Below are 54675 nucleotides of genomic sequence, written 5' to 3' on the forward strand. Positions count from 1 at the left end.
ATGACGACTGGTCATGGCCCAAGGGAAAGATTGACGACGGCGAGACGGTCCCCGAATGCGCTGTCCGGGAGGTGCGAGAGGAGATTGGCCTCGAGGCGCCGCTGGGAATTCCTTTGCCGCCCATCCACTACCACGTCGCCTCCGGCCTCAAGAGGGTTTACTACTGGGCGGTCAAGGTCAACGGCAACGGCCTTGTTCCGGACGGCAAGGAGGTGGACAGCGTGATGTGGTGCGCCCCCGACAAGGCGGCCCGGCTGCTGTCCAACCCGTCCGACGTCGTCCCTTTGGAGTACCTGCGGGACGCGCATGAGCGCGGCAGCCTGGACACGTGGCCCTTGGTCGTCCTCCGCCATGCCAAGGCCAAACCGCGCTCGTCCTGGAGCAAGGCGGAGGGTGAGCGGCCGCTTGCTGCCACCGGGACCCGGCAGGCGCAGGCAGTGGGCAGGCTGCTGCAGGCCTGGAAGCCGATGCGGGTGGTCACCAGCCCGTGGCTGCGCTGCGTTGCCACCGTTGCCCCGTACGCACGGGCCACCGGGGCGAAGGTGAAGCTCGCCGAGGGACTAACGGAGCACAGGCACCAGCGCAGCCCGCGGAAGACGGCCGCCGTCATCGAATCCCTCTTTGACAAGCAGCGGCCGGTGGTTGCCTGCACCCACCGGCCTGCCCTGCCGACAGTGCTCAAGCAGCTTGCCGGCCACATGCCTTCACACCTGGCGAAATTGCTGCCCGCGGACGAGCCCTTCCTCTCCCCCGGCGAGCTTGTGGTGTGCCATGTAACGCATGGCGGAAAGAAGCGGATTGTGGCTGTGGAACAGTTCAAGCCGTTCGACGACTAGCCGCACACCGGCTTGACCCCGGGCACCTGTCCGTCTTGACTGGGTGGACTACGCACTGTTCTGGGGGGGGGATAACGTGCACGCTGCCACGATCACTGTTGTCGACGACGTTCCACCGCTGGCGCTGCTGTGGCCGTTTCTCCTCGCCGGTGGAGTGTACTGGCTCCTCTCGCGGATACTCCGGGGCGCGAGGGATGGCAGCCCAAGGGCTTCGGCGTCGCGCCCCGCATTCCTGGCGGGGCTGATCGGACGGCTTGCCAGTTCCCTGGTGCCCGCCGCGAACGCAGGAATCATTCCCCAACCCCAATCAGCGGCGGATCCGTGACATCGTTCCCCGCCGCCTTGGGTGGACGTCGTCCTGGCGGAACCGGAAGCTCCAGACCCGCGGTGCAGCCGGACCTGCTGCGGCCATCCGTAGCGTTAGGAGTTGACCGTGGCCCTGGACGCTAAGAACCCGGCCTCGACGATGTGGTTCGCCGCTTCAACCGCGGCGCTGCTCCTCACCGCCCTCTACGGACTAATGCTTTACCCGTCCATGCCGGACCCGGTTCCCGTTCACTGGGACGGGGGCGGCTTTCCGGACCGTTATGCCGCCAAATCTGGTTTGGCCGTGTTCATGCCGGCTGGCCATCCGTGGCTGGCTTGGTTTGGTGGGGCCGGCAATGATTTGGGTGCCCACAGTGTTGTTGGTGTTCGTCAGCATCCTGCTGGTATTCCGCGCCGTGTCCACCGCCACCGCATTTCCCACAGACCAGGCACCGTCTGCAAAGTAGACTTGGGGCGTGAGCATCCCTACGCCTTATGAAGACCTCCTGCGCGATGTCCTGGCCACCGGCACCCATAAATCGGACCGCACAGGCACCGGAACCACCAGCGTTTTCGGCCGCCAGATGCGCTTTGACCTCTCCAAGAGCTTCCCGCTGATCACCACCAAGCGGGTCCACTTCAAGTCCGTGGCGGTGGAACTCCTGTGGTTCCTGCGCGGCGAAACCAACATCAAGTGGATGACGGACCAAGGCGTCACCATCTGGAATGAATGGGCCGACGAAGACGGCGACCTGGGCCCTGTCTACGGCGTGCAATGGCGTTCATGGCCTACCCCGGACGGGGGCCACATCGACCAGATCGCCGAGCTCATCGAGAACCTGAAGTCGAATCCGGACTCCCGCCGGCACATCGTGTCCGCCTGGAACGTCTCCGAGCTCAACGACATGGCGCTGCCGCCCTGCCACGCGTTCTTCCAGTTCTACGTGGCCAACGGCCAGCTCTCCTGCCAGCTCTACCAGCGCTCCGCTGACATGTTCCTGGGCGTTCCCTTCAACATCGCCTCCTACGCGCTGCTCACGTGCATGGTGGCCCAGCAGGTGGGGCTCCAGCCCGGCGAGTTCGTGTGGACCGGCGGGGACGTCCACATCTACGAAAACCACATGGATCAGGTCCTCAAGCAACTGGACCGCGAGCCCTACGAGTATCCACAGCTGAAAATCACCCACAAGCCCGCCTCGATCTTCGACTACACGCTCGAGGACTTCGACGTGGTGGGCTACCAGCACCACCCCACCATCAAGGCACCGATCGCCGTATGAGCACCGAAAACTTCACCGATCCGCAGTCCTTCACGGAGGAGCTGGCCGCCTCGATCACCGGCGTCGGCCTGGTCTGGGCGCAGACCTCCGACGGGGTCATCGGCAAGGACGGGGACATGCCCTGGCACCTGCCGGAGGACCTCAAGCACTTCAACCGGCTCACCACCGGGCACCCGGTCATCATGGGCCGCAAGACCTGGCTGTCCTTCCCGGACAAGTACCGGCCGCTGCCGGGGCGCACGAACATCGTGATCACCCGGCAGAAAAGTTGGGCCGGCACGCCTGAGGCGGAGGGCGCCGTCGTGGTTCCTTCCCTGGATGACGCGCTCCTTGAGTCGCAGTTTGTCGACGGCGGCGAAACAGTCTGGATCCTGGGCGGCGGCGATGTTTTCCGCCAGTCCACCGAGCTCGCCAACGTCGCGGTGGTCACCACCATCGATGTGAAGGCCGACGGCGACACGTTTGCCCCGGAGCTTGGCCCCGGTTGGGAGGCCACCGCCTCCGTCCCGCCGGACGGCTGGTTGACGGCCGCCAACGGCACGCGCTACCGATTCACCAAATGGTCACGGACCGGGGGCTAGGAACATGCTGAAGAAACCGGAAACCCTGTTCGTCCTGGGCTACATGCTGCTGCCCCTCCTGGCGCTGCTGTCCGCGATTGTGGGGCTGACCATGATCCTGGGCGGCAACAAGATCGCCGGGGCCATTGTGCTGGTGGTGGTCACTCAGGTGTTCACCTTCGGGGCGTTCTTCGCGCTGCGTGCCCGGAAGGCAGCGGTGCTGGAGCAGTCAGACCAGGGCTAACGCTTTCGGCTGCGACATGGGGAGGCCACCCCATCGCAAGCGGCTTGGTCCTGGCCTAGGCTGGGGCACGCAGCACTCTGGGGCTGCTGGATCAATATTGGGGGGGATTCCTGGTGGCAGGGACTTTGTGGGGTGCCGACGTAGAACAGCTGCGTACCCTCGCGCAGCAGTTCAGCAAGACGGCCGACCTGCTGCAGCAGCAGTCGACGCAGCTGAGCAGCCAGATCAACAACAATCCGGCCTGGAAGGGCGCGGATGCCCAGCGGTTCCGGTCTGACTGGAACAGCAACCACCGCACGCTCCTGCAGCAAACCGTCTCAAGGCTGCAGCAGGAATCCAAGGTGCTGCTCCAAAATGCCGATGAGCAGGAGCAGGCCAGCAGCAACAACGGCTCGGGCGGCACGGGCGGTCATCTTCCTGGTGGTTCCGCAGGGCCTGACCGGACCGGTTCCCCATCTCCTGCCGATCCCTCGGGGCCTGATTGGCTGGCCAAGGGTTCACCGTTTCGGGACGGCTGGAGCCTGCGGAGCCAGTTCAAAGCCGGTTTTGATCTGCCACGAACCGTCTTTGGGCTGGCAGTACTGGGAAACCAGGGCGCCGAGGTTCTCAGCGACGCCAAAGCGTGGAAGATGCTTTCTGCACAAAGCATCACTTACAACCTCTTGGAATCGGGATCCGACCTCCTGGGCGCGAAGAACCTGTTCAAATATTTCCCTCGGCTCAGCCAATATAGAAGTTTCTTTGAAGAGGCTCCTCTGTTCTTCAAAGGACAAGGCCCGGTGATGGAGGCCTTGGGCAAGGGCGGGCTCGGTCGCGGGGTAGGCTGGCTGGGCGTCGGGCTGAACGGCATGGACACCGCGAAGTACCTGTCGGAAGGCAAGACGGGAGACGCAATTTGGTCCGGAGTGAAAACCGGACTGGGTGTAGCTTGTTTCCTCCCGCCTCCCGCAGGAACTGTGTGTCAGGTAGCAAGCGCAGGCATCGCGATCTACGAAATACCCGCGGTGAAGAACTTCGTGAACGGTGCGGCAAAAGACACGGGTGAAATCATCGCCAAAAAGGCTGTTGAGGGCGCATCGTTTGTGGCCGAAACCGGAAAGAACTTGGCCGACCTGGGCCAGAGTGCAGCTAAATTCCTCGGAATCGGCTAGCGCAAAATCTAAGGAGCTTAAAGGATGACCCCCACGCTGCAAGAGGGAACGGCCGCGGATTCAGCCGTTGGTTTCGGCTTTGCCGAGATCGCCTTCATGCTCAAGATGTTCGGGACGGTGTCGGCCACTAAGTCGGCTGAAGTGCTTCGGCTGGAGGCGGAAGTAGATACTGATCGCTTATGCGTTGCCGGCGCGTCCTCGCTGCTCGGCCGAGGATTTGCCACCATCGGTGCAGACTTGGAACTTGAAGGACCCGCTGTTGCAGTCGCTTATGCGCTGGCAAGTGCGCAACGCTGGACGGAAATCAGCCTCATTACCTCCGAAATCACGGACACTGTGGTCCACGTTGAGTCAGACAAAGTCTCGGTGCTGCTCCAGCCGCGAACCCTCGAATCCTGGTTTGCGTTCGCTCAAGACCCGGCTTTCCCTGGCGCCGAGGCAGAGTTAGCCATTATCAAGGAACACATCAGCAACCATCCTGACGGCACGGCCTTCATTCGCGTGCGAACACTATCCGGCGACGAACATCTGCTCATCAGGCCTGACGCCGACGGCTGGGCCAGCGGCAAAATCCTGGATCCTGCCCAGGACGTTGTTGAGACCACCGGATTGGACGACCGGGGCCTCTTGGGCCGCATCTTGGCAGCCCGAGGTGAAGGCGCATGAGCCACCCGAAAAACCGATCAGAACGCGGCCGTAGAAAAGGTTACTACGCCCGGCAAGTGGAGGCCGAGGCAGCACGCCAAGGCCTCACCGTGGAGGAATACGGGGTCTACAAGGGCGACGCCGGCAGCGCCGTCAAGCCGGTTAATTCGGCTGGCGGGCTGCTCGTCCTGAGCATCCTGATCACACTGATCATGACCGTTGTGGCCGTGCTGCTCGTTAAATTGTTTGTGGAAGGCACGGAGGACCCCAATTGGGGCCAAATTGTGTTCGCCATTGCGTTTGGGCTGTGGATCGTCCCCACGACGTGGGCCTACTACCTCAAGGAACGCAGGGCTGTACGTCTCCGGAAAGCATCAGGCAAGACCCTTCAGCCCCCCACCCGTCGCTCACGCCAAGCGGACTGGTAGCAGGCTGAACTGCACAGCTACTCCCAGGAGGAACTCGGCATAGTCACCGCGAGCTCGCATGCACAGGTGCGGTCCGCCGTCGGCTTCCCCGTGATGGCAGTCGTCTTTGTTGCCGCGGCGGGAGTGGCTGGTTGCCTGTAACAAGTGCCCGGAAGCGATCCCGCGTGACGTAACCGACTGCGCCCTGCCTGACGCGAAGTCTAAACTGGACAAATGACTACAGCAGCTACCCCTTCCGTCGGCCTGGTCGGATGGCGCGGCATGGTCGGCTCCGTCCTCATGCAGCGCATGCAGGATGAGGGCGACTTCGCCAACATCAATCCGGTGTTCTTCTCCACCTCCAACGCCGGAGGTGCGGCGCCTTCCTTCGCTGAGGGCGCCGGCAAGCTTGAGGACGCGTTCGACGTCGACACGCTGGCCAAGCTGCCCATTATTGTCACTGCCCAGGGTGGCGATTACACCAAGCAGGTCCACGGCGAACTGCGCAGCCGCGGCTGGGACGGCCTCTGGATCGACGCCGCCTCCACCCTGCGCATGAGCGATGACTCCATCATCGTCCTGGACCCCATCAACCGTGACGTCATCGACAAGGGCCTGGTCAACGGCACCAGGGACTTCATCGGCGGCAACTGCACCGTGTCCTGCATGCTCATGGGCCTGGGCGGGCTGTTCAAGAACAACCTGGTGGAGTGGGGTACCTCCATGACCTACCAGGCAGCCTCCGGCGGCGGCGCCCGGCACATGCGCGAGCTCCTCAGCCAGTTCGGCACGCTCAACGCCGAGGTCAGCACGGAACTGGACGACCCCGCGTCGGCCATCCTGGACATCGACCGCAAGGTCCTGGCCCACCAGCGCACGGATATCGACGCCACCCAGTTCGGCGTCCCTCTGGCCGGCTCGCTGATCCCTTGGATCGATGCTGACCTGGGCAACGGCCAGTCCAAGGAGGAGTGGAAGGCCGGGGTGGAAACCAACAAGATCCTGGGCACCTCGGCGGAAAACCATGTGATCATGGACGGGCTCTGCGTCCGGATCGGTGCCATGCGTTCGCACTCCCAGGCCCTGACCCTCAAGCTCCGCGAAGACCTGTCCGTCGCCGAGATCGAGAAGCTCCTGGACGAGGACAACCAGTGGGCCAAGGTGGTTCCCAATACCAAGGAAGCCTCCATGGCGGACCTGACCCCCGTCGCCGCTTCGGGCACCTTGGACATCCCGGTGGGCCGCATCCGCAAGATGGAAATGGGTCCGCAGTACATCAGCGCCTTCACCGTGGGCGACCAGCTCCTCTGGGGCGCCGCCGAGCCGCTGCGCCGCATGCTCAACATCGCCACCGGCAACCTGTAGCAGCCGGCCCGGCCGCCGCGCAGGCAGATCATGGCTTTCCTGGCCCTCGCCCTGATCACCGTGGTTGCCATGGCCGGCCCGCTGCTGGCGTTGCCTGCCAAATGGCAGGTGCCAGTGGTGGCCGGGGAGCTGTTCGCCGGCGTCGCCATTGGCCGGAGCGGGCTGAACCTCGTGGACTCCTCCGATCCCACGTTGCGGCTCCTGTCCGACGTCGGCTTTGCGCTGCTGATGTTCGTTGTCGGTACCCATGTGCCCGTACGGGACGCCCGGCTCCGTTCAGCCTTGGGCCACGGTGCGGTGCAGGCCCTGGTGGCAGCGGCCTTGGCTGCCGCCACCGGGGTTGCCGTGGCGGCAGCTTTCGGTACCGGCCATGCCCCGCTTTATGCGGTCCTGCTCGCCTCCTCCTCAGCGGCGATGGTCCTGCCCATTGTTGACTCACTGGGCCTGAGCGGCCCTCCCGTGCTGGCCATGACAGCACAGGTGGCCATCGCGGATGTCGCCTGCATCGTGGCGCTCCCCCTTGCCCTGGATCCCGTGAACGCCGGCCGGGCGGCGGTGGGATCCCTCGCCGTCGCGCTTTGCGCCGTGGTGCTGTTCCTGCTGCTGCGGCGCGCCGAGCAGTCAGGCGCCCGGGCCAGGCTGCACAAATTATCGGAAAACCGGAGGTTCGCCCTGGAGCTCCGCATCCAGCTGGCAATCCTCTTCGCCCTGGCCGGGCTGGCGGTGCTCAACAGTGTGTCCATCATGCTGGCCGGCTTCGCCTTCGGCCTGGTGGTGGCTGCCGTGGGTGAGCCCCGTCGCCTCGCCCACCAGTTGTTCGCGGTCAGCGACGGGTTCCTGGGGCCCGTGTTCTTCGTGTGCCTCGGCGCCTCGCTGAACCTGAGTGAGCTGGCGGCGCACCCGGGCATGATCCTGCTGGGACTGTGCCTCGGTGGCGGATCCCTGCTCATCCATGCGGTCCTCCGCGTGCTCGGCGTGCCGGCCATCCTCGGCGTCCTGTCAGCAGCCCAGCTTGGCATCCCGGTGGCCGCAGCCAGCATCGGAACCCGGACGGGGGTCCTGCTTCCCGGTGAGGGCGCCGCAGTACTCCTCGGAGCCCTGGTCACCATCGCTGCGAGTGCCTTTGCCGGGCAGCGTGCCGCCCGGCGGTGGACGCCACCGGCAGCTGCGAAGCTTCCGACAACCTAGCGGGCCAAGAACGCCAGATACTCCCGCGCGGCCTTCGCAAGCGCTTTTTGGGCTGCCGGGCCAAATGCCGCGGTTGCGTCGAACATTTCAGGAACGACGACGGCGCTCCGGCCCGTGCCCTGGACCATCCAGGTGCCGGCCACCGTTCCGGCGGCCAGCACGGTCTTCTTGAAGATGCCGTTGCCGCCCGGAACGATCAGGTCAAAGTGCTCCGGCGCCAGGACGGGCGTGCGGTCAGTGTAGCCGAGGACGAACTCGTCAAACCCGGGCAGCAGGTGCACGGAGCGGGCGCCCGGCAGGCCGCCATCGAGGAGGGCCGCAGTCTCGGGTGACATCCAGTACGAGGTCCCCTCCCACTCCAGCTCCACCAGTTGTGCGCTGACCTCCTGGAGCGCCGCCCTTACGTCGGTCAGCGGCAGCTGCGTCCACCAGGCGAAGTCCCGCAGGGTGGCGGGCCCGTGGCTGCGGAGGTAGCGCAGCAGGAATTCCGCGACTGCCTCTTCCTGGTCCAGCCGGCGGGACGATGGTATCCACTGGTCGAACGCGGCGATCAGCTGCTGGTTCCCGGCCATAGGACCCAGCACCAGCCAGCCGTGCCGGCAGAGCGAGCCCAGGAGGTGGACGCCCCGCTGCCCTTGGGTCGGTTGGCCGCCGGCGTCGAATTCCCGGAACAATTCGGGGCGGCTGATGGGGCCTTCCGCCAGGATCCGGTCAAGGGCGATGTCCCGTGCCTTCTCAACGTCGGCCCATGCAATGTCCAGCTGGCGGTGCCGGGCAGCGATGCTCCGGGTGAGCCGCTCCGCGGTTAGTTCGAGCATCCAGCGCAGGTCTTCGGGGGCCACCAGGTGCAGCGTTCCGCGCATCGGCCAGGAACGCACCACCGTGCCACTGTTGATGGCGGCCCGCACGTCCGTGATTCCGGCACCCGGTACCCGCACTCCCACCGCCCACAGGGCTGCGGGCAGGTCCTGTGCCTGCATGGCAGTCATCCACCGGACCAGTTCCGGCACTGAGCCGCCTCCGCCCGCAAGCCGTTGCGACGCGAGCCGCAGCCTGCCTATCATCCTGCGGTCGCGCAGGGCACCGTGTGCAGCCATGGCCCCATCCTAGGCCGGGTCACAGCTGGCACGGGGTCACACCCGGACCCCTAGAGTTCCAGTCCGATGAGCAGCGGCTCGGGGTGCAGCAGGATGCCGAAACGGCGCTCGACGCCGGTGCGCACCTCCCGCGCCACCGCCACCATGTCCGCCGCGCTGGCTGAGCCGCGGTTGGTGACGGCGAGCGTGTGCTTGGTGGACAGGGCGGCCCGGCCCGCGGATACGCTTCCCGGTTCCAGTCCGAACCCCTTGCCGAACCCGGCTTGGTCAATCAGCCATGCTGCCGAGAGTTTCACCAGTCCATCCCCTCCTGCCGGGTAGCGGGGAGCCGATTCCGGCAGCGTGTCGGCAACGTCGGCCGGGACGATGGGGTTGGTGAAGAACGAACCGGTGGAATAGGTGTCCCTGTCGGCGGCGTCCCACACCATACCCTTGGACGCGCGCAGCCGCAGCACTTCCCGGCGGACGTCGTTGGCGTAAGCGCGCTTGCCCACCTCGACGCCGAGGGAACGGGCCAGTTCGGCGTACCGGATGGGTGCGCTCATGCGGCCCAGCGGCAGCTGGAATTCGACGGTGAGGACCACGTACCGGGGAGAACCGTCAACGGTGTTCCGCTTCAGGATGGAATCCCGGTAGCCGAATCCCAGTTCGGAATTGGTAAACGTCTGCACGGCGTTCCGTTCCCGGTCCCAGGTGCGGACGGCCGCGATGGTCTGGGACACTTCGGCACCGTACGCTCCCACATTTTGGACGGGCGTGGCACCGGTAGAGCCCGGGATACCGGACAAGGCCTCTATCCCGGACCAGGCATGGCGAACGGCGTGCTCCACCAACCGGTCCCAGTTGTGGCCTGCCTGCACCACGACGGCCACACCGCCGCACGAGTCTTCCGCGTTCACGGTGAAGCCCTCCGAGGCGATCTTGACCACGGTACCGGGGAACCCGTCGTCGGACACCAGGAGGTTGGAGCCGCCGCTGATGAGCAGGAGCTGCTCGCCGGCGGCATCCGCCGACCTGACGGCGTCGATGATCTCCCCCTCTGTCCGGGCCTCGATGAAGGTGCCGGCGGGGCCGCCGACGGCGGACGTGGTCAGCTGGGAAAGCATGGTGGCAGTCACCCGTCAACAATACTAGGGAACGCGCCGGGCACCCCGGCCCTTGGCCACCCTGAGAAAGTAACAGAATCGCTTTTTTGTCGGCCGGCGGCGCAACAGCGGCACCCTCCGCCCCCGGAGACGGCGCAACTCCAGGGACCAGCAGCTCCAGGACAAGTGGTGACACCGCCGACTACTGGACGCCGGAGCGAATGCGGGCAGCCGTCCCGGGCGATGTAATCGCCAAGAAGGCACTGCAGCGACAGAAAGGCAATGCTGCCGCGCTGGGGGAAACGCCCAATAAAGGCAGCGAAACCAAAATCAAGGGATCGGATCCGACGGTCCAGCCGATGGCGAACGCCAGCGAAAACCCCGTCCCGCATATCGGCAAGGCGTTCTTCACCCTGGGCGGGACAGACTATGTGTGCTCGGCCAACTCGGTAGCCTCCACGAACCGGAGCACCGTGTCCACGGCGGGCCACTGCATCAACGAGGGCCCCGACGCCTTCGCAACCCGGTTCACGTTCGTCCCCGCCTACCTCAACGGGGCAGCTCCGTACGGCAAGTGGACGGCCCGGGCCCTCTACGCCCCCACCGAGTGGAGCTCCTCAGGCAACATGCAGTACGACACCGGTTTCGCCGTGATGTCGCCGCTGAACGGGCGCACCCTCGCGGACGTCGTGGGCGCCTCCGGTGTCCGGTTCAATGCCGCCCGCGGCCTCGCCTACAAGGCATTCGGCTACCCGGCCGCACCGCCTTTCAACGGGGAATCCCTCAAGAGCTGCTCGGGCACGGCCACCAACGATCCCTATAACCCGCAGTTCAACACACAAGGCATCCCCTGCAACATGACCGGCGGTTCTTCGGGCGGCCCCTGGTTCATTGGCACCTCCTCGGGCGGTTACCAGAACTCGGTCAACAGTTATGGCTACGGAAGCAACTCCACCACAATGTACGGCCCGTATTGGGGCTCGGTCATCCAGTCGGCCTACAACGCCGCCGCGGCTTCCTGACCCACACGTGCCATAAAAAAGGATTGAGGGAGGATGCCCGCGCGGGCATCCTCCCTCAACCGCGTTAAACTGCCGGGCCGGTGAAAGGATCGGACCGAAGTGACGGCGCGGGGTCAGGCCAGCTTGACCAGTGCCTGCGCCTTCATCAACACTTTTTGCCCGGCGGCCACAACGGTGAGGTCAATCCGCGCGGTGTTGGCCTCGGCATCGAGCTTTCCAATGATGCCGCTGACCTCGACGGTAGCGCCGGGTTCAGTGGTGCCGGTGGTATCGGTGACCAGGACCGGCTTGGTGAAGCGGGTCTGGAAGTCCACCACAGCGGCAGGGTCGCCTGCCCAGTCCGTGACCAGCTGGACGGCAGAGCCCATGGTGAACATGCCATGCGCGATAACGCCGGGCAGTTCCACGCTGGTGGCAAAGGCCTCGTTCCAGTGGATGGGGTTGAAGTCCCCGGAGGCGCCGGCGTATTTGACCAGGTCCGTGCGGGTCACCTCGATGGTGCGGTTGCCGATGTCCTGGCCGGGGCTGAGTTCAGTGAGGCTGGGGCGCATGGTTACTGTCCCTCTCCGCGGACCAGGATGGATGATGTGGTGGTGGTGACCTGCTCGCGGGAATCCCCGTCGCCGAGGGCGAAGATCTCCGAGCGGGTGGTGATCATGGCGCCGCCGCCCATGGCCCGGACGCCGTCAACGTGCAGTTCCGCGACGAGGCGGTCTCCGGCCACGATGGCGCGGTGGTGCGTGAACCGCTGGTCGGCGTGGACCACGCGGGAGAAGTCGATTCCGGCTTCCGGATCCTCGATGAGCTGGGCGTCGGCGCGCTGGGCGATGATGATGGCGAACGTGGGCGGCGCTACGAGATCGCGGTGGCCCAACGCCTTTGCTGCCTCAACGTCGAAGTGTGCAGCGTGCGTGGCCTTCACGGCGCGCGCGAACTCGCGGATTTTCTCCCGGCCAACGTCGTACACCTCTGCGGCAGGGTAGCTTCGGCCCTGCAGGTCCGGATTGATAGTCATGGATTCCAGCCTATCCTCCGCGTGTTGGCGGCAGGAAACGTGCGCCGAAACGCTACCGTCGGAGGTTCTTCCGGATGGACTGGCCGCGGACCACCATGCCGACGACGTGCAACACCAGGCCCAGCCCGATCAGCGGCAGGGAAGCCATGGCCAGGCCCTGGTTGCCGCCGGTGTTGCCGATGAGGTTGAGGATAATGCCGACGGCGATCAGTCCCATCGCGCCGAAGACCAGGACTTTGTAGCGGGTTGGCGCGGTGGCCCAGAATTCGTTCAGCACCGTCCAAGTCTACCGAGCCCGGCGGCGCGGCAAACCCGGCGGGTCAGAACAAGGCCTCCTGCAGCGCCGGCACTGCTGAAGCGTAGTCCCCCAGCACGACGGTCCGGGCGGCCAGTTGGGACAGGTTGACCACGAACCCGGCGTCCGTGCCGTCCAGCCGGGCCAGGGCATTCGCTCCGCTCAGGGACGCAACGTCGAAACCGTGCCGCCCCCGGTCCAAGGCGTACGGGTACGCGTGGCGGGCCTCGGCCCCATGAAGGGCGCCGGCATGCGGCGGCCGGACCCACTGCTCCCCCATCACGTCGAAGCCTTCGACTGCTGTCTGTGCCAACAGCGCCCGCACCCGGCCGGCGGCGCGGGCGTTGACGGCCGTCAACTCCGCGGCGGGCAGCGGGTACAACAATGCCTCGGCCTTGGCCGCGGACCGGACCTGCTGGGTCAGGCCGGCCTGCTCCGTCACCAGGTCCTCGAGGACGCGCACCACCCTTCCGTCCCGAGCCCTGGCTACGTAGCTTGCCGCCGCGGCTCCCTGTTCGGCCAGCCGGTTCCACTTTCGCGGTCCGGAGGCCGTTCCCACCTTCGTGGCGCCGCCTGCGAAGGTGGCCACGTACAGCCAGTGCTCCTGCATCAGGTAGTCCCGCAGGCCCGGCGTCACCCGGCCGCCACGGTGGAAGTCATGCATCATCCGGGACTCGTCCAGCACGAAGCACCGCTCGCACTGTTTTCCTCGGGCCGCGGCCGCCGCGGAGGCACAAGGGATATGGTCCCGCCGCGTTGACGAGTGAACCACCGTATGTCCCAGGCAGGACTTGCCGGTGCGGACGATGTCGAAGCCCAGCCGTGCCCGCGGGCGGAGGCTGAGCTCCCGGAAGTTCCCGTCCGGTGACTGCAGGCGCAATACCGGACTGCCGGCGTCGTGCGCTGCTGTGGCCGCCTGTGCTGCCGGGGAGGCAGGTGCCCCGTCCCAAAAGACCCCGTGGACCAGATATGGGGTATCGGTCAACGGGGTCTCCTGACAGAACATGGCGGCGCTAGAGTGCGGGCTGGACCCCGAAGGCTACGGCGAGCTTCATGATCTTCTCGGCGCGGCCCAGGCGGGGCAGGTCGGAGCCGTCACGGATGACGCGGCCGTTGGCTTCGAAGTCGTTCATGAAGTCGGTGGCCCACGCGACGTCGGACGGGGTAGGGCTGATGACCTCGTTGATCACCGGGGTCTGGTCAATGGCCAGGCACAGCTTGCCGGTCATGCCCATCATCACCGTGATGCCGGTCTGCTCGCGCAGGATGGGGTGGTTGGTGCCCACGGTGGGCCCGTCGATGGGGCCGGGCAGGTTGCCCACGCGGCTGGCGACGACCAGCTTGGCGCGCGGGTAGGCCATTGCCTCCGGGGTGGCGGCCATGCCGGTATCGCGGCGGAAGTCGCCGGAACCGAACGCCAGCCGGAACGCGCCCTGGGCCTTGGCGATGTTGTTGGCCTCCTCGATGCCGACCGCGGATTCCACCAACGGGATCACGGGGGTCTTGCCGTCCATGCGGTGGAAGCTCTCGGTCACCTGGTCGGCCGACTCGGTCTTGGCGAGCATGACCCCGAGCAGGCCCGGGGTGCCTCGCAGGCCCGCGAGGTCATCGGCCCAGAACGGGCTGGTGGCGTCGTTGATCCGGACCCAGGCCTGGCCGCCGGCGGTCAGCCAGTCCACCACGTTGGCCCTGGCCTGGTCCTTCTGCGACGGGTCCACGGCATCTTCAATATCCAGGATGATCGAATCGGCGCGGGACACGGCCGACTGGTCGAAGAGCTCCGGCTTCATGGCATTGACGAGCAGCCACGAACGGGCGATCTCTGCGGGGATATTGCGTTCCGGCCTTACGGTTTCGGCGGCGATGGTAGACGTCATGGTTTCTACAGTATCCGCCCGGCGAGCGGCACGGCGAAGAAAACGGCCGGCTTGTGAGGATCAATACGAACTAAACGCGTTGTGACCGGATATGGATGCGGCGGGTGCCCTGATGACCACGCATCAGGGCACCCGCCGCCACCTGGCGCGGAACGGTCACGGAATGTTGCTGCCGCGTGCCGTCACCCAGAGCCGGTACCAGTCGGTGCGGGTCATGGCAGCGGCTACCCTTTCCGCATCCGCACAGGCAAGGATGCGTTCGGGGTTGGCCGTGCCGATCACCGGGGCGATTCCGGCCGGGTGCTTCATCAGCCAGCCCAGCAGGACCGCCTCGCCGGTGGACCCGTACTCCCCCGCGAGTTCCGCCACAAGTTCTGCGGTGGCGGCCTCTGCAGAGGTGGGGCTTTCCAGCTCCGCTCCGGTGTAGGCGCCGCGGGCGAGGGACCCGTACGCCTGCAGGGTGATGTTGTTGCGGGCGCAGTACTCCAGCGTGCCGTGCGGGAAGCTGTAATCCAGGTGCTCCGGGTGGTTGACCAGGACCTGGCTTTCCAGCCAGGCCCGCTTGAGCAGGCTCATCTCCAGCTGGTTGGCCACCACCGGCGTCTCCAGCCGGTCCTGCAAAGCCCCGATCTGGGCAGCAGACATGTTGGAGACGCCCAGCTGCCGGACCTTTCCCTCGGCCATCAACTGCCCGACGGCGGACGCCACCTCCGCCGGGTCCGCCAACGGATCCGGGCGGTGCAGGAGCAGGATGTCCACGAAGTCCGTCCGAAGCCTTTCGAGGCTGCCGTTGACCCGTTCCAGGATGCCCGCCCGGCTGAGGTCGTAGTAGGTCTGCAGGCCGCGTTCATTCAGCCGGATACCGCACTTGGTCTGCAGCCGGATCCGCTCCCGCAGGCCCGGGGTGGCCGCCAACACCTCGCCGAAGACGGCTTCCGACTTGCCGCTCCGGTATATGTCCGCATGATCGAACAGGGTGATCCCTGCGTCCACCGCCGCCTGGACGGCAGCAGCGGCCTGGTCCACATGCTTGGCTTCATGCGGCTCGTCAGACCAGCTGCCGCCCAGCCCCATGCACCCGTAGATGAGTTCCTGCATCAGGGGCACCCGATTCCACGGCGGCCGTGCATCAGCGCAGCCACGCGGTGGTGTTCGCCGGCAGCTTGCCGTCCTCCAGCGGGGAGCTGCTGACCAGCACCTCCCCGGCGGGAAGGTCGACGGCGGTGTCTCCGAAGTTGGTCACCGACTGCCAGCCGTTGGGGCGCTTGAAGTGCAGCACGTCCGGGGTGCCGGCCTCGATCCACTCCAGCTCTTCACCCGTGAGCAGTTCGCGGCGCAGCTTCAGGGCCGTGCGGTAGAGCTCCAAGGTGGAGCCGTCGGTGCCGTCCTGGGCCTCGACGGCGTAGGTGCTGAACCAGTCCGGCTGCGGCAGGTGGGAGCCGCCGTCGCCAAAGCCGAACGAGGTTCCCTCGACCTTCCACGGCAGCGGCACGCGGCAGCCGTCGCGGCCGATTTCCACGCCCTTGTTGCGGAAATAGGACGGGTCCTGGCGTTCCGATTCGGGGATGTCGGCCACTTCCTGCAGGCCCAGTTCCTCACCCTGATAGAGGTAGGCGGATCCGGGAACGGCGAGCATCAGCAAGGTTGCGGCGCGGGCCCGGCGTTCGCCGAGTTCGACGTCCAACTGGTCCTGTGGTCCCCCGGCAAGCAGCCAGTCCTTGCCGTCCTGGCCCTTGGTACCGGCCTTTTCTTTGGCCACCTGCGGCAGTCCGTAACGGGTGGCGTGCCGGACGACGTCGTGGTTGGAGAACACCCAGGTGGAGGAGGCGCCGGTGGCAGCAGCCTCGGCAAGGTTGCGGGTGATGATCTCCTTGTACTCGGCGGCGTCGAAATCGGCCTGCAGCAGGTCGAAGTTGAACGCCTGGCCCAATCCCTGCGGACTGGCGTAGCGGGCGCGCCGGGTGGCGTGCACCCAGGCTTCGGCCACGGCGGTGCGCGGCGGGTTGTACTCGTTGAACACCTCACGCCATTCGGCGTAGATCTCGTGGACTTCGTCGCGATCCCAGAACGGGTGCGAGCCGTCGTCGAATCCGTCCACGCCGGTGTTGGCAGCGCTCAGTTCCAGCTTGGACAGCAGCGGTTCGGTGAGGTCCTTGGTGAGCGCATGCGCCACGTCCACACGGAAGCCGTCCACGCCACGGTCGGACCAAAAGCGCAGGGTCTTGAGGAAGTCGTCGCGGATCTCGCGGTTGGACCAGTTCAGGTCCGGCTGCTCCTTGGCGAAGATGTGCATGTACCACTGGCCGGGAGTGCCGTCCGGTTCCGTGATCCGCTCCCAGGCGGGTCCGCCGAAGACCGAGTCCCAGTCCGACGGCGGGAACTCACCGTTGGGGCCCTTGCCATCGCGGAAGATGTAGCGGTCGCGGGCCGGGGATCCCTTGGGTGCGGCCAGCGCCTCCTGGAACCACCGGTGCCGGTTGGAGGAGTGGTTGGGGACGATGTCGGCGATCAGCTTGATGCCGGCGTCGTGCAGGGCCTTGGCCATCTCGTCGAAGTCCGCCAGCGTTCCGAGCTTGGGGTCGACGTCACGGTAGTCGTCCACGTCGTAGCCGCCGTCAGCGAGGGCGGAGGGATAGAACGGGCTCAGCCAGACGGCGTCGATTCCCAGCGACTTCAGGTACGGCACCTTGGCGGTGATGCCCTTCAGGTCACCGATGCCGTCGCCGTTGGAGTCCGCGAAGCTGCGGGGGTAGATCTGGTAGACGGAGGCCTGGCGCCACCAGTTGGGATCGGCAAGGCGGTCGGAGTCGGACAGGGTTGCCAGCGTGGCAGTGGTGGACAAGGAAACGGTCCTTTTCGTCGGCTCGGGTATGTTTATATTGGATCTAAATTTACTTCCTCAAGTATTATCTGGTGCATTGTGCAGGAAGGTCAACAGCATGCCTGAACTGGTTCCGGCGACTCCCCAATTGCTGCGGCGGGTCAGCGCCGGCGCGGTCCTTGAGTTCATGCGCTCCGCGGTGGCGGTGACCGTCACGGACGTCATGGCAGCAACGGGCCTGACCCGCGCCACCACCATTGCTGTCTGCGAGGACCTGGTCCGGCGGGGCTGGATCCTGGAGCGGGAGAACCAGCGCGAGTTTGGGGGCTATCAAAAGGGCCGGCCTGCCCGCCGGTTCGAACTCAACGACCGGGCCGGGGTGGTCCTGGGCATGGACATCGGGTACGCCAAGGTCACCGTAGTGGTATCGGATCTGCGGGGCACAACCGTTGGACGCGCCAGCCGACCGTTCCAGGCCGGTGAAGTGGGATCCGGGGAACGCATTGCGTTCATTGACGGCGTGGCCATGGCGGCGCTGCACTCCGCGGAAGCCGCACCTGACCAGGTCCTGGCCGTCTGCGCCGGTGTGGCCGCGCCGGTGGACCGGCACGGAGAGGTGCTGGCAACGCAGGAATTCTGGGGCCTGTTCGATCTGGGACTGCGGCCGGCCTTGAAGGACGCCCGGGGGTGGACCGTGCTGCTCGAGAACGACGCCAACCTGGCCGCCTTGGGCGAGCGGTGGCAGGGTGCGGCCGCCGGGATCGACGACGTCGTGGTGATCCTGGCGAGCGAACGGCTGGGATCCGGCATCGTCGAAGGGGGCCGGCTGGTGCACGGCACCCGCGGCAGCGCCGGGGAGCTTGCCTACCTGGATTTGGTGGACGGGGTGGGCGACACCTACGGGATCGCCCACCTGGCCCGGACCTGGGCCGCGGAAGCGTTGGCCGGGTCCGTCCCCACCGCGCTCCGGGCCTTCCAGCCTGGCCGGGTCGAGGCCGAGCAGGTCTTCTCGGCCGCGAAGGACGGTGACGCCGTGGCCCAGGACATCCTGGACCGGCTGGCGGACAGGATGGCCCGGGTGGTGGGGACCGTGGCCACCTTGCTCAACCCGGAGTTGGTGGTGATCGGCGGCGGCGTGGCAAATTCCGCGGATGTGCTGCTGGGCCCCATCACCGCGCGGCTGGAAAGCTTTACAGCCACCCCCGCGCGGGTGGCCGTCTCCCCGTTGGGAGACTCGATTGTGACGGTGGGTGCCGTGCGCTGCGCGTTGGACTACGTGGAGAAGCATTCGCTCGACCTGGAGTTGGTTCCGCGGGCGCAGGCGTAGCTACTCCGGCATGATCATGGTGCGCAGGTCCAGTTGCCGCAGCACCCGGTCCGCCACCTCCGGGTCCATGTCCGGCTCATTGCGGGCCGCCACCACTTCCTGCCGCGCAGCGTCCAACGCAATCGTTTGGACCGCGACCGCCAGCTCCCGCCCGCGCTGCCGCTTTTCCGCCAGGGGTTCGTCGGGCAGGTTGCCGCCCGCCAGCTCGGCCTGCAGGCGGCGCATCCGTTCCCTGACCAGGGCCACCTTTTCCTGCGGCAGGTCCTTCATCAGGTGGTGCTGCTTCAGGGCCGCGACGGCGGCGGCCTGGGCACGTGCCGCGAGCACCCGGACGGCGTCGCGTTCGGCCGTCCCGTCCTCGGAGGCCTTCAGGACGCGCATCAGCCACGGCAGCGTCAGGCCCGGAAGGACCAGCGTGGCCAGCAGCACCGCACAGGCAATTACCAGCAGGTAGTCCCGGCCGGGGAACGGCGCACCGTCGGCCAGGGTCAAGGGCAGTGCCAGGGCCAGCGCCAGGGTGGCGAGACCGCGCATCCCGCACCACGTCAGGATGAGGACTTCCTGCCACGACGCGGGCTGGAGGACGTTTTTGCGTTTCCGGGCACCCGCGGCCAGGACGGCAAGCCACAGGAACCGGACGGCGAAGACCAGGATGCACACCACGGCCGCCACGCCGATCATGCCGAAAATATCGGCACCCTCGTCGCGGATGACGTGCCGGATCTCCAGCCCCACCAGGCCGAAGGCCAGCCCCGTCACCAACAGCTCCACCACGTCCCAGAAGGCGTTCCTGGTGACGCGCTCGGCTGCGTCCTGCGGGCGGGCGTGACGCTGCATCTCGAGGGCGGTGACCACGACGGCGATGACACCGGACGCGTGCACCTCCTCCGCCAGGATGTAGGCGGCGAACGGCACCACCAGGGTCACCGCGCTCCGGGCAACCATGGACGTCACCAGCCTGGTGACCAAAGCGATCACCCACCCCATGGCGACGCCGACCACCACGGCAAGCGCGGCGCCCACGAGGAATTTCAGGACGACGTCGGACCCCACCTTTGTGCCGCCCACAGCGGCGGCGACGGCCGCCTGGAAAATGACGATGGCGGCGGCGTCATTGAACAGGCCTTCGCTCTGCAGCACGGTAATCAGGCGCCGCGGCATGTGCACACGGCCGGCCACGGACTCCACCGCCACGGGGTCAGGAGGGGCCACCATGGCGCCCAGGGCTATGGCGGCGGGAACTCCAATTCCGGGAATCATCAGCCACGCCGCCCCGGCCACCACAGCGGTACTGATCACCACCAGGGCCACGGCCAGCATGATCAAAGTGCGCCACCGGACCCGGAACACCGCCCACGAGCTGCGCTGGGCGGTGGCGAACAGCAGTGGCGGCAGGAAGATGGGGAGGATCAGCTCGGGTGGAATCTCAAGATCCGGAAATCCCGGAATGAACGTCAACGCCACCGCCAGGAGCAACATCAGGACCGGGTACGGCAGCCGCAGCCGGTCCCCCAACCCCACGGCCACCACCGTGGCAAGCAGCAGGCCAATGATGAGTGCGAGCTGATCCATCCGGCTCGTGCCCGGCGCCTTAGGCCCGCGGTCCCAAGGCGGCCGAGACCGGAAGGGTGCCGTCGCGGAACTCGATGGTCCGGCCGGCGGTCTGCGGCAGGTCCAGCACCGCCGCGGCCACGATGGCCGTGTTGGCCCGCGACGTGTCACGGTCCCCGTCAGGTGACGGGTCGACGTCGATCAGCCCGGTTCCGGGCTTGTCAGTCAGCGCACCCGGGCCCAGGATGGTCCACTCCAGCGCGGTGCCGCGCAGGTACTCGTCCGCGGCGGCCTTAGCCTCCGCATACGCGAAGAAGCTGTTGCTTTCGGGCACACCGTGGTCCTTGCCTGCGCCGAAGTAGGACACCATGACGTACCGGTTGACGCCCGCCTTGGCGGCGGCGTCGATGGAGCGGATGGCAGCGTCCCGGTCCACGGCGTAGGTCCGTTCAGGGTTGCCGCCGCCGGCTCCTGCTGACCAGACCACGGCGTCGTGGCCCTGGACTGCGCCGGCGATGTCCGCCGTGGTGGCATTCTCAACGTCCAGGACCACCGGCGTGGCGCCGGTCTCCGTGACGTCCGCCGCATGGTCGGGATTCCTGATGAACGAGGTGACGCTGTGGCCTTCCCCGGTCAGGAGGGCGGACAGAAGGAGGGCCACTTTCCCGTGGCCGCCAATGATGGCGATGCGTGTCATGACCCCATTCTGCCTGCTAGGTCAGACATCTGTAACGCAGGTACACCGCGCCCTGCTCGAAGCGGCGCTCATCGACGAGCTCCAGCCGGGACTCCAGGCCGTCCGGCAGGAAACGCAGCCCGCCACCCACGGCCACCGGGGTGATGAACAGCCGGCACTCGTCCACGATGCCCGCTTTCAGGGCGTGCGCGGCGAGGGTGGGGCCGCCAATGGTGATGTCCTTCCCGCTGGAGGACTTCAGTTTGCGCACTTCGTCCGGCAGGAACTGGCGTTCCAGCCGGGTCCGGGGTGTGGCGGCGGCGTCAAGCGACGTCGAGTACACCACCTTGTCCGCTCCCTTCCAGATGCGGGCGTAATCCTGGATCACGGCAGGTTCATCCGATGTGTCCCACGTTTCCCAGACCGACATGACCTGGTACATCCTGCGGCCGAAAAGGTACGTGCCCACGTCCCGTTCGAGGTGGTTGATGAAGGCATGGACTTCCTCGTCGGGGGCGGACCAGGCAAAGTTGCCCTCCCGGTCCGCGGTGTAGCCGTCGAGGGACATGATTCCGGAGTAGATCAGCTGCGCCATGGGCCCATTCTGCCCGGGGAATCCCGCGGCCAACAGGTCTGCGTTGAGGTTTGGCGGACGTTGCGGATCACAGCAGGTTTGCCGCCAGGGTCCGGGCGATGAACGTGCCGTAGCGTTCGGCGGACCATTCCCGCTTGATCACCAGGGTCTCGTAGAGTTCGGCGGCCGTTGAGGTGAACATGACGTCGGCAGCCTCGGCCGTCGTGAGGCCGGGGCGGAGGAGCCCCCTGCCCACCAGCTGCCGCGCATTGTGCAGCATCCGGCGGTAACGGGCGTCGTCCACGTCACGCAGCAGTGCCGCCATGGAAGCGTCCCCGCTGGCCGCTGCGTCCCTGATGAGAAGGTAAACCGGGGCGCCGATGGGACTGATCTCCGTGGTGAACCGGCCGAACCGCTCCATCAGGCGTACCGGATCAGTCTCCGTTGCCTGGGCGAGATCGGACCTCTGCTCGGCCGGCGGACCGCCCGCGCCAAGGAGGCTCTCCTCGTAAATGGCGCGGACCAGCCCCGCCTTGCTGCCGAAGTTCTTGTAGACCGATTCGGCGGACACCCCGGCAGCGCGCGCAATCTCCACAATCGTCGTCGCCCCAAATCCCTGTGCAAGGAACAACTCACGGGCGTGCGTCCGGACGCTGTGCAGCGACTCCGCAGCGAGCTGCCGGCGACGCCGTGCATCATAACTTCGCCTGGCGGGGCGTTTACCGGAGGCATTGATTGGGCTCTGCATTCGGTCTTAAACTCCAATCAATACAGTTAACTGTATTGAAATCAATCTAACAGGTCACAGCCTCGCCCGGCGAGGCACCAAGGAGCTTTTCCATGGACACGCCAGACGGCGTGGACCGCCTCCCCGACGGCCCTGTGCGCCGAATGTTTTCCGCAACACAGCGGCACGACCTCGATGCCATGATGGCCGAGTTCGCAGACGACTACGTCAATATCACCCCCAACCACCCGGCCCGCAGCTTCACCGGAAGCGCGCAGGTACGGAAGAACTGGTCCGCACTGTTCGCAGGGATCCCGGACATGACCGTGACCGTGCTGGACTCGGCACCTGGTACCGGCGGCAAGGTATGGGTGGAATGGGGATCGCGCGGCACCCGCCTCGATGGCAGCGCCGTGGAGCAGGCCGGCGTGGCAATTTTCAGCGTCCGCGGCGAGCAGATTGCGACTGTCAGGTTCTACCTGGAGCCTGTCGAAAGGGATACGGCGGATGTGAATGCCGCGGTCCAGGCCGTTACCGGAGCCGGCCCGGAAGGAGCACGGCCATGATTTTACTGGTCGGGGCAACGGGTGACCTCGGCGGCCGGGTGGCCCGGCGGCTGCGTGAATCCGGGCAGGATGTCCGCTGCCTGGTCCGTCCCACCACCGACGATTCCCCACTCCGGGCGATCGGCGCTGAGATTGTCCGCGGCGACCTCACCCAACCTTCCACGCTGCCGGCCGCGTGCAAGGGCATCGAAACGGTGATTGCCACGGCAACGGCGATCACCCGCCGCCTTGCGGGGGCCAGTTCCGCCACCATTCGGGACGTCGACGAAGTGGGCATGGGCCATCTAGTCGATGCCGCCGAGGCTGCAGGCGTGCAGCGCTTTGTCTACCAGTCCTTCCCGATCGGCAGCGCCAGCCTCCGGACCCCGCTGGAACAGGCCAAGCTCGCCATCGAGCGGCGCCTGGCGAACTCCCCCATGCGGGCCGTGGTGGTCCGCTCCGACGGCTTGCAGGAGGTCCAGCTCAGCCGCGCCGCACGGTTCGACCTCGCGGCGGGAAAGGCAGCCGTCATCGGCAAGGGCGACACCCGCCGCCGGCTGGTATCCAGCGGGGATATCGCCGCCCTCCTCGCCGCCGTGGCACTGGAGCCCGATCCGCCGGCACAGATCGACGTGGGCGGACCCGAGCCGCTGACCAGGAAAGAGATCATTGGGCTGGCAGGGGAACTGGCGCACCACCCCCTGAAGGTGCAGCACATGCCTCGCCCCGTGGCGCGGCTGCTCACGCTCATGTTGAAACGCAGAAACGACGCCATGGCTTCAGCGCTGGGCGTCGGGTTGTCTTCGGATATCGAGGAGGCCACCTGGGATGACAAGCCCCTCCGCCAGCGTGGGATCAACCCGAAGTCTGTCACCGAGTTCCTGACGGAGCAGTCGCAGGCGGTGGCCGGCCACTGACCCCTCACTCACGGCCAGCGCGACACCAGGAACTGTTGGCCCAGGGTCCAGAGGTTGGAGACGGTCCAGTAGGCCAGCACGCCGATGGGGAAGAAAATGCCGCCCACGCCGAAAACCAGCGGCAGCACATACAGCAGGATCTTCTGCTGCCGGACCAGCGGACTCGCCGGGTCCTGCGCGCCCATGGTCCGGGCAGCCACGAGCCTCTGGGTCAGGAACTGGCATGCGATCATCAGCAGGATCATGGCGACAGCGAGCACGGCCACGGCGGCGGGGTCGCCCCCGCCGTGAAGCAGGGACGCGGACAGGGGTGCCCCGAAAATGCTGGACGAGTCGAATTGGGCCACCTGCGCCGGGCCCATCGCGCCGATGCCGGTCCCCTGCTGCGAGGCGTTGGAGACCCCCGACAGGACCTGGAACAGGGCCAGGAAGAACGGCGCCTGGATCAGCAGGGGCAGGCACGCGGAAAACGGATTGGTGCCGTGCTTCCGGTACAGGGCCATCTGCTCCTGGGCCAGGGCCTGCCGTGATGCCTGGTCTGTCCTGCCCTTGTACCTGTCCTGCAGTTCCTTCAGGTCCGGCTGCAGGAGTCCCATCCTGCGCTGGGCCCGCACCTGCGCCAGGAACACCGGAATGAGGGCGGCACGGATCACCAGCACCAGGCCCACAATGGCCACGGTCCAGGTCCAGCCGGCTGCCGGAGGCATTCCCGCCGCACTGAGCCCGTCGTGAAAAGCCACCAGGAGGACTGACACCAGCCACCGGAACGGTTCCATGACCGCAGCAACAACATCCACCGAATCCCCCATCCGCCAGTTGCTGCAAAGCTACTGCCGATCCGGGAAACAGGAAAGCCCCCGGAATCTCACGGATTCCAGGGGCTTAGCCTGTAGCGGTGGGGAGGCTCGATCTCCCGACCTCACGATTATGAGTCGTGCGCTCTAACCAACTGAGCTACACCGCCACGAATGAGAAAAACCTGCGTCAAGCCGGTCAAAACCGCCTTGACGCAGGCCCTCATTCAGAGCCCCCCACCGGAATCGATCCGGTGACCTCGTTCTTACCAAGAACGCGCTCTACCACTGAGCTAGGGGGGCAACGAGTAAATACTCTACCGGAAGATTTACGCACCAACAAATCGGCGTCGGGGACGGCCCCGGAACGCTGCGGCACATGTTTTTCCGACCCGCCCACGCCAGGTTTTCCGCGGATTTCCAGGGCTGGAGGGGCCACGGAAAGCAAAGCGGACGACGCCGGGAGGCACCTTTCAAGGGCCCGGAACCGCCGCCCCGGGACACGAATGTGTCCAGGCCCACACCCGTGCGGTTAAACGCCGATGGGCCGGCTCGAAAGCCGGCCCATCGGCGTCGTCAATTCCTCAACGCCAGGGTTTTACCACTTGCCCTTGCGGTTGAAGTCGCGGTGCCCGCCCTCGCTGCCGCTGCGGGGCTTGCGGGAGCCGTCGCCGTGGCCGCCGAAGCGGGAGTCGCCCGACTGGCCGCGGTCGCTGAAAGAACGCTCGCTGTACGAACGCCCACCGCGGTCAGCGGAAGACCGCTCGCCGTCGTTCTTGCGGAATTCCTTCTTGAACCCGCCGTTGCCCTTGAAGTTGCCTCCACGGTCGCCGCCGCGGTTGCCCTGGTAGGCACCACGGTCGCCGGAAGGCTTGCGCCCGTTGTCCAGCTCGAGGTGGATCAGCTCGCCGCCGATCCGGGTGCGGGACAGTGCGCGCAACTGCTCGGCGCTCAGGTCCGCGGGCAGCTCCACCAGGGAGTGGTCCGAGCGGATGTCGATGCCGCCGATCTGCGCGGAGGAGATGCCGCCCTCGTTGGCAATGGCGCCCACGATGGAGCCGGGCATGACGCGCTGGCGGCGTCCCACGGCGATCCGATAGGTGGCATTGCCCTCGGTCAGGGTGCGGGTCGGGCCGCGGGAGCCGAAGCCGTCCTTGGAGCGCTCGCGCTTCTGGAACTCCGGAGCCGCAGGCAGTTCCTTGACCAGGAGCGGCTGGCCGCCCTGTGCCATCACGGCCAGTGCGGCAGCAATTTCTGCTGCCGGGACGTTGTGCTCTTCCTCGTAGGAAGCGATCAGGTCACGGAACGCCGCGACATCCTCGGATTCGAGGGTCTCGGTGATCTTCTCGGCGAACTTGCCCAGACGCAGGGTGTTGACCGTCTCGGCAGTGGGCAGGTGCATCTGCTCCACCGGCTGGCGGGTGGCCTTTTCGATCGAACGCAGCAGGTACTTCTCCCGCGGCGTCATGAACAGGATCGCATCGCCGGAACGGCCGGCACGGCCGGTGCGGCCGATGCGGTGCACGTAGGACTCGGTGTCATGCGGGATGTCGTAGTTGATGACATGGCTGATCCGCTCGACGTCAAGGCCACGGGCGGCGACGTCGGTGGCCACCAGGATGTCGATCCGGCCTTCCTTCAGCGCGTCAACGGTGCGCTCGCGCTGCTGCTGCGGGATGTCGCCATTGATGGCGGCAGCCTGGAATCCGCGCGACTTCAGCTTGTCAGCCAGGTCCTCGGTGGCCATCTTGGTGCGCACGAAGGCGATGACGCCGTCGAACTCTTCGACCTCAAGGATGCGGGTCAGCGCGTCCAGCTTCTGCGGGCCCATGATCTGCAGGTAGCGCTGGCGGGTGTTGGCGCCGGTGGTGGTCTTGGACTTGACCTGGACCTCAGCGGGATTGTTCAGGTACTGCTTGGACATCCGGCGGATCTGGCCCGGCATGGTGGCAGAGAACAGCGCCACCTGGCGGTCCTCAGGGGTCTGCTGGAAGATCTGCTCCACGTCGTCGGCGAAGCCCATGCGCAGCATCTCGTCAGCCTCGTCCAGCACCAGGTACTGGAGTTCGGAAAGGTCCAGGGAACCCTTCGAGATGTGGTCGATCACGCGGCCGGGGGTACCCACAACCACCTGGGCGCCGCGGCGGAGGCCGGCAAGCTGGGGGCCGTAGGCGGAACCACCGTAAACGGGCAGCACGGTGAAGTCATCGATGTGCTTGGCGTAGGAGGTGAACGCCTCGGCAACCTGGAGGGCGAGCTCGCGGGTGGGGGCCAGGACCAGTGCCTGGGTCTTCCGGGAGGGGCCGTTGAGGTCGTGGAGTTCGGCCAGGCGGGACAGTGCCGGTACTGCGAATGCTGCAGTCTTACCGGTACCCGTCTGGGCCAGGCCAACAACGTCGCGGCCTTCGAGCAGCAGCGGGATGGTGGCTGCCTGGATGGGGGACGGCTTTTCGTACCCGACGTCCTGCAGTGCGGCCAAGACACGGCCGTCGATGCCAAGATCGGCGAACTTGACGGTGTTTTCGTCTTCGTCCGCGGCGGGGGCAGCCGTGGCAGGAGCCTCGGCAGCAGGGGCTTCGGCGGCGGGAGCGGTCACGGGAGCCTCGGCGGCGTCCTCGGCAACAGCGGTGGTTTCGTTCTGATTTTCGGGCATAGGGAGATATTCCTCATCCATAGGGGGCCAGGCGGCACAACCCGAGGTGAGCGGAGCCGCAGTACACGTGCCGATGGTGCCGGGCAGACGTTGACCGGCCGGTCACAGAAGTCCGGCGCTTTCGCAATCCCATGGCAGGACTTCGCGCTGCATCTCTTGGCTGCTATCCCAGCAGTCTGTACAGCGTTTTCTTTAGCCGGCTCTCCCTATGAAAATGCCCGCATCGCTTGCGCGGGCCCCAACACTTGCCAGTCCTGCCTCAAAAATTGGGCAGGAATAAGGGATTTCCGGAGTGGGGGATATTTCAAGTGTAAGGGACGGACACCGCCGGCGGGAAATTAAGGGCCCGACGACGGCGGTGAGCTTGCGCACACGGCCCACGGACCGTGTGCCACAGGGCTTGTGGTGGCTACTCCCCCAGCCGCCGCATCAGTACCTCGAACCTGGTGTGGTATTCGTCCTGGAGCCTGATTTCGCCGTCGGCCTCGGCATCACGGAGGGCCTCGACAGCCTCCGCATCGGGCGCACTGAACCATCTGCCGATGGTGACTCCATGGCGCGGTACGAACGTTCGGTGGATGTAATCGCCCGCCTGGATGGTGCCGGTGCGGATGACGCGCAGGTAGGCGCCCACGCGCCCTTCCTCGGTGAAGCGCTTCACCCACTGGGGTTCCTTCATCCGGCGCTGGAAGGTGGCGCAAGGGACGCGTGGGGAAGTGACCTCAAGGACGACGTCGGCCCCCACCTGCCAGCGCTCCCCGATCACCGCGGTGGTTGGTTCGATGCCGGAGACCCGCAGGTTCTCGCCGAAGATCCCCGGCGGCAGCTCGCGTCCGAGCGTCCCGGCCCAGAAATCCGCGTCGGACTGTGAGTAGGCGTAGATGGCCTGGTCCTCGCCGCCGTGGTGGACCCGGTTGGCTTGGATGTCCCCGTGCACGCCCAGCTTGTGCACCTTCACGGGACCGTCGGACGGACGTTTGTCGATCGCCGTGACACCAACGTTTCCCTGGTCTCCCAGGAGCTGGTGGACGCGGCAGACGGCGAGGACAGAAGCTGGTTCCATGGCTTCAGTCTAGGGTTCCTGCCGGTGGTGCCAATCTCGTCAACTCTGCGTTGCAGGGACTACGCTGGGTCGAGACTTGCAGGTGGGGGTGCAGCGCGGCGCCCAAATAGTGTGGACAACCGAGGGGGACGGCCGTGGACTCGAACGAGAAAGACCCGAAAGAGGACCCGGACAAGGCACCTCCGGAGGATAGCGGAACCGCCAAGCCGCCGCCCTGGCAGGTCCCCAAGCCGGAGCTGCGCCCCGACCTCCTGAAGGAGCCGGTCCCCCTGGTGGACCCGTTTGCCCGCGAGCGCGAAAAGCAGCTCAACTCGGCGGCGGCGCGGAAGAAACGCTCCCAGCGCCGCACGGTGGTGGTGGGCCTGGGCGTCACGGCCCTCCTGGCAGGGACCATCACGGCCGTGGTGGCCAGCAACGAGGACGACCCCGAGTACGCGCAGGTCTGCTTCAACGATGACACCGGCGAGCGCGTCGAGGACACCAACTGCGACAGCTCCGCCGGCCGCAGCGGCGGCGTCTACGCCTGGTATTTCTACTCCCGCGGGGCCAGCGTCCCGCCGGTGGGCCAGAACAGGTCCACGGCGCCCGGTTACACGCGGACCATCCCCAGCGGGGCCAAGGCCTCCACCGGGTACAGCAGCAAGGGCGGCACGGTCAGCCGCGGCGGGTTTGGTTCCAGCGCCAAGAGCGGCTCGAGTGGCGGCGGCAAGGTCTCGGGAGGCTGAGCGGTGAAGAGACTGATATCAGAACCCCGGCCTGGCTGGAAGCAGAAGATCGAAGAGCAGGGCCTGGTCTTCTCCACCACCACCATGGATGACGGGCGCCGGATCGAGTACTGGAACGAATCGGCGTACTACGAGTTCACCATGGACGAAGTGGAGGCCCTTGAAGTCGTCGCGGAAGACATGCACCGGATGTGCCTGGAAGCGGCGAAGTTCCTGGCCACCGGGGCCATGGGAAGCATCGGCATCGGCCCGCAGGCACTGGAGCTGGCGGCTGAATCCCTGCAGGCCGCCGACGTGGACGTCTACGGCCGGTTCGACTTCATCTACGACGGCCGGGGCGGCCCGGCGAAGATGCTGGAGTACAACGCCGACACGCCCACCGGACTCATCGAGGCCGCCGTGGCCCAGTGGTTCTGGCTGCAGGACGTGTTTCCGGAGAAGGACCAGTGGAACGGTATCCACGAGGCCCTGATCCGGCAGTGGAAGAAGTTCCAGTACCGCACCGGCATGAGCACCCTCCACGTGGCCCACTCCGAGGTGGAGGAATCCGGCGAGGACTGGATGACGGCCGCGTACATGCGCGACGTCGCCAGCCAGGCGGGGTGGACCACCATCGGGATCAACATGTCGGATATCGGCTGGGACCCCAACTTGAACCGGTTCGTGGACCTGGACAACTTCATGATCAGCACCATCTTCAAGCTGTACCCATGGGAGCTGATGATGAAGGAGGAGTTCGGGCCCCGCCTCCTGGAACGGGCGCACAACCCGCGCTGGGTTGAGCCGGCCTGGAAGATGCTGCTCTCCAACAAGGCCCTGCTTGCCGCGCTGTGGCACCTCTACCCGGACCACCCCAACCTGCTGCCGGCGTACCTCACGGACCCGGGGCCGCTGAAGGAATGGGTGGCCAAGCCCCTGCACGGCCGCGAAGGCGACAACATCCGGATCCACGCGGACGGCGTCAACCTGGAGCAGCCCGGCGGTTACGGCCGCGAGGGCTGGTGCTACCAGCAGTACCACGCCCTTCCCGACTTCGACGGCAACCGTCCCGTGCTGGGCCTTTGGGTGGTGGACGGCGAATCCGTGGGCTGCGGCATCCGGGAATCCGACGGCCCGGTCACGGACTACTTCTGCCGCTTCGTCCCCAACACCATCGACGCACCGGCACCGCTTTCGGCGGTGGCCAACTCCAGCAAGGCAGGTATCGTCCTATGAACCCGGAGACAGCATGAGCACGGATATCACGACGACGGGAGGCCCCGGCGGGGGGCCTGGCGCCCCGGTGCCGGGCAAGGGATTGCGGGCCGGGATCCTGGACCTGGGCGACTCGGTAATGCTGGGGCTGGCCTCCACCGCCCCGGTGTACTCGCTGGCCGCCACCTTGGGCCTGATCGTTGCCGTCAACGGCAACTACACTCCCTTGATCCTGCTGCTGGGATTCGTCCCGGTCCTGTTCATCGCCTACGCCTTCCGCGAGCTCAACAGTGCCATCCCGGACTGCGGCACCACTTTCACCTGGTCCCGCCAGGCTTTCGGCCCGTGGGCGGGCTGGTTGGGCGGCTGGGGAGTGGCACTGGCCGGGATCGTGGTCCTGGCCAACCTCGCCCAGGTGGCCGGCCAGTATGTGTGGCTGCTGGTGGGTGACGGGTCGCTGGCTCAGAACAAGGTGGTGGTCACCGCCACGGGCCTGCTGTTCATCGTCTTGATGACCCTGGTGAACTACCGCGGCATCCGGCTGGGCGAGCACGTCCAGCGGGTACTGACCTATGTCCAGTACATCGCCCTGGGCGTCTTCGCGCTTGCCCTGGTGGTGCGGATCGTGGGCGGCGCCCCGGAGGGCCAGGCCTTCGACATCGAGTGGTTCAACCCGGCGGGAGCCTTTGCCGATCCCGGCGCCGTGGTGCATGGAACCCTCCTTGCCCTGTTCATCTACTGGGGCTGGGACACCTGCCTTGCCGTGAACGAGGAGACCGAGAATCCCGCCAGTACGCCCGGCCGCGGGGCCGTGATCTCGGCTTTCGTCCTGATGGCGATCTATGTGTCGGTGGCACTGCTGGTGATGATGTACGCCACCGTGGGCTCCGAGGGCATCGGCCTGGGCAACGCGGCAAACAAGGACGACGTCTTCCTCGCCATGAAGGACGTCGTCCTGGGACCGTGGGGCTGGCTGATCGTCGTCGCGGTCCTGGCGTCCGTCCTGTCCTCCACCCAGACCACCATCCTGCCCACCGCGCGCGGAACGTTGTCCATGGGCGTCCACGGAGCCCTGCCGGCGAAGTTCGCCGAGGTGCACCCGCGCAACCAGACCCCGGGGTTCTCCACCCAGGTGATGGGCGGCGCGGCAGCTGCCTACTACGTGGCCATGAGCTTCCTGAGCGAGAACCTGCTGGCGGACTCCATCAGCGCCATCAGCCTCTTCATCGCGTTCTACTACGCCCTGACGGGGTACGCCTGTTTCTGGTACTTCCGGACCACCCTGCGGGATTCCGCACGGAACCTCTGGTTCCGCGGCATCCTGCCCCTGCTCGGGGCGCTGCTGCTGACGGCTGCGTTCTTCGTCTCGGCCGTGCAGATGTGGGACCCGGCGTACGGCGATACCCGGATCCTCGGCGTCGGCGGTGCCTTTGTCAGCGGCGTGGTGCTGCTGGTGCTGGGCGTGGTACTGGCAGCCGTGTGCAGGTTCCTGCCTGCCACCCGCGGCTACTTCGAGGTGAAGCGTTGAGCGCCGGCCCGTCCGATGTCCTGGACATCGACTCGCTGCTGTCGGCGGACGAACTGGAGCTCCGCGATCACATCCGGGACTTCACCCGCCAGCGGATCAAGCCGGATATCGCCCGTTGGTACGAGGACGCGGTATTCCCGCTGGAGCTGGCCACCGAACTCGGCGAGCTGGGCGTCCTTGGCATGCATCTGGAAGGCTATGGCTGCCCGGGCCGGACCGCCGTCGAATACGGACTCGCGGCCATGGAACTGGAAGCGGGCGACTCCGGCATCCGCACGTTCGTGTCCGTCCAGGGTTCGCTGGCCATGACCGCCATCCACACCTGGGGCTCGGAGGAGCAGAAGCAGGAGTGGCTGCCGCGGATGGCCGCCGGCGAGGTGATCGGCTGCTTCGCGCTGACCGAACCCACGGCAGGATCAGATCCCGCCGCCATGGCCACCAATGCCCAGCGCGACGGCAGTGGAGACGACGCCGGCTGGGTGCTCAACGGGGCCAAGCGCTGGATCGGCCTGGCCTCGGTGGCCGGCGTGATGGTGGTGTGGGCCATGACGGACGACGGCGTGCACGGATTCCTGGTGCCGGCCGGAACGCCCGGCGTGACGGCAACGCCCATCCGGCAGAAGCTTTCCATGCGCGCGTCCATCCAGTGCGACGTGGTGTTCGACGACGTCCGGCTGGGCCCGGAGGCGCTGTTGCCTGCTGCCCGCGGGCTGCGTGGCCCGTTCACCTGCCTGAACGAGGCCCGGTACGGCATTGCGTGGGGCGCCATGGGCGCGGCCCGTGACTCCTACGAGGCCGCGCTGGCCTATTCGCTGGACCGGCTGCAGTTCGGCAAACCGCTGGCCGGGTACCAGCTCACGCAGGAGAAGCTGGTGAACATGCTGCTGGAGATCCAGAAGGGCACCCTGTTGGCGCTGCACCTGGGCCGGCTGAAGGACGCCGGGACCCTCCGGCCGGAGCAGATCTCGCTGGCCAAGCTGAACAACGTCCGCGAGGCCATCGCCGTGGCGCGCGAAGCCCGGACCATCCTGGGCGGGAACGGCATCACCGGCGACTACTCGCCGCTCCGGCACGCCGCGAACCTCGAGTCGGTCCGCACCTATGAGGGCACCGACGAGGTCCACACCCTGATCCTGGGCAGGCATATCACCGGGTTGGGCGCCTTCCACTGACCCTGTCCCGGGGCCGCAGGAAACCTCAGGCCGAGAACCCGCCGTCGGCCTTGATCAGCTGCCCGGACACCCAGCGGCCGGCCGGGGAGAGCAGGAACGCCACGGTTCCGGCGACGTCGGCAGGGGTGCCGAGGCGGCCGGCGGGCTGCTGGGCGGTGAGCTCTTGCCGCACGTCGGAAGTCATCCAGCCCGTATCCACCGGCCCGGGGTTCAGGACGTTCGCCGAGATGCGCTGTGGACCCAGCTCGCGTGCGGCGGCAATGACGATCCGGTCCAGGGCGCCTTTCGAGGCCCCGTAGGGAAGGTTGAACGCGGTGTGGTCGCTGGTCAGTGCCACGATCGCGCCGCCATCGTCCGTGGCCTGGCGGGCGAACGCGGCGATCAACTGCCAGCTGGCGCGCGTGTTCACGGCGAAGTGCCGGTCAAAGGACTCAACGGTGGTGTCCAGCACCCCCGAATCCACCGATTCGGCGTGGCTGAGGACCAGGCCCCGCAGCGGACCGGCAAGCTCCACGGCCTGGGCCACCAGCCTGTCCGGCACGCCGGGGTCCTGCAGGTCTGCGGGAAGGGCGTGGACGGTGGCGCCGATGGCTTCGAGCTCGGCGGTAAGGCGGAGGACGTCGTCCGGCTCACTCCCCCACGGCATCCGGGCGTCATAGCCGGCCCAATAGGAGAGGACGAGGTCCCAGCCATCGGCAGCCAGCTGCCTGGCGATGCCGGCGCCGAGGTTCCCGGTGCGCCCGGCACCGGTGACCAGGGCAACGGGACGGGCAGCTGCGGGTGCGTCTGATTCCATCCGACCAGCCTAGCGGCGCCTCGTGGGGCGCCGGCTCAGGACGCCGCCGGCTCCGCTTCCCGCGAATTTCGGTCCCGGCGGATGGTGGCGCTGATAACCGCAGCGATGGTGCACATGGCCGCCGCACCCATCCAAGCGTAGGTGTAGTGCCCGGTGGCATCGCGCAGCGCTCCGGCGGCAATGGCGGCCGCGGCGGCGCCGAGCTGGTGGGCCGCGAACACCCAGCCGAAGACCACGCTGCCGTCCGCACCGAACGTCTCGCGGCAGATGGCGGCCGTGGGGGGAACGGTGGCTACCCAGTCCAGGCCGTAGATCACCACGAACACGATCATGCTGGGCTGCACCTCGGCGTTCAGCAGCAGCGGCAGCACCAGCAGGCCGATGCCGCGGAACTGGTAGTAGACGGCCAGCAGGACGCGTGGATTGAACCGGTCGGTCAGCCAGCCGGAGGCGATGGTGCCGATGATGTCGAAGACCCCGACGACGGCAAGCAGTCCCGCGGCCGTGGTTTCGGGCATGCCGTGGTCGTGCGCGGAGGGGATGAAGTGGGTGCCGATCAGCCCGTTGGTGGTGGCTCCGCAGATGGCGAAACCCGCCGCCAGTGCCCAGAACGTCCGGACTTTGATGGCCCGGCGGAGAACCTGGAGGGCGCGGACAGCCGCGTTCGCGCGTGGACCGTCCGCGGCTGCGGGGGGTTTGGCTCCTTCCGGCTCCAGGGCATCAGCGGCCGCCGGGGGCAGGGCACCGTACGGCAGCACCCCGACGTCGGCGGGCGAGTTCTTGAGGAACTTCAGCACCAGCGGGACCACCGCGAGGGCGCCGGCAGCGATCAGCAGGGACGCCTGCCGCCAGCCGGGGTCCTGGGCCAGCAGGGCGATGAACGGCAGGAAGACGAGCTGGCCGGCCGCGCTGCCGGCGGTCAGGATGCCGATGACCAGCCCACGGTTTTTGGTGAACCAGGTGTTGGCGATGGTGGCCGCGAAGACCAAGGCCATGGAACCCGTGCCGAGGCCGATCAGCAGGCCCCAGGTCAGCAGGATCTGCCAGGACTGGTTGACCAGCACCGTCAAGGCGCTGCCGAGGCCGATCAGGACCAGGGCTGTTGCCGTGACGGCCCGGATGCCGAACCGTTCCATCAGCGCCGCGGCGAACGGTGCGGTCAGGCCGAACAGGACAAGATTGATGCTGACCGCTGCTGACAGGACCGTGGTGGACCAGCCGAACTCCTGCTGGAGCGGGACCATGAGGACCCCGGGGGCCGCCCGGAATCCGGCTGCTCCCACCAAAGCGAGGAAAGCTACCGCGGCAACCATCCACGCGGGGTGCAGCCGGGGGCGCTTTACCTGCGGGATGGCCTCCTCCGTGGCTTCGGCCGCTTTCCAGGGCATCGCGTTCATGCGGCCGCTCCGTTCCGGGCCGCGGTGGACAACCGGATGGGCTGCTCGGACCGCGACCGGCTGTGCCAGCTGGTGTTCGCGGCGGTGAGCCGTTCCCCGCACCAGGTGCAGGTGTCAGCCGAGGTGGTGGGTTTCCCGCAGCCCGCGTGGATGACGTACAGGTGGGCCTGGTCCGAGGGTGCGGGAAGGTGCTTCTCCGCCCAGATGGTGACCGCGTTCAGGACCGGGAGCGCGTCTTCCCCCATGGGAGTCAGCACATATTCCTGGCGGGTGCGGCCGCCGTCGTCGTACGCCTTCTTCTCCAGCAGGCCGGACTCAACGAGACCCGCGAGCCGCTTGGTGAGGACCGAGTCGGCTACTTCGAGGCGCGCCTTCATGGGGTCGAAGCGGCCGTTCCCGAAGAAGACCTCGCGCAGGACCAGGACGGACCAGGGGTCGCCCAGGATGTCCAGGCCGCGGGCCATGCTGCAGGTGCGTTGGGACCAGTCGGATCGGAGAGGCATAGGGGAACCCTAGCTGACTTTCTTCAAGAAAGCCAGCGTTCCTCTGCAGCCGCTAGGGTATTGCGGAAAAGGCCTGGTCCAGGTCGGCGATGAGGTCCTCGACGTCCTCGATGCCGCAGGACAGGCGCAGCAGGTTGACCGGAACTGCCAGCTCGGTGCCCTTGACCGAGGCGTGGGTCATCTCGGACGGGTAGTTCATCAGCGATTCGATCCCGCCCAGCGATTCGGCCAGGGTGAACACGGTGGTGGACTCTGCCACCTTGCGGGCAGCGGCTTCACCGCCCTTGAACTGCACGGACACCATGCCGCCGAACTTGCGCATCTGCCGCCTGGCGAGTTCGTGGCCGGGGTGCGACGGCAGGCCCGGGTACAGCACAGCTTCCACCTCGGGTCGCTCCAGGAGCCACTCGGCCACTGCCTGGCCGTTCTCACTGTGCCGGTCCATGCGCACGCCAAGCGTCTTCAGCCCGCGGGTGGTCAGGAAGGCGTCCATCGGGCCGGACACCGCGCCCACCGCGAACTGCACGAACCCGATCTTCTCCGCCAGCTCCGCGTCCTTGACCACCACGGCGCCGCCTACCACATCCGAGTGTCCGCCGATGTACTTGGTGGTGGAGTGGACCACGACGTCGGCACCGAGGGCGAGCGGGTTCTGCAGGTAGGGCGAGGCGAAGGTGTTGTCCACCACCAGCAGGGCGCCGGCGGCGTGGGCGATGTCCGCGAGCGCGGCGATGTCCGTGATCCTCATCAGCGGGTTGGAGGGGGTCTCCACCCACACGAAGCGCGTCTTGTTGGCGGCCACGGCGCTGCGGACCGTGTCCAGGTTGGCCATGTCCACGGGGGTGTTGCCGATCCCCCAGTCGCCCAGCACGCGGCTGATCAGCCGGTAAGTGCCGCCGTAGGCGTCATTGCCGAGCACGATGTGGTCCCCCGGGCGGGTGAGGGCGCGGATGAGGGCGTCTTCCGCGGCCAGGCCGGAGCTGAAGCTGTAGGCGTGCGTGCCCCGCTCCAAGGCGGCGAGCTGTTCCTGCAGCGCGTCCCGGGTGGGGTTGCCGCCGCGGCCGTACTCGTAGCCGCTGCGCAGTCCGCCGATGCCGTCCTGGGCGTAGGTGGAACTGAAGTGCAGCGGCGGCACCACGGCACCGGTACGCGGCTCGAAGGCCTGGCCGGCATGGACGGCGCGGGTGTTGAAACCTTGGTTCTCAGAGGCAGTCATGGGTGCTCCTTTAGTTGCTCAGGTAGGCCAGCAGGTCGTGCCGGGTGAGGATGCCCACGGGCGCGCCCACGAAGGTGACCATCAGGGTATCCGCGTCCGAGAGCAGCTCCCTGGCGGCGGAGATGGTTTCTAGCGATCCGATCACGGGCAGCTTGGGTCCCATGTGCTCGGAGATTTTGTCAGTCAGTTTCGCTTCGCCGCGGAACAGCTTGGCGGTCAGCGTGCGCTCGTCCACGGCGCCCAGGACCTCGCCCATCACCACGGGCGGTTCCTGCGAGAGGACCGGGATGTGGCTGACGCCGAATTCGGTCATGATGTTGATGACGTCGCGCACGGATTCGTTGGGGTGGATGTGCACCAGGTCCGGCAGTTCGCCGTTCTTGGACTTGATGACCTCCCCCACTGACGTTTCCTCGCCGCCGGAGAGGAAGCCGTAGGACCGCATCCACTGGTCGTTGAAGATCTTGGCCAGGTAACCGCGGCCCGAGTCCGGCAGGATGACGACGACGACGGCACTTTCCGGCAGGTCCCGCGCCGCCTTGAGGGCTGCCACGACGGCCATCCCGGAGGAACCGCCCACCAGCAGGCCTTCCTCCCGGGCGAGGCGCCGGGTCATGGCGAAGGAGTCGGCGTCGCTGACGGCGATCACGTCGTCGGGGACGGACTTGTCGTAGTTGCCGGGCCACATGTCCTCGCCCACGCCCTCGACGAAGTAGGGCCGCCCGGTCCCGCCCGAGTAGACCGAGCCCTCGGGGTCGGCGCCGATGATCCGGACCACGCCGCCGTCGGACTCCGGCCGGTCCGCCGAAACTTCCTTCAGGTAGCGGCCGGTGCCGGTAATGGTGCCGCCAGTACCGGCGCCGATGACGCAGTGCGTGACCCTGCCGTCGGTATCGCGCCAAATCTCCGGGCCGGTGGTCTTGTAATGGCTGCCCGGCGCGGCCGGGTTGGAGAACTGGTCCGGCTTGTAGGCACCGGGTGTCTCACGGGTGATCCGGTCCGAGACACCGTAATAGCTTTGCGGGCTGTCCGGCGGCACCGACGTGGGCGTGACCACAACTTCGGCGCCGTAGGCCTGCAGCACGGCACGCTTGTCCTCGCCCACCTTGTCCGGGACCACGAAGATGCATTTGTAGCCCTTTTGCTGCGCCACCAGGGCCAGGCCCACGCCGGTGTTGCCGGACGTCGGCTCCACGATGGTGCCGCCGGGCTTCAGTTTGCCTTCGCGTTCGGCGTCCTCGATCATCTGTGCCGCAATACGGTCCTTGATGGAGCCGCCGGGGTTCAGGTACTCCAGTTTGACCAAAACGGTCGCTTTGATGCCGTCGGTCACGTGGTTGAGTTTGATCAGTGGCGTATTGCCGATGAGGTCCAGGATGGACTGGGCGTACTTCATAGATACAAAGCTACCGCTTCCTGCGCGCCGTTCCCTGCCCGGGATGCGAGGATAGCCCGGTGATGCAGTTCGCATGGCTGAAAGCGGCCCGGAGCTACCTGCTGCCCGGCGCAACCCTGGCGGCAGGCTTGGCCACCCTCGCCGTCGGTGCCCTCCCCGTCCCGGCCTTCGACGAGTTGGCCGGACGTACCATTCCCATCCTGGCTTTCGTACTGGCTATGTCCCTGGTGACGGAACTGGTGGATGAGGCAGGGCTGTTCCGCGTGGTGACGGACCGCTTGGCGGCGATGGGCCGGGGCCGCGTCTTCACCCTGTGGCTGCTGGTGGTGGCCGTCGCCACGGTGGCCACCGTGTTCCTGTCCCTGGACACCACCGCGGTGCTGGTGACACCCGTGGTTGTCCTCCTGGCCGTCCACGCCCGGATCCCTCCGCTGCCGTTCGCGCTGACCAGCATCTGGTTGGCGAACACGGCCTCACTCCTGCTGCCCGTCTCCAACCTGACCAACCTGCTGGCGCAGGACCGGCTTGGCCTGAGCCCATGGCGATTCGCGGGACTAGTGTGGGCGCCCGCCGTCGTGGGACTGCTGGTCCCCCTCATCCTGCTGTGGCTGGCGTTCCGGCGGGACCTGCGCGGAACCTACGGGCCGCAGCCGTCCCATCCCGTCCGCGACCGCACCCTGTTGAAGGCCGCCGCGGTGACGCTGCTGGTCCTGCTCCCGGCCCTGGTGTCAGGTGTCCCGGTCCAGTACCCGGCCCTTGCCGCAGCGGCGGTCCTGCTGGCCGTCTTCCTGCGCCGCAGGCCCTCGGCTTTGCGGTGGTCCATGATCCCTTGGCGGCCGCTGATGCTGACAGTGGGCCTGTTCATGCTCATGGAAACGCTGCACGCACACGGGCTGACCACCCTGCTGGCCGGCATAGCCGGGTCGGGCGACGGCCTGCCGGCGCTCCTGCAGCTGGCCGGGCTGGGCGCGGGCGCGGCCAACGCCGCGAACAACCTTCCCGCCTACCTGGCCCTGGAGCCGGTGGCCGGATCACCGGCCAGGCTGGCCGCCCTGTTGATCGGCGTGAACCTGGGCCCGCTGGTGAGCCCGTGGGCTTCGCTGGCCACGCTGTTGTGGCATGAGCGGCTGCGGGTGCTGAACGTCCCGGTCAGGTGGGGCGGGTTTGCGGTGGCCGGACTGGTGGCCGTCGTGCTGACGGTGCCGCTGGCCGTACTGGCGCTGTGGCTGGTTTCCGGGATGCCCTGACGGCTCGTTTTCCGTGGTGCTCAGGAGCCGTCCGGGGTCCCGGTGGCCTGCGGCGCAAGGTTCTGCCAGAGCCCCATCACGTTGCCCTCGGAATCCTGGAAGTACGCCGTATAGCCCATGCCCGGGATCTCGTTCCTGGGCATGACCACCGCACCGCCCAGCTCCTCCACCGTCTTCAGTGTGGCGTTGATGTCCTGGACGTCCACGGTGATGACGGGGGCGGTGATCCGGCCTTCCCGGGCCATCATTCCGCCGTTGATCGCTCCCGGCGTGGTTGGCTGGCCCGTCGCCGCATCCATGTCCGTGGTGATGACCATGGTGTAGTCCATCCCCGGCACCGGTTCCATCCGCCACCCCAGGGCTTCCTGGTAAAACTTCCTTGCCCGCTCAGGGTCGTCCGCGGGAATCTCGAAATGCACTGCTCCGCCCACCATGGCCTCCTCGTTCTTTGCGGCACGGCTTGTGGACAGTCCGTTGCCCGCGCGCCACCCGCAGTGATCCTAGGTCCCGGCCGCGATGCGGAGAAGGGCCGATGGTCCCGCCGGTGTCGGTGGGCCGTGGGACCATGGAAGACATGACGATCGCAGACGCACCTCCCCGGCTGGCGGCCGCCGCGGACGTGTCCCTGCGCTGGTATCCGGAGGCTCCCTACAGCTTGTCGCGGACCCTTGGCCCGCTGCTGCGCGGCAACAGTGATCCGTCCTTCTGCGTCCAGGGCGATGGCATCTGGAACGCCTTCACGGCCCCCACCGGGCCGGCCACCCTGCGGCTGGCCCCCGCGGGCGGCAAAGCGGGCGGCCCCTGGGTGGACGTCCAGGCGTGGGGCCCGGGTGCAGCAGCCGCGGTCCAGGCGGCCCCCCGGCTGTTGGGGGCCGACGACGACTGGCGGGGTTTCGACGAACCCGCCTTCCATGCCACGCTGCCCCGCATGGTCCGGGAGGCACGCCGGAGCGGCCAGTCCCTGCGCCTGCCCGCGAGCGGCCGCATGGTGGACCAGCTGGTGCCCATCATCCTGGAGCAAAAGGTGACGGTGATTGAGGCCCGGCGCGCCTACCGGTACCTGGTCCACCGGTATGGGACGCCGGCCCCGAGCGCGGGGCCCTCCACTCCGGCAGGACTTATGGTGGCGCCAACGGCGGCACAGTGGCTGCAGGTGCCCAGCTGGGAGTGGCACAAGGCCGGTGTGGGTCCCCAGCGTTCCGCCACCGTCATGCGGGCGCTGCGCTCCGCCGCCGCCCTGGAACGGCTGGCAGCGCTGCCGGCTGCGGAAGCCGCGGAAAGAATGCAGGTGATTCCCGGGATCGGTGTCTGGACCGCCGCCGAGGTGGTGCAGCGCACCCACGGCTGCCCGGACTCCATCGCGGTGGGCGATTACCACCTGGCGGCCTACATCGGGGCCGCGCTCACCGGGCGCAGGACCGACGACGCCGGCATGATCCGGCTGCTGGAACCCTGGCGGGGGCACCGGCAACGGGTGGTGCGGATGATCCAGAGCACCGGTTACCGCAAGCCCACTTTTGGCCCGCGGATGACCATCCAGGACCACCGCCGGCACTGAGGTCCATCACGGCCCGGCCGCAGGTGCTTGATCCGGACCGCGATGGGTACAGCTACGGTGTGGCGTCCGGCCGGGCCGACGGCCGGACCACGATCGAGAGGATCCCCATGAGCTCCAACCCAGGCAACACCCAGGCCGGCGGGGAACCCCTGGACGAGGATCCAACCGGGCAGGACCCCACCGCCGTGGACCCCGGCGAGGACTGGAAGGTGCAACTCCAGCTGGCGATCTTCGACGTCACCAGGAACGCAAAGGGCAGGAACCAGGACGAGATCCGGGACCTGCTCCTGGCCGAGTTCAGCCGCCGGGGCATCGAGTCCCCGCCCGGGACCTGGCTGGACTCGGTGGCTTCGTCGGCGCACTACGGCGAGCCCTACATCGTTGACCTTCCGGCCGCGGTGGCGGCGGACGCCCTGGAGCCCGCCCCCACAGAGGACGTTAGGGAAGGGCTCGCCGCACGGCGTGAGCTCCGGCACGAGAAACTGCCCGACGGAATCCTCCCCGCACCATCCGAGTGGAACATTCCGGCCAACGAGGTCACCGCCGGCAGTACGCCCAAGGCCTCCCTGACCGGAAGGAACGGTGCAGCCGTCCTTGCAGCGGCGGCAGCAGCCGTCGCCGCGGCCGCCCTGGTGGCGGTTGCCGTCCGTAAGCGTACTGGTCGCCGACGGGTGGACGCCTAGAGTCCCAGCCGGGCCACCGCTTCCTCGCGCATCTGGACTTTGCGGATCTTCCCGGAGACCGTCATGGGGAAGCTCTCCCGGACCTCCACGTAGCGGGGAACCTTGTAGTGCGCCAGCCGGCCGCGACAGAACTCAGCCACTGCCGCCGCATCCAGCGGTTCTGCCCCCGGTTTGAGGATGATGCAGGCCATCAGTTCCTCGCCGTATTTGGCATCCGGGACCCCGATGACCTGGACGTCCTGGATGGCGGGATGGGTGTACAGGAACTCCTCGATCTCCCGCGGGTAGATGTTCTCGCCGCCCCGGATCACCATGTCCTTGATCCGGCCTTCCACCACCACGTACCCGTCCGGGTCCATGCGGGCAAGGTCACCGGTGTGCATCCAGCCGTCGGCATCGATCGCCTCCGCTGTCTTGTCCGGCTGGTTCCAATACCCGGACATCACGGCGTAGCCCCGGGTGCAGAGTTCTCCGATCTGCCCGCGTTCAAGGTCTTCACCAGTGGCAGGATCCACGATCTTGCTCTCCAGTTGCGGCATGGTCCGGCCCACCGTCTCCGTACGCTGCCTGAGCGTGTCACCCTTGCGTGTCATGGTGGACACCGGGGACGTTTCGGTCATGCCGTAGCAGATGGCCACATCCACCATGTTCATCTCGGAAATCACCCGGTTCATCACCTCGATGGGGCACAGGGAGCCCGCCATCACCCCGGTCCGGAGGGTCGAAAGGTCATAGGAGCCGAAGTCCGGCAGCGCCAGCTCTGCGATGAACATGGTGGGCACGCCATACAGGGACGTCCCCGCAAAATCCTGCACCGCCTCGAGTGCGGCGGCTGGCGAGAAACCGCGGCCGGGGATGATGGTGGCGGCTCCGTGGCTGAGGGCATTCAGGTTGCCGATCACCATCCCGAAGCAGTGGTAGAACGGCACGGGGATGACCACCCGGTCGTGTTCGGTGTACCCCAGCAACTCGCCGATCGCGTAGCCGTTGTTCAGGATGTTGTGGTGGGTCAGCGTGGCGCCTTTGGGGAACCCCGTGGTGCCGGAGGTGTATTGCAGGTTGATGGGATCGTGCGGGCTGAGCTCGGCCATGCGGGCCTTCAGGGCAGCGTGGCCGACGTCGTCCGCCCGCTTGAGCAGCTCAGCGTAGGTGAGTTCCGCACCACTTTGGGGGACGCCGGACGCCAGCCCGTCCAGGCCGTGGTCCGGCAGGAAGACGAGTTCCTTCAGGTCGGGGCACGCGTCGAGGGCCTTGCGGGCCATGCCGACATAGTCGCTGTTGCTGTCCGACGGCGCCGTGACCAGCATGCGCATGCCGTTTTGCCGGACGACGAATTCGAGTTCGTGGCTGCGGTAGGCGGGGTTGACGTTCACCAGGATCACGCCGGCCTTGGCGGTGGCGTACTGCAGGAGCGTCCACTCGGCGCAGTTGGGGCTCCAGATGCCCACACGCTCCCCCTTGGCGACACCCAGGGCGAGGAGGGCCCTGGCCAGCCGGTCGACGTCGTCGTTCATTTTGGTGTAACTCCAGCGCCGCGCATCGGCGCCGGGCACGGGTGCGGCCTCGATCAGTGCGTCATGGAGCGGAAACTGCGCGGCGACGCGCTCGAAGTTCGCGCCGATGGTTTCGTCCAGGAGCGGGACGTCAGTGTCCCCGGCTGTAAAAGCACGCATGCTGGAACGCTACCAACAGGATCCCGGCAGGAGAAGGAAGGCGGGGCCCGAAGCGGGCGCAACACAGGAGGCGGGCCGGCGGCGCCCGGTATTGTGAAAACCATGAGTGCACCCATTGACCTGACAGCAACGTTCATCCCCAACGACGGCGAGTTCTTCCGCGTCAAACTGGCCCTGGAAATTGCCATCGACGAGGTGGTGAATGAACCGGGCTGCATCCGCTACGAGCTGACCGAAGCTACGGAGGAGCAGCTGGTGCTGACCGAGCAGTGGGCGTCCAAGGAGGACCTGGATAAGCACTCCAAGGGCACCGCGGTGCAGGACCTGAATGAATCGTTGAGCGCGCTGCTGGCCGAACCGGTCAAGGTGGAACGCGTCTAAGGAAGCACTAACGCAAACGGCGGGACCCCTGCACGGGGTCCCGCCGTTTGCTTTAACGAGGTCTAGAAGTCAGGAATCTGGGTGCCGTCCTGCGGACCGGCGGGCTTGCCGGCCGGCGCTGCGGCCTCTTCCCGCTGGCGGGCCACATGGGCGTGGACCTCGTCCATGTCCAGGGCCTTCACCGCGTCCACCACCTGCTCCAGCTGCTGGGCGTTCAGCGCGCCGGGCTGCGAGAACACCAGCACCTTTTCGCGGAAGGCCATCAGTGTGGGGATGGAGGTGATGCCTGCCTCCGCCGCGAGCTGCTGTTCGGCTTCGGTGTCCACCTTGGTGAAGAGGACGTCCGGGTGCTTCTCGGAGACGGTGGCGTACGTGGGCCCGAATTGCTTGCAGGGGCCGCACCATTCTGCCCAGAAATCGACCAGGACAATATCGTTGCCTTCGATCGTGGATGCGAACTGTTCACCTGTGATGTCAAGGGTAGCCATGCGACTACGCTACGCGCCCGGGGCTGTCCATGTCGCGGGTGTTCGCTCCCCGCGTCATCGGGAATACCGGGCGTACGACGACGGAACGACGGTTCAGCGGTAGGCATCCCACAGGTGCGGGGCGGGGGTGCGGCTGCCGGGGAGGGCGCTGGTGGCGCGCCATTCGTGGATCCATTCGGGCAGCACCAGGTCCGCCGGCGGGGCACCGAACTCCGCGAGGATGTCTTCCTGGCTGACCGGCCCTCCTTTGGCGACCAGCCGGGTGGCGATGTAGGCACGGGCGTAAATCTCGCCGTCGGCCACCATGCGCTGTTCGAAGAAGATCGCCTTGGTGTCCAGCCCGATGACGCGGGTCTCGATGGTGTAGTCCTGCCACAGCTGCAGCGATTTGCGGAAGGCGATGGTTTCCGCGGAAACCACCGGGCTCCAGCCACGGCGGCGCATCCGCTTCCAGACGCCGCTGCGCACCATGAGGTCGAACCGGCCAAGGTCCATGAGGGAGAGGTACATGCCGTTGTTGACGTGCATGGCGATGTCGATATCCGTGGGCAGGACCCGAAGCGGCAGGGACGAGGACTCCCACACGGACAGGGGCGCGCGTCGGGCGGAACGGAACAGCAGGAGCAAGGTTCTCAGGAGCAGGTGCATGCCCCAATGCTACCCGCGGGTAACATGCTGGACACCTGCTGTTGCGTGCGGCATCGCCGTAGGATTTCCAGCATGACGCAGCAACGCTACCGGGACCTGGCGGAGTGGCCCCTGATGGCAACGGCGCTGGTGTTCCTGGCAGCCTACGCATGGCAGGTCATCGGCCGGCTTGAGGGCAGCGGCGCGGACTGGCTGGAAATGGTCATGTGGGTGACGTGGTGCGTGTTCGTGCTGGACTATGCGGCGAACCTGTGGCTGGCGGAGAACCGCCGGCAGTGGTTCATCCGCAACCTCCACGAGCTGGTCATCGTGGCGCTGCCCTTCTTCCGGCCCCTGCGCCTGCTGCGGCTGGTGACCCTGTTGTCAGTACTGCACCGGACCGTGGGCGAAACACTGCGCGGGCGGGTGGTGACCTATGTGGCCGGTTCTGCCGCGCTGCTGGTGTTCGTGGGCGCGCTGGCAGTCCTGGACGTGGAACAGTGGGCGCCCGACGCCAAGATCCTCACGTTCGGCGACGCCCTGTGGTGGGCCACGTCCACCATCACCACGGTGGGCTACGGAGACATGTATCCCGTCACGCCCATTGGCCGGCTGGTGGCGACGGCGCTGATGATGAGCGGCATCGCCGTGCTGGGCGTGGTCACCGCGTCCATCGCGTCGTGGCTGGTCCAGCGGGTGGAGGACACAGCGGAATCGGTGGCCGAAGCGGTTGAAGAACCCATGCGCGTGGAAGTGGCGGAACTGGTTGCCGAGATCGCCCTGCTGCGCCGGGAAATCGCGGAACTGCGGGAGCGCCGGGCACTGTAGCGGCAAGTACCGGACGCTCCGGCCCTGAGTAGGGGCGCTCCGGGGGACGAGTACCGGGGCCGAAAACTCGGGTAATTCCTACTGGTGCCCGCGCCGTGGCCGGATTCCTAGACTCGGGATTCCTAGGACCACCACGCACCGGCAGGTGCGCCCGGGTTGCTTCCGGACGTTCCTGCCCCACGCGGAGCTCCGCATTTTCTGGGTATGCGGATGCCTCCATCTTGCGCCGCCCGCGGCTCCGGCACTTGCCGGGGCCCGCGGTGCAATGGCATCGCGATCCGTCCTTCGCCAGGGGCATGCACCGCATGTCCTGGCCGGACCGAACCCAGATGGGCCCACCCATGAACCAGCCTCTCCCCCCTTCCGACGGCACCAGCAGAAGCTTTGTCACCGACGAACCCCGGACGGACCTCACCACCGGACGTCCGGTCATCACCAACAAGTTATGGGCCGGCATGGCCACGGCGGCCGTTGTGGCCGCCATGGGCATCGGCGCGATGGCTGCGCCGCCTGCCTCCCTCAGCGGAGGCACACCTGCGGCGGCAGTCCAGGTGGCCGAGGCCGCTGTGCCGTCGCCGGCTCCCGCCGTTGAAACCGGGACCGCAGCAGACGCCTCCGGGCAAGATGCACCTGTTGCGGCAGCCGCCGCGGCACCGGCGGCCGCTCCAGTCGCGGAGACGGCCCCGGCACCGGCACCCGAGCCGGCACCAGCCCCCGCCCCCGAACCGGCTCCGGCACCCGCTCCCGCTCCCGCTCCCGCAGGTGACACGAACGTCTACACCGTGGTTTCCGGCGACACTGTGGGCGGGATTGCCGCCAGCCACGGCGTGGACATGAACGCCATGCTCGCCGCCAACGGGCTGGGCGCCTACAGCATCATCTACCCGGGGCAGACACTGCTGCTGACCGGCCCCGCCGTGGCGTTGGCCGCCCCGGCTCCGGCTCCAGCCGCCGCGCCCGTCCCGGCAGCAGCCCCGGCCCCCGCCGCGGCTCCTGCACCTGCGCCGGCACCGGCGGCCCCGGCGGCACCCGCCGTCCGCACGATCTACGTGGCAGGGTCAGGCGGCCAGTCAATGGTGGACGCGTGCATCGGCCCCATCCACTTCACCCCAAACGACGGGTACTCGCTGTTCATTACCGAGCACGACTTCTGCGGCGGCTGGGCGCGGTTCTCCGGAATAGGGGTGGGTGAGACCATCAGCATCCCCGGCTACGGCACCTACACCGTGACCGGCCGCGGCACAGTCCCCAACCCCGGAACCACCAATGACGTGATTGCGGTCTTCGGCGGGTTTCCGCGGGCCATCCTGCAGACCTGCATCCCGGGCACCAGCACGATGCTCTTGATCGCACTGAACTGACTGCACGTGAACCACGGCGCTGAACCGGGATTTCAGAAGCTTGTCCGCGGGTCCGAACCTTTACCGGCAGGATCCGCGGACAAGGCCATGACGCTTCGCCCCATGGTGTCGACGACGGTTTGGGACCACTTCCGGGCGTCCTCCGGACCTGCCTTGAGACACGAAAAAGCCTCCGGAACCTGATGGTTCCGGAGGCTTTTCCAAGGGTGGCAGATGAGGGATTCGAACCCCCGTAGGCGTTGCCAGCTGATTTACAGTCAGCCCCCTTTGGCCGCTCGGGTAATCTGCCGAACTTCAAAAGAAGTACCCGCCGATGCAGTGTTCGGAGCGTCCGTTTCCGGTCCGTTCCGCTTCCAGTAACCGCGGGCAAGACAACTTTACAGAACTTCCGGCGAAGAATCGAATCGGGCCCTGCAGCACCCGCAATCCCCTGAAATGACGGGCAAAGACGCCCCCGGTCAGCCCTCGCCCAGGATGCGTCCCGCGAGCTTGGCTTCGAAACTGAGCGCCTGCTCGGCGGTGATCTGGTTCAGCTGCACCGCCCGCTGGAGGTCCGCCCGCACGCCGTCCAGCCGCGAGGAAGCGTCCGCCACGGGGCTGAAGACGATCGATGCCGCCACTGCCGCCGCGGCCACCGAGGTTGCTGCCGTTGCCACCGCCCCGGCTGCTGCTGTGGTAGTCCGGGTGACGTAACGGGCGGCTTTGCGGTGCATGGTGTTCCCTTCGAGCTTTGTACAACTGCTCCAACTCTCGCCAGGGCGCCTTCGTTCCCGCGGTGCGTCCGCTGAGAGGGAACTGTGAATTCATCGCCACTCCCTCCGGGGCATCCGTATTAGGCTTGATGCCAGTGATCCCGGCCCTGTTCCGCGCAGGGCTCCCACCAGCACAAGGAGAGTCATGGCAGGCGATTCAACGTTCGACGTCGTAAGCAAAGTGGACAAGCAGGAAGTGGCCAACGCCCTCAACCAGGCCCAGAAGGAACTCACGCAGCGCTACGACTTCAAGGGCGTCGGCGCGGAGGTGGACTTCAGCGGGGAAAAGATCCTCATGAAGGCCAACTCGGAGGAGCGCGTGCTGGCCGTCCTGGACGTGCTGCAGTCCAAGCTGATCCGCCGGGGCATCTCTCTGAAGTCGCTGGACACCGGCGAGCCCTACGCCTCCGGCAAGGAGTTCCGCCTGGAAGCCTCCATCAAGGAGGGCATCGCCCAGGACCTGGCCAAGAAGATCAACAAGCTGATCCGCGACGAAGCCCCCAAGTCGGTCAAGTCGCAAATCCAGGGCGATGAGTTGCGCGTCTCCTCCAAGTCCCGTGATGACCTCCAGGCCACCATGGCGCTCCTTAAGGACTTCGAGGAAGCCGACCTGCAGTTCGTGAACTTCCGCAGCTAGGCTGCCGCCGCAGTCGTTCCCTGCGCGCACAAAGTATTCCGCTGCGCAAAAAGGCCGGCGCACCCGATATCTGGGGTGCGCCGGCCTGTTTGCGCGTCGAGAATGGATTCGCGGGTCGCCAAGGCAACTTACGACGCCGGGCCTGCCGCCGCTACAGCTGCCGGCCGGCCATCCGCTCCAGCCGGGCGATCCGGTCCCGCATGGGCGGGTGGGTGGCGAACAGCTTGTTCATGGCGCCCCCGCGGAACGGGTTGGCGATCATCAGGTGCGAGGCGTTGACCAGTCGCTGGTCCGGCGGCAGCGGAGCGATGCTGACGCCGCGCTCAATCTTGGCCAGGGCTGAGGCAAGCGCCAACGGATCCCCGGTCAACTGCGAACCGTCCTCATCGGCGTCGTACTCCCTGGTGCGGGAGATGGCCATCTGGATCAGCGACGCCGCGAAGGGCGCCAGCAGCGCCATGGCAATCATGGCCAGCGGGTTGGCGTTCCGCCGGTCACCGCCGCCGAAGAACAGCAGCATCTGGCCCACCGAGGTGATCACGCCGGCGACGGCGGCAGCCACCGAGGAGGTGAGGATGTCGCGGTTGTACACGTGCATGAGCTCGTGCCCCAGCACTCCCCGGAGCTCGCGGGCATCCAGGAGCTGCAGGATGCCTTCGGTGCAGCAGACGGCAGCGTTGCGCGGGTTGCGTCCGGTGGCGAAGGCGTTGGGGTTCATGGTGGGCGAGACGTAGATGCGCGGCATGGGCTGGTTGGCGCGGGCCGAGAGCTCCCGGACAATCTGGTAGAGCTGCGGGGCCTGTGCTTCCGTGACCGGAAACGCCTGCATGGACCGGATGGCGATCTTGTCGCTGTTCCAGTAGCCGTAGAACGTGGTGCCGACGCCAATCAGCGCCATGATCACGATAGGCGCGGAGCTGCGGGTACCGACGCCGATGAGGCCGCCCAGGCCGAGCAGTACGGCCCAGAGCACCCCGAACAGCGCGGCGGTCTTCAGTCCGTTGTGATGGTTGTGCACGTTTCCTCCTTACCTAAGGAACGGCCTGCTGCGGCACCTGGTTCCGCGCAGTGCAAGGCCGAGCAGAAGGACCCGGCCCTCATCCAGAATCTTAGCCGCGCGGCCGGCTGGCAGGTCGCCAAACCGGGGCCGCCACCATCACGAGAAACCCGCCCATTGCAGATCAGCCGTGCCCGGGTTCGATGCCGGGCCGGAACCAGGCCAAACCGGACACGGCATGATCTGCCAACTGGAAGTACCTCAGTGCATCGAGACGGTCTCGCGCTGCCTGCCCTCAGCGTCAAGTTCTTCAACCGGTTCCGCTGCGGCCTGCGTGGTGCCGGCGACAGACGGCGACAGGCTGGACGCCTTGTCGTGGTTCCGTCCGATGACAGCGGTGGCAATTGCATTTCCCAGGATGTTGGTGGCGGTTCGGCCCATGTCCAGGATTTGGTCGATCACCAGCAGGACGCCGATTCCGGCCGCCGGAATGCCGAAGGCGGGAACGACGGCGGCCACGACCACGAGCGAACCGCGCGGGACTCCGGCCATGCCCTTGCTGCTGAGTAACAGCATTCCGGTCATCGCGATCTGCTGGCCAAGGTCCATGTCGATGCCGTAGGCGTTGATGAGGAAGACAGAGGCAAAAGTCATGTACATCATGGAGCCGTCGACATTGAAGGAGTAGCCCAGGGGAAGGACGAACCCGGTGGTTCGTTTCTCGATGCCGAACTTGGTCAAGCCCTCGATGAGCTTGGGCAGAGCCGCTTCGCTGCTGGAGGTGGCGAAGGCTATGAGCATGGGTTCACGCACGATCCGGACCAGGCGGAACGCTGCCTTACCGAGGCATGCGACGGCGACGGCGATCATGAGGACCCACAGAGCCGAAAGGGAAACATAGAATCCGCCGATGAACGAGGCATAGGTGGCAAACGCATCAAGGCCCTGGGCCGTGAAGGCGGACGCGATGCCGGCAAAGACACCCACCGGAGCCGCAAGCATCACGTATCCGGTGACCTTGAGCATCACACCCATGAGTTCATCGACAGCGTCCGCGATGGAGGAACGGCCCCTCTTGCGAAGGTTCAACAGCGCTATGCCGAAGAGCGCCCCGAAGACGAGGATCTGAAGCGGGTTATTGGCGGCCAGGGCGGCGAAAACGCTGGTGGGGATGATGTGGGTGATGAAGTCCGCGTAATCAAGCGGCTTCGACTCAATCCCCGCATCTCCACCTGGCAGCAGATGCAGGCCCGCGCCCACATTGAGCAGATGCGCGCTGATGAAGCCGAAGACACCCACCAGGGCGGAGGCGGACAGGAACCAGATCATGGAACGGCCGAAGAGTTTCCCCACCCCGGCTGATTTGGCAGCACCTGCGATGCCCGAGACAAGGGTGGCGAAGATCAGCGGAGCGATGATCATCTTGATCAGGTTCAGGAACATGTGCGTGACGGTGTCCAGCACCGTAACCACTGATCCGCGGGCGTCCGTGGGAAGCAGCCAGTGGAACAGCAGGCCGCCCAGTATTCCGAAAACCAGTGCGGCGAGGATCCACATGGTTGATTTGTTTTTCATATTCATCCTTCGGTAAATGCCGGGAAGTCGGTCCCGTGGCCGGGACGGTCCTCGTCGCTGAGGTCCGCTTCTGTGTCGTCGGCTGAGGAAATTCGGGCATGTTCATATACCCCTGGTACAAAGCCCAGGGGACGATTTGGGGTGGGCCCGGGCCTGCCGGGTTCCTTGGCCGGGTTTGCGGGGCCAGGGGGCGGGTGGGGACTACTTGCTGAGGTTTGCCAGGCGTTCGGGGCTGAGGAGGTCCTGGAGTTGGGCGTCGGTGAGGAGGCGGTGTTCGAGGACGAGTTCGGCGACGCCCTTGCCGGTGGCGAGGGCTTCCTGCGCGATGGCGGTGGCGGTGGCGTAGCCGAGGTGGGGGTTCAATGCGGTGACCAGGCCGATGGACTGCTCCACGGTGCGGCGCAGGTGGTCGGTGTTGGCGGTGATTCCACTGATGCAGCGGGCCGTGAGGGTGCGGCAGGCTGCTTCGAGGTGGGAGATGCTCTTGTGGAGGCTGTGGACGATGATCGGTTCGAAGGCGTTGAGCTGCAGTTGCCCGGCTTCGGCGGCCATGGTGATGGTGACGTCGTTGCCGATCACTTCGTAGGCGACCTGGGAGACCACTTCGGGGATGACCGGGTTGATCTTTCCGGGCATGATGGAGGAGCCGGACTGCACGGCCGGGAGGTTGATCTCGCCGAAGCCCGCGCGGGGGCCGGAGGAGAGCAGGCGGAGGTCGTTGCAGATCTTGGACAGTTTCACTGCCACGCGTTTGAGGACACCGGAGAGGTGCACGAACGCGCCCACGTCCTGGGTGGCCTCGATCAGGTCGACGGCGGTGACCAGCGGCAGGCCGGTGATCTCGGCCAGGTGCCGGCATGCTGTTGCGGCGTATCCGGCGGGGGCGTTCAGGCCGGTGCCGATGGCGGTGGCGCCGAGGTTGATCTCGTGGATCAGCAACTCGGCCTCTGCCAGGCGGAGCCGGTCCTCGCCGATGGTGACGGCGTAGCTGCCGAACTCCTGGCCCAGGGTCATGGGGACGGCGTCCTGGAGCTGGGTGCGGCCCATCTTGACCACGGTGCGGAACTCCATGGCTTTGGCGGCGCAGGCATCCTCGAGTTCTTCGAGGGCTGCCAGGAGTTCCCGGGCGGCGAAGATGGTGCCCAGCTTCACCGCGGTGGGGTACACGTCGTTGGTGGACTGGCTGAGGTTGACGTGGTCGTTCGGGTGCAGCCTGGCGTAGTCACCCTTGGGGTGGCCCAGGATTTCCAGGGCACGGTTGGCGATGACCTCGTTGGCGTTCATGTTCGACGACGTCCCGGCACCGCCCTGGACAACGTCCACCACGAACTGGTCCGCGAGCCGGCCCGCCATGACGTCCAGGCACGCCTGCTCAATGGCGTCAGCCCGTTCGGCGTCCAACAATCCCAGTTCACGGTTGGTCCGGGCGGCGGCCAGCTTGACCGCGGCCAGGCCGCGGACCAGGTGCATGTTGGAAGACAGCTTCTGCCCGGTAATCGGGAAGTTCTCCACAGCACGGAGCGTATGCACACCCCAATACGCACGGGCAGGGACGTCCCGGTCCCCGAGCAAGTCATGCTCTGACCGGGTAGCGGCGGGCACGGCGGTTTCAATGGTAGTCAAGAGAGTCCTCACAAGGCTTCGTTGTCGGCGTGGACGAAAGTGCTGGGCTGAAAAAGGGCAGGGTGAACCAGGGTGTGGAGGGAAGGGCATAAAGGGAATGGCGCTCAGGTTGTCCTGTGAGCTCAGGACTGTGGCAGATCCGGTGGGCTGCCGCCTGAAGATCGGTCCGGGTTGGTCAGCCTCCCGGGACGATGGTGCCCAGGGCACACTCGACGCCGTGCAGATGCATGGTCATGGCTTGGGACGCGTCTTCGGCCGAGCCCCGCTCAATGGCAGCGAAGATGCGGGCGTGTTCGTTGCCTGATTCCTTACGCCGGTCGGCCATCAGGTTGAGGGTACTTGACTGGTTTGCCATGGCCTCACAAATGTCCGACAGAAATGATTCAAAAACGCCGTTGCCGCTGCACCGGGCGATGGTCATGTGAAACTCGGTATTCAGGAGCACCCATTGCTGGATGTCATCCTCCTGCGCCATTTCACGAAGGATCTCCCGGAGGGCTTCCAGGTCTTCGTCGCTGCGGCGCCGGGCAGCCAGACCTGCAGCAGGTACTTCGACATGGGGCCGGGCCTCCACAAGGGCGCTGGCAGAGTACTTTCCAAGCTTGAGGTCCCGGGCAACCTTGTCCGCTATGACGAAGGTCCCCTTGCCTGTGTGGGTGGCCGTCAGTCCCAGGGCGGTGCATGAGCGAAGCGCCTCCCTGACCATGGTCCTGCTCACTCCGTACTGCCGGGCAAGCGTCGCTTCCGAGTCGAGGCGGGTGCCCACAGGGATCTTTCCACCTTCAATGGCGCCACGCAGCGAAGCGAAAACCTGCTCTGCCGCACCAACGCGCACCACCGGTTCTTGTCTAGCTGTCCAGCTGTCCAACAGGTCCATAACAATGACTATGGCAGTAGTCACAGACCCTGTCAAAAAGCATCGACACACTGGACGCCGGCCACGACCCGAGCGCGCGGGGCGCCCTGGTGCGAAGGACCGCTACGAGGTAAGCCAAGCCTTATTGTGAGTTAGTAGTAATAAGTGTTTGAATGGAGCCATGACGGAGCACTTTGACGGCCAGGACGCATGGGCTGCGGCCCTGCGCGCCCACGGCCGCAGGGTGACCAAGCAGCGGCTCGCCGTGCTGGCCGCCGTCGAACGCCACCCGCATTCACCTGCCGAAAGCATCCTGGCCGCCGCCCGGGCCGAACTGCCCGAGCTGACGGCCCAGTCGGTCTACGTGGTCTTGGGCGACCTGACGGACCTGCACATGCTGCGCCGCTTCGAACCGCCGCACTCCCCTGCCCTGTACGAGACGCGCGTGGGTGACAACCACCACCACGCCATCTGCATCAGCTGCGGGCGCGTGGAGGACGTGGACTGCGCCGTCGGCCATGCCCCGTGCCTCACGCCCCACTGGAACCCTGACGCCAAGCCCATGACCATCCAGATCGCCGACGTCATGTACCAGGGCATCTGCCAGGACTGCCAGCGGGCCCAGCAACTTCCTCCCCATAGTCCCTCGCAAGAAAAAGAGAAATAGGAGAACAATGACTGCCGTTTCCACAACCCAGTCAGGTGCGCCGGTTACGTCCGACGCTCACTCGAAGTCAGTTGGTGCCGACGGTGCCATCATCCTGACCGACCACTACCTCGTCGAAAAGCTTGCCCAGTTCAACCGCGAACGGGTTCCGGAGCGCGTAGTGCACGCCAAGGGCGGCGGCGCATTCGGCACGTTCAAGGCCACCGAGGACATCTCCAAGTACACCAAGGCCGCGTTCCTGCAGCCGGGCGCCGAGACCGAGATGCTGATCCGCTTCTCCTCCGTCGCCGGCGAGAACGGTTCCCCGGATACCTGGCGCGATCCCCGCGGGTTCGCCGTGAAGTTCTACACCACCGAGGGCAACTACGACCTCGTGGGCAACAACACCCCCGTCTTCTTCATCCGCGACGGCATCAAGTTCCCGGACTTTATCCACTCGCAGAAGCGCCTGCCGGGTACGCACCTGCGTGACGCCGACATGCAGTGGGACTTCTGGACCCTGTCCCCCGAGTCCGCACACCAGGTCACCTGGCTCATGGGCGACCGCGGCCTGCCCGCCTCGTGGCGCGAAATGCAGGGCTACGGCTCGCACACCTACCAGTGGATCAACGCCGCCGGCGAGCGCTTCTGGGTCAAGTACCACTTCAAGTCCAACCAGGGCGTGAACTCCATGTCCAGCGAGCAGGCTGAGCAGCTGGCCGGGTCCGACGCGGACTTCTACATCCGCGACCTGTCCGAGAACATCGCCGCCGGCAACTTCCCCTCCTGGGACCT

General features: G+C 66.7%; 57 protein-coding genes and 3 tRNA genes (2 of these 60 cut by a window edge). 27 read left to right on the plus strand and 33 right to left on the minus strand.

All coding sequences use genetic code 11. The features are described from left to right. The 10 genes from ACFVVC_RS17670 to ACFVVC_RS17715 all read left to right on the plus strand — a co-directional run. Positions 1–836, plus strand: partial view of an NUDIX domain-containing protein gene (locus tag ACFVVC_RS17670; protein ID WP_387456111.1) — the 3' portion only. The gene continues 133 nt to the left of window position 1, outside the view; the window shows 836 of its 969 coding nt (coding positions 134–969); its start codon lies off the left edge, out of view; its stop codon occupies positions 834–836. Positions 837–1269: 433 nt separating this feature from the next. After that, positions 1270–1641 carry a DUF1648 domain-containing protein gene (locus tag ACFVVC_RS17675; RefSeq protein WP_387456114.1) on the plus strand — a complete coding sequence of 124 codons (372 nt, stop codon included), beginning with the start codon at positions 1270–1272 and terminating at the stop codon, positions 1639–1641. After that, positions 1619–2422, plus strand: a complete 804-nt coding sequence (locus tag ACFVVC_RS17680; protein ID WP_387456117.1) for a thymidylate synthase — start codon at positions 1619–1621, stop codon at positions 2420–2422. The genes ACFVVC_RS17675 and ACFVVC_RS17680 overlap by 23 nt, the downstream gene beginning before the upstream one ends. Further along, a complete protein-coding gene (locus ACFVVC_RS17685) occupies positions 2419–3003 on the plus strand; it encodes a dihydrofolate reductase (protein WP_387456120.1) in 585 nt (194 codons plus the stop codon). The genes ACFVVC_RS17680 and ACFVVC_RS17685 overlap by 4 nt, the downstream gene beginning before the upstream one ends. A 4-nt stretch (positions 3004–3007) precedes the next feature. Continuing rightward, entirely contained in the window at positions 3008–3226 is a 219-nt protein-coding gene (locus ACFVVC_RS17690; RefSeq protein ID WP_141159734.1) for an NF038396 family protein, read from the plus strand. Positions 3227–3339: 113 nt separating this feature from the next. Further along, positions 3340–4377, plus strand: coding sequence for a WXG100 family type VII secretion target (locus ACFVVC_RS17695; protein ID WP_387456124.1), 1038 nt, complete (start codon positions 3340–3342; stop codon positions 4375–4377). Between the two features lie 24 nt (positions 4378–4401). After that, positions 4402–5043 (plus strand): hypothetical protein, encoded by a 642-nt coding sequence (locus ACFVVC_RS17700; RefSeq protein WP_387456127.1) that lies wholly within the window; start codon positions 4402–4404, stop codon positions 5041–5043. Continuing rightward, complete coding sequence (locus tag ACFVVC_RS17705; protein WP_387456130.1) at positions 5040–5450, plus strand: hypothetical protein; 411 nt, start codon at positions 5040–5042, stop codon at positions 5448–5450. The genes ACFVVC_RS17700 and ACFVVC_RS17705 overlap by 4 nt, the downstream gene beginning before the upstream one ends. Before the next feature lie 213 nt (positions 5451–5663). Further along, positions 5664–6794: an aspartate-semialdehyde dehydrogenase gene (asd, locus tag ACFVVC_RS17710; RefSeq protein ID WP_387456133.1), complete on the plus strand. Its 1131-nt coding sequence runs from the start codon at positions 5664–5666 to the stop codon at positions 6792–6794. A 30-nt stretch (positions 6795–6824) separates the two neighbouring features. Further along, positions 6825–7982 (plus strand): cation:proton antiporter, encoded by a 1158-nt coding sequence (locus tag ACFVVC_RS17715; RefSeq protein WP_387456136.1) that lies wholly within the window; start codon positions 6825–6827, stop codon positions 7980–7982. Here the strand turns inward: ACFVVC_RS17715 and ACFVVC_RS17720 are convergent. After that, on the minus strand, positions 7979–9079 hold the full coding sequence (locus ACFVVC_RS17720) for a winged helix DNA-binding domain-containing protein (protein ID WP_387456138.1): 1101 nt from the start codon (positions 9077–9079) through the stop codon (positions 7979–7981). The two genes, ACFVVC_RS17715 and ACFVVC_RS17720, sit on opposite strands and share 4 nt — an antisense overlap. Positions 9080–9129: 50 nt before the next feature. Next, on the minus strand, positions 9130–10197 hold the full coding sequence (locus tag ACFVVC_RS17725; RefSeq protein WP_387456141.1) for a UDP-N-acetylmuramate dehydrogenase: 1068 nt from the start codon (positions 10195–10197) through the stop codon (positions 9130–9132). 65 nt (positions 10198–10262) lie between these two features. On the opposite strand from ACFVVC_RS17725, the gene ACFVVC_RS17730 reads away from it, so the two are divergent. Then, positions 10263–11186 (plus strand): trypsin-like serine peptidase, encoded by a 924-nt coding sequence (locus ACFVVC_RS17730; RefSeq protein WP_387456301.1) that lies wholly within the window; start codon positions 10263–10265, stop codon positions 11184–11186. Positions 11187–11299: 113 nt separating this feature from the next. Here the strand turns inward: ACFVVC_RS17730 and ACFVVC_RS17735 are convergent, their stop codons facing one another. The 7 genes from ACFVVC_RS17735 to ACFVVC_RS17765 all read right to left on the minus strand — a co-directional run bounded on the left by ACFVVC_RS17735 (position 11300) and on the right by ACFVVC_RS17765 (position 17215). After that, positions 11300–11737 carry a MaoC family dehydratase gene (locus ACFVVC_RS17735; RefSeq protein WP_387456144.1) on the minus strand — a complete coding sequence of 146 codons (438 nt, stop codon included), beginning with the start codon at positions 11735–11737 and terminating at the stop codon, positions 11300–11302. A gap of 2 nt (positions 11738–11739) precedes the next feature. After that, on the minus strand, positions 11740–12201 hold the full coding sequence (locus tag ACFVVC_RS17740) for a MaoC family dehydratase N-terminal domain-containing protein (RefSeq protein WP_018760506.1): 462 nt from the start codon (positions 12199–12201) through the stop codon (positions 11740–11742). A gap of 52 nt (positions 12202–12253) precedes the next feature. Further along, positions 12254–12478 carry a DUF3188 domain-containing protein gene (locus ACFVVC_RS17745; protein WP_387456147.1) on the minus strand — a complete coding sequence of 75 codons (225 nt, stop codon included), beginning with the start codon at positions 12476–12478 and terminating at the stop codon, positions 12254–12256. A gap of 43 nt (positions 12479–12521) precedes the next feature. Then, positions 12522–13481: a DUF2797 domain-containing protein gene (locus ACFVVC_RS17750; protein WP_387456150.1), complete on the minus strand. Its 960-nt coding sequence runs from the start codon at positions 13479–13481 to the stop codon at positions 12522–12524. A gap of 28 nt (positions 13482–13509) precedes the next feature. Then, on the minus strand, positions 13510–14373 hold the full coding sequence (locus tag ACFVVC_RS17755; protein ID WP_018760509.1) for a CoA ester lyase: 864 nt from the start codon (positions 14371–14373) through the stop codon (positions 13510–13512). A gap of 156 nt (positions 14374–14529) precedes the next feature. After that, positions 14530–15471, minus strand: a complete 942-nt coding sequence (locus ACFVVC_RS17760) for an aldo/keto reductase family oxidoreductase (protein ID WP_387456153.1) — start codon at positions 15469–15471, stop codon at positions 14530–14532. Positions 15472–15502: 31 nt separating this feature from the next. After that, on the minus strand, positions 15503–17215 hold the full coding sequence (locus ACFVVC_RS17765; protein ID WP_387456155.1) for a glycoside hydrolase family 13 protein: 1713 nt from the start codon (positions 17213–17215) through the stop codon (positions 15503–15505). A 97-nt stretch (positions 17216–17312) separates the two neighbouring features. On the opposite strand from ACFVVC_RS17765, the gene ACFVVC_RS17770 reads away from it, so the two are divergent. Next, the gene (locus tag ACFVVC_RS17770; RefSeq protein ID WP_387456158.1) at positions 17313–18521 is read left to right on the plus strand and encodes an ROK family protein; all 1209 of its coding nucleotides are present in this window, start codon (positions 17313–17315) and stop codon (positions 18519–18521) included. On the opposite strand, the gene ACFVVC_RS17775 is transcribed toward ACFVVC_RS17770, so the two are convergent. The 4 genes from ACFVVC_RS17775 to ACFVVC_RS17790 all read right to left on the minus strand — a co-directional run bounded on the left by ACFVVC_RS17775 (position 18522) and on the right by ACFVVC_RS17790 (position 22070). Then, complete coding sequence (locus ACFVVC_RS17775; protein WP_387456161.1) at positions 18522–20093, minus strand: Na+/H+ antiporter; 1572 nt, start codon at positions 20091–20093, stop codon at positions 18522–18524. 19 nt (positions 20094–20112) lie between these two features. Next, entirely contained in the window at positions 20113–20769 is a 657-nt protein-coding gene (locus ACFVVC_RS17780) for an SDR family oxidoreductase (protein WP_387456164.1), read from the minus strand. Positions 20770–20785: 16 nt separating this feature from the next. Further along, positions 20786–21343, minus strand: a complete 558-nt coding sequence (locus tag ACFVVC_RS17785) for a dihydrofolate reductase family protein (protein ID WP_387456166.1) — start codon at positions 21341–21343, stop codon at positions 20786–20788. A 67-nt stretch (positions 21344–21410) separates the two neighbouring features. After that, on the minus strand, positions 21411–22070 hold the full coding sequence (locus ACFVVC_RS17790) for a helix-turn-helix domain-containing protein (RefSeq protein ID WP_387456169.1): 660 nt from the start codon (positions 22068–22070) through the stop codon (positions 21411–21413). A gap of 92 nt (positions 22071–22162) precedes the next feature. On the opposite strand from ACFVVC_RS17790, the gene ACFVVC_RS17795 reads away from it, so the two are divergent. Then, the gene (locus ACFVVC_RS17795; RefSeq protein WP_387456171.1) at positions 22163–22615 is read left to right on the plus strand and encodes a nuclear transport factor 2 family protein; all 453 of its coding nucleotides are present in this window, start codon (positions 22163–22165) and stop codon (positions 22613–22615) included. After that, a complete protein-coding gene (locus ACFVVC_RS17800; protein ID WP_387456174.1) occupies positions 22612–23511 on the plus strand; it encodes an SDR family oxidoreductase in 900 nt (299 codons plus the stop codon). The genes ACFVVC_RS17795 and ACFVVC_RS17800 overlap by 4 nt, the downstream gene beginning before the upstream one ends. A gap of 8 nt (positions 23512–23519) precedes the next feature. Here the strand turns inward: ACFVVC_RS17800 and yidC are convergent, their stop codons facing one another. The 5 genes from yidC to ACFVVC_RS17825 all read right to left on the minus strand — a co-directional run bounded on the left by yidC (position 23520) and on the right by ACFVVC_RS17825 (position 28021). Continuing rightward, positions 23520–24320, minus strand: a complete 801-nt coding sequence (gene yidC / locus ACFVVC_RS17805) for a membrane protein insertase YidC (protein ID WP_387456177.1) — start codon at positions 24318–24320, stop codon at positions 23520–23522. Between the two features lie 81 nt (positions 24321–24401). After that, positions 24402–24475, minus strand: a tRNA-Met gene (locus tag ACFVVC_RS17810). A 61-nt stretch (positions 24476–24536) separates the two neighbouring features. After that, positions 24537–24608, minus strand: a tRNA-Thr gene (locus ACFVVC_RS17815). Positions 24609–24903: 295 nt separating this feature from the next. Further along, entirely contained in the window at positions 24904–26958 is a 2055-nt protein-coding gene (locus ACFVVC_RS17820) for a DEAD/DEAH box helicase (protein WP_387456180.1), read from the minus strand. Between the two features lie 409 nt (positions 26959–27367). Further along, a complete protein-coding gene (locus tag ACFVVC_RS17825; RefSeq protein WP_387456183.1) occupies positions 27368–28021 on the minus strand; it encodes an MOSC domain-containing protein in 654 nt (217 codons plus the stop codon). Positions 28022–28155: 134 nt separating this feature from the next. Here ACFVVC_RS17825 and ACFVVC_RS17830 point away from each other — a divergent pair, with 134 nt between their 5' ends. From ACFVVC_RS17830 to ACFVVC_RS17845, 4 genes are read left to right on the plus strand one after another with little or no spacing between them, the layout of a single operon-like run. Continuing rightward, positions 28156–28746: a Tat pathway signal protein gene (locus tag ACFVVC_RS17830; RefSeq protein ID WP_387456186.1), complete on the plus strand. Its 591-nt coding sequence runs from the start codon at positions 28156–28158 to the stop codon at positions 28744–28746. 3 nt (positions 28747–28749) lie between these two features. Next, positions 28750–29961: a glutathionylspermidine synthase family protein gene (locus ACFVVC_RS17835; protein ID WP_387456188.1), complete on the plus strand. Its 1212-nt coding sequence runs from the start codon at positions 28750–28752 to the stop codon at positions 29959–29961. A 13-nt stretch (positions 29962–29974) separates the two neighbouring features. Continuing rightward, positions 29975–31468, plus strand: coding sequence for an APC family permease (locus tag ACFVVC_RS17840; protein WP_387456191.1), 1494 nt, complete (start codon positions 29975–29977; stop codon positions 31466–31468). Next, positions 31465–32640 (plus strand): acyl-CoA dehydrogenase family protein, encoded by a 1176-nt coding sequence (locus tag ACFVVC_RS17845; protein WP_387456194.1) that lies wholly within the window; start codon positions 31465–31467, stop codon positions 32638–32640. The genes ACFVVC_RS17840 and ACFVVC_RS17845 overlap by 4 nt, the downstream gene beginning before the upstream one ends. 25 nt (positions 32641–32665) lie before the next feature. Here ACFVVC_RS17845 and ACFVVC_RS17850 read toward each other — a convergent pair whose 3' ends face one another. Genes ACFVVC_RS17850 through ACFVVC_RS17870 form a run of 5 tightly spaced genes read right to left on the minus strand, consistent with a single transcriptional unit; the run spans position 32666 to position 37948 of the window. Further along, the gene (locus tag ACFVVC_RS17850; protein WP_387456197.1) at positions 32666–33436 is read right to left on the minus strand and encodes an SDR family oxidoreductase; all 771 of its coding nucleotides are present in this window, start codon (positions 33434–33436) and stop codon (positions 32666–32668) included. 35 nt (positions 33437–33471) lie between these two features. Further along, positions 33472–34833 carry an MFS transporter gene (locus ACFVVC_RS17855; protein WP_387456200.1) on the minus strand — a complete coding sequence of 454 codons (1362 nt, stop codon included), beginning with the start codon at positions 34831–34833 and terminating at the stop codon, positions 33472–33474. After that, on the minus strand, positions 34830–35336 hold the full coding sequence (locus ACFVVC_RS17860) for a winged helix-turn-helix transcriptional regulator (protein ID WP_387456203.1): 507 nt from the start codon (positions 35334–35336) through the stop codon (positions 34830–34832). The genes ACFVVC_RS17855 and ACFVVC_RS17860 overlap by 4 nt, the downstream gene beginning before the upstream one ends. Before the next feature lie 52 nt (positions 35337–35388). Then, positions 35389–36552: a cystathionine gamma-synthase gene (locus ACFVVC_RS17865; protein ID WP_387456206.1), complete on the minus strand. Its 1164-nt coding sequence runs from the start codon at positions 36550–36552 to the stop codon at positions 35389–35391. Between the two features lie 10 nt (positions 36553–36562). Next, the gene (locus ACFVVC_RS17870; RefSeq protein WP_387456208.1) at positions 36563–37948 is read right to left on the minus strand and encodes a cystathionine beta-synthase; all 1386 of its coding nucleotides are present in this window, start codon (positions 37946–37948) and stop codon (positions 36563–36565) included. A 62-nt stretch (positions 37949–38010) separates the two neighbouring features. Between ACFVVC_RS17870 and ACFVVC_RS17875 the strand changes: the two genes are divergently transcribed. After that, entirely contained in the window at positions 38011–39195 is a 1185-nt protein-coding gene (locus tag ACFVVC_RS17875; protein ID WP_387456303.1) for an SLC13 family permease, read from the plus strand. A 20-nt stretch (positions 39196–39215) separates the two neighbouring features. Here ACFVVC_RS17875 and ACFVVC_RS17880 read toward each other — a convergent pair whose 3' ends face one another. Further along, complete coding sequence (locus ACFVVC_RS17880) at positions 39216–39629, minus strand: VOC family protein (RefSeq protein ID WP_387456211.1); 414 nt, start codon at positions 39627–39629, stop codon at positions 39216–39218. A 140-nt stretch (positions 39630–39769) separates the two neighbouring features. On the opposite strand from ACFVVC_RS17880, the gene ACFVVC_RS17885 reads away from it, so the two are divergent. Together ACFVVC_RS17885 and ACFVVC_RS17890 are read left to right on the plus strand one after the other, a co-directional pair. Beyond that, complete coding sequence (locus tag ACFVVC_RS17885) at positions 39770–40753, plus strand: DNA-3-methyladenine glycosylase family protein (RefSeq protein ID WP_387456214.1); 984 nt, start codon at positions 39770–39772, stop codon at positions 40751–40753. A 107-nt stretch (positions 40754–40860) separates the two neighbouring features. Then, positions 40861–41436, plus strand: coding sequence for a hypothetical protein (locus tag ACFVVC_RS17890; RefSeq protein WP_387456216.1), 576 nt, complete (start codon positions 40861–40863; stop codon positions 41434–41436). Here the strand turns inward: ACFVVC_RS17890 and ACFVVC_RS17895 are convergent. Then, complete coding sequence (locus ACFVVC_RS17895; RefSeq protein WP_387456219.1) at positions 41433–43109, minus strand: AMP-binding protein; 1677 nt, start codon at positions 43107–43109, stop codon at positions 41433–41435. The genes ACFVVC_RS17890 and ACFVVC_RS17895 overlap by 4 nt on opposite strands. 102 nt (positions 43110–43211) lie before the next feature. Between ACFVVC_RS17895 and ACFVVC_RS17900 the strand changes: the two genes are divergently transcribed. Then, positions 43212–43490: a putative quinol monooxygenase gene (locus ACFVVC_RS17900; protein WP_387456222.1), complete on the plus strand. Its 279-nt coding sequence runs from the start codon at positions 43212–43214 to the stop codon at positions 43488–43490. A 62-nt stretch (positions 43491–43552) separates the two neighbouring features. Here the strand turns inward: ACFVVC_RS17900 and ACFVVC_RS17905 are convergent, their stop codons facing one another. Together ACFVVC_RS17905 and ACFVVC_RS17910 are read right to left on the minus strand one after the other, a co-directional pair. Then, positions 43553–43978, minus strand: coding sequence for a thioredoxin family protein (locus ACFVVC_RS17905; RefSeq protein ID WP_387456225.1), 426 nt, complete (start codon positions 43976–43978; stop codon positions 43553–43555). 93 nt (positions 43979–44071) lie between these two features. Next, positions 44072–44626: an acyl-CoA thioesterase gene (locus ACFVVC_RS17910; protein WP_387456228.1), complete on the minus strand. Its 555-nt coding sequence runs from the start codon at positions 44624–44626 to the stop codon at positions 44072–44074. A gap of 72 nt (positions 44627–44698) precedes the next feature. On the opposite strand from ACFVVC_RS17910, the gene ACFVVC_RS17915 reads away from it, so the two are divergent. Together ACFVVC_RS17915 and ACFVVC_RS17920 are read left to right on the plus strand one after the other, a co-directional pair. Beyond that, complete coding sequence (locus ACFVVC_RS17915; protein WP_387456231.1) at positions 44699–45433, plus strand: potassium channel family protein; 735 nt, start codon at positions 44699–44701, stop codon at positions 45431–45433. A gap of 341 nt (positions 45434–45774) precedes the next feature. Next, on the plus strand, positions 45775–46794 hold the full coding sequence (locus tag ACFVVC_RS17920) for a LysM peptidoglycan-binding domain-containing protein (RefSeq protein WP_387456233.1): 1020 nt from the start codon (positions 45775–45777) through the stop codon (positions 46792–46794). A gap of 207 nt (positions 46795–47001) precedes the next feature. Here ACFVVC_RS17920 and ACFVVC_RS17925 read toward each other — a convergent pair. Both ACFVVC_RS17925 and ACFVVC_RS17930 read right to left on the minus strand, forming a co-directional pair. Next, positions 47002–47083 (minus strand) — tRNA-Tyr (locus ACFVVC_RS17925). A gap of 169 nt (positions 47084–47252) precedes the next feature. Beyond that, on the minus strand, positions 47253–47507 hold the full coding sequence (locus ACFVVC_RS17930; RefSeq protein WP_387456235.1) for a hypothetical protein: 255 nt from the start codon (positions 47505–47507) through the stop codon (positions 47253–47255). Between the two features lie 184 nt (positions 47508–47691). Between ACFVVC_RS17930 and ACFVVC_RS17935 the strand changes: the two genes are divergently transcribed. Next, a complete protein-coding gene (locus tag ACFVVC_RS17935) occupies positions 47692–48183 on the plus strand; it encodes a YajQ family cyclic di-GMP-binding protein (RefSeq protein ID WP_387456237.1) in 492 nt (163 codons plus the stop codon). A gap of 151 nt (positions 48184–48334) precedes the next feature. Here ACFVVC_RS17935 and htpX read toward each other — a convergent pair whose 3' ends face one another. The 4 genes from htpX to ACFVVC_RS17955 all read right to left on the minus strand — a co-directional run bounded on the left by htpX (position 48335) and on the right by ACFVVC_RS17955 (position 53255). Next, a complete protein-coding gene (gene htpX, locus ACFVVC_RS17940) occupies positions 48335–49201 on the minus strand; it encodes a zinc metalloprotease HtpX (protein ID WP_387456239.1) in 867 nt (288 codons plus the stop codon). A 240-nt stretch (positions 49202–49441) separates the two neighbouring features. Next, positions 49442–50755, minus strand: coding sequence for a dicarboxylate/amino acid:cation symporter (locus ACFVVC_RS17945; RefSeq protein ID WP_387456241.1), 1314 nt, complete (start codon positions 50753–50755; stop codon positions 49442–49444). 201 nt (positions 50756–50956) lie between these two features. Continuing rightward, positions 50957–52378, minus strand: coding sequence for an aspartate ammonia-lyase (locus ACFVVC_RS17950; RefSeq protein WP_387456243.1), 1422 nt, complete (start codon positions 52376–52378; stop codon positions 50957–50959). A gap of 175 nt (positions 52379–52553) precedes the next feature. Continuing rightward, a complete protein-coding gene (locus tag ACFVVC_RS17955; protein WP_387456305.1) occupies positions 52554–53255 on the minus strand; it encodes a FadR/GntR family transcriptional regulator in 702 nt (233 codons plus the stop codon). 160 nt (positions 53256–53415) lie between these two features. Here ACFVVC_RS17955 and ACFVVC_RS17960 point away from each other — a divergent pair, with 160 nt between their 5' ends. Beyond that, on the plus strand, positions 53416–53901 hold the full coding sequence (locus ACFVVC_RS17960) for a Fur family transcriptional regulator (protein ID WP_018760544.1): 486 nt from the start codon (positions 53416–53418) through the stop codon (positions 53899–53901). A 7-nt stretch (positions 53902–53908) separates the two neighbouring features. Beyond that, positions 53909–54675, plus strand: partial view of a catalase gene (locus ACFVVC_RS17965; protein WP_387456245.1) — the 5' portion only. The gene runs 730 nt beyond the window's last position; 767 of the gene's 1497 nt are visible here — the first part of the coding sequence; its start codon is at positions 53909–53911; its stop codon lies off the right edge, out of view.

Origin of the sequence: Pseudarthrobacter sp. NPDC058196, from assembly GCF_042882685.1 — a bacterium.
Classification (GTDB): domain Bacteria; phylum Actinomycetota; class Actinomycetes; order Actinomycetales; family Micrococcaceae; genus Arthrobacter.

Excerpts from the sequence above, each read along its gene's own strand:
- ACFVVC_RS17685 (WP_387456120.1), top strand. The coding sequence starts at position 2,419 with ATGAGCACCGAAAACTTCACCGATCCGCAGTCCTTCACGGAGGAGCTG.
- ACFVVC_RS17690 (WP_141159734.1), top strand. The coding sequence starts at position 3,008 with ATGCTGAAGAAACCGGAAACCCTGTTCGTCCTGGGCTACATGCTGCTG.
- ACFVVC_RS17700 (WP_387456127.1), top strand. The coding sequence starts at position 4,402 with ATGACCCCCACGCTGCAAGAGGGAACGGCCGCGGATTCAGCCGTTGGT.
- ACFVVC_RS17705 (WP_387456130.1), top strand. The coding sequence starts at position 5,040 with ATGAGCCACCCGAAAAACCGATCAGAACGCGGCCGTAGAAAAGGTTAC.
- asd (WP_387456133.1), top strand. The coding sequence starts at position 5,664 with ATGACTACAGCAGCTACCCCTTCCGTCGGCCTGGTCGGATGGCGCGGC.
- ACFVVC_RS17715 (WP_387456136.1), top strand. The coding sequence starts at position 6,825 with ATGGCTTTCCTGGCCCTCGCCCTGATCACCGTGGTTGCCATGGCCGGC.
- ACFVVC_RS17720 (WP_387456138.1), bottom strand. The coding sequence starts at position 9,079 with ATGGCTGCACACGGTGCCCTGCGCGACCGCAGGATGATAGGCAGGCTG.
- ACFVVC_RS17735 (WP_387456144.1), bottom strand. The coding sequence starts at position 11,737 with ATGCGCCCCAGCCTCACTGAACTCAGCCCCGGCCAGGACATCGGCAAC.
- ACFVVC_RS17740 (WP_018760506.1), bottom strand. The coding sequence starts at position 12,201 with ATGACTATCAATCCGGACCTGCAGGGCCGAAGCTACCCTGCCGCAGAG.
- ACFVVC_RS17755 (WP_018760509.1), bottom strand. The coding sequence starts at position 14,373 with ATGACGTCTACCATCGCCGCCGAAACCGTAAGGCCGGAACGCAATATC.
- ACFVVC_RS17760 (WP_387456153.1), bottom strand. The coding sequence starts at position 15,471 with ATGCAGGAACTCATCTACGGGTGCATGGGGCTGGGCGGCAGCTGGTCT.
- ACFVVC_RS17770 (WP_387456158.1), top strand. The coding sequence starts at position 17,313 with ATGCCTGAACTGGTTCCGGCGACTCCCCAATTGCTGCGGCGGGTCAGC.
- ACFVVC_RS17775 (WP_387456161.1), bottom strand. The coding sequence starts at position 20,093 with ATGGATCAGCTCGCACTCATCATTGGCCTGCTGCTTGCCACGGTGGTG.
- ACFVVC_RS17780 (WP_387456164.1), bottom strand. The coding sequence starts at position 20,769 with ATGACACGCATCGCCATCATTGGCGGCCACGGGAAAGTGGCCCTCCTT.
- ACFVVC_RS17785 (WP_387456166.1), bottom strand. The coding sequence starts at position 21,343 with ATGGCGCAGCTGATCTACTCCGGAATCATGTCCCTCGACGGCTACACC.
- ACFVVC_RS17790 (WP_387456169.1), bottom strand. The coding sequence starts at position 22,070 with ATGCAGAGCCCAATCAATGCCTCCGGTAAACGCCCCGCCAGGCGAAGT.
- ACFVVC_RS17795 (WP_387456171.1), top strand. The coding sequence starts at position 22,163 with ATGGACACGCCAGACGGCGTGGACCGCCTCCCCGACGGCCCTGTGCGC.
- ACFVVC_RS17800 (WP_387456174.1), top strand. The coding sequence starts at position 22,612 with ATGATTTTACTGGTCGGGGCAACGGGTGACCTCGGCGGCCGGGTGGCC.
- yidC (WP_387456177.1), bottom strand. The coding sequence starts at position 24,320 with ATGGGGGATTCGGTGGATGTTGTTGCTGCGGTCATGGAACCGTTCCGG.
- ACFVVC_RS17820 (WP_387456180.1), bottom strand. The coding sequence starts at position 26,958 with ATGCCCGAAAATCAGAACGAAACCACCGCTGTTGCCGAGGACGCCGCC.
- ACFVVC_RS17825 (WP_387456183.1), bottom strand. The coding sequence starts at position 28,021 with ATGGAACCAGCTTCTGTCCTCGCCGTCTGCCGCGTCCACCAGCTCCTG.
- ACFVVC_RS17840 (WP_387456191.1), top strand. The coding sequence starts at position 29,975 with ATGAGCACGGATATCACGACGACGGGAGGCCCCGGCGGGGGGCCTGGC.
- ACFVVC_RS17850 (WP_387456197.1), bottom strand. The coding sequence starts at position 33,436 with ATGGAATCAGACGCACCCGCAGCTGCCCGTCCCGTTGCCCTGGTCACC.
- ACFVVC_RS17855 (WP_387456200.1), bottom strand. The coding sequence starts at position 34,833 with ATGAACGCGATGCCCTGGAAAGCGGCCGAAGCCACGGAGGAGGCCATC.
- ACFVVC_RS17860 (WP_387456203.1), bottom strand. The coding sequence starts at position 35,336 with ATGCCTCTCCGATCCGACTGGTCCCAACGCACCTGCAGCATGGCCCGC.
- ACFVVC_RS17865 (WP_387456206.1), bottom strand. The coding sequence starts at position 36,552 with ATGACTGCCTCTGAGAACCAAGGTTTCAACACCCGCGCCGTCCATGCC.
- ACFVVC_RS17870 (WP_387456208.1), bottom strand. The coding sequence starts at position 37,948 with ATGAAGTACGCCCAGTCCATCCTGGACCTCATCGGCAATACGCCACTG.
- ACFVVC_RS17875 (WP_387456303.1), top strand. The coding sequence starts at position 38,011 with ATGCAGTTCGCATGGCTGAAAGCGGCCCGGAGCTACCTGCTGCCCGGC.
- ACFVVC_RS17880 (WP_387456211.1), bottom strand. The coding sequence starts at position 39,629 with ATGGTGGGCGGAGCAGTGCATTTCGAGATTCCCGCGGACGACCCTGAG.
- ACFVVC_RS17885 (WP_387456214.1), top strand. The coding sequence starts at position 39,770 with ATGACGATCGCAGACGCACCTCCCCGGCTGGCGGCCGCCGCGGACGTG.
- ACFVVC_RS17890 (WP_387456216.1), top strand. The coding sequence starts at position 40,861 with ATGAGCTCCAACCCAGGCAACACCCAGGCCGGCGGGGAACCCCTGGAC.
- ACFVVC_RS17895 (WP_387456219.1), bottom strand. The coding sequence starts at position 43,109 with ATGCGTGCTTTTACAGCCGGGGACACTGACGTCCCGCTCCTGGACGAA.
- ACFVVC_RS17900 (WP_387456222.1), top strand. The coding sequence starts at position 43,212 with ATGAGTGCACCCATTGACCTGACAGCAACGTTCATCCCCAACGACGGC.
- ACFVVC_RS17905 (WP_387456225.1), bottom strand. The coding sequence starts at position 43,978 with ATGGCTACCCTTGACATCACAGGTGAACAGTTCGCATCCACGATCGAA.
- ACFVVC_RS17910 (WP_387456228.1), bottom strand. The coding sequence starts at position 44,626 with ATGCACCTGCTCCTGAGAACCTTGCTCCTGCTGTTCCGTTCCGCCCGA.
- ACFVVC_RS17915 (WP_387456231.1), top strand. The coding sequence starts at position 44,699 with ATGACGCAGCAACGCTACCGGGACCTGGCGGAGTGGCCCCTGATGGCA.
- ACFVVC_RS17920 (WP_387456233.1), top strand. The coding sequence starts at position 45,775 with ATGAACCAGCCTCTCCCCCCTTCCGACGGCACCAGCAGAAGCTTTGTC.
- ACFVVC_RS17930 (WP_387456235.1), bottom strand. The coding sequence starts at position 47,507 with ATGCACCGCAAAGCCGCCCGTTACGTCACCCGGACTACCACAGCAGCA.
- ACFVVC_RS17935 (WP_387456237.1), top strand. The coding sequence starts at position 47,692 with ATGGCAGGCGATTCAACGTTCGACGTCGTAAGCAAAGTGGACAAGCAG.
- ACFVVC_RS17945 (WP_387456241.1), bottom strand. The coding sequence starts at position 50,755 with ATGAAAAACAAATCAACCATGTGGATCCTCGCCGCACTGGTTTTCGGA.
- ACFVVC_RS17955 (WP_387456305.1), bottom strand. The coding sequence starts at position 53,255 with ATGGACCTGTTGGACAGCTGGACAGCTAGACAAGAACCGGTGGTGCGC.
- ACFVVC_RS17960 (WP_018760544.1), top strand. The coding sequence starts at position 53,416 with ATGACGGAGCACTTTGACGGCCAGGACGCATGGGCTGCGGCCCTGCGC.